The sequence below is a fragment of the Bradyrhizobium sp. CCBAU 53415 genome, from assembly GCF_028128735.1.
In the GTDB taxonomy this organism is placed as follows: Bacteria; Pseudomonadota; Alphaproteobacteria; order Rhizobiales; family Xanthobacteraceae; genus Bradyrhizobium.
Map to the genome: position 1 here is coordinate 335,078 of NZ_LBJF01000026.1, position 55,871 is coordinate 390,948.

54 protein-coding genes, 1 tRNA gene and 1 pseudogene (2 of these 56 running past the window's edge) are annotated in these 55,871 nt (G+C 63.8%); 23 read left to right on the plus strand and 33 right to left on the minus strand.

Features of this window, described 5'->3' with window-relative positions:
- On the minus strand, window positions 1–220 hold the start of the coding sequence (locus tag XH87_RS25620; RefSeq protein WP_035706872.1) for a YoaK family protein. It extends 464 nt beyond the left edge of the window; the window shows 220 of its 684 coding nt (coding positions 1–220); its start codon is at window positions 218–220; the stop codon falls past the left edge of the window.
- A 141-nt stretch (window positions 221–361) separates the two neighbouring features.
- Here XH87_RS25620 and XH87_RS25625 point away from each other — a divergent pair, with 141 nt between their 5' ends.
- From XH87_RS25625 to XH87_RS25635, 3 genes are read left to right on the plus strand one after another with little or no spacing between them, the layout of a single operon-like run.
- Window positions 362–2,050: an aspartate:alanine exchanger family transporter gene (locus XH87_RS25625; protein ID WP_271589384.1), complete on the plus strand. Its 1,689-nt coding sequence runs from the start codon at window positions 362–364 to the stop codon at window positions 2,048–2,050.
- A 10-nt stretch (window positions 2,051–2,060) separates the two neighbouring features.
- Window positions 2,061–2,954, plus strand: a complete 894-nt coding sequence (locus XH87_RS25630) for an alpha/beta hydrolase family protein (RefSeq protein WP_271589385.1) — start codon at window positions 2,061–2,063, stop codon at window positions 2,952–2,954.
- Window positions 2,955–2,983: 29 nt separating this feature from the next.
- Window positions 2,984–3,556, plus strand: a complete 573-nt coding sequence (locus tag XH87_RS25635) for an invasion associated locus B family protein (protein WP_271589386.1) — start codon at window positions 2,984–2,986, stop codon at window positions 3,554–3,556.
- A 26-nt stretch (window positions 3,557–3,582) separates the two neighbouring features.
- On the opposite strand, the gene XH87_RS25640 is transcribed toward XH87_RS25635, so the two are convergent.
- Entirely contained in the window at window positions 3,583–4,248 is a 666-nt protein-coding gene (locus tag XH87_RS25640; protein ID WP_271589750.1) for a helix-turn-helix domain-containing protein, read from the minus strand.
- A gap of 299 nt (window positions 4,249–4,547) precedes the next feature.
- Here XH87_RS25640 and XH87_RS25645 point away from each other — a divergent pair, with 299 nt between their 5' ends.
- Complete coding sequence (locus XH87_RS25645; protein WP_271589387.1) at window positions 4,548–4,982, plus strand: L,D-transpeptidase; 435 nt, start codon at window positions 4,548–4,550, stop codon at window positions 4,980–4,982.
- Window positions 4,983–5,011: 29 nt separating this feature from the next.
- On the opposite strand, the gene XH87_RS25650 is transcribed toward XH87_RS25645, so the two are convergent.
- The 3 genes from XH87_RS25650 to XH87_RS25665 all read right to left on the minus strand — a co-directional run bounded on the left by XH87_RS25650 (window position 5,012) and on the right by XH87_RS25665 (window position 7,002).
- Window positions 5,012–5,338, minus strand: a complete 327-nt coding sequence (locus XH87_RS25650; protein WP_271589388.1) for a hypothetical protein — start codon at window positions 5,336–5,338, stop codon at window positions 5,012–5,014.
- Between the two features lie 193 nt (window positions 5,339–5,531).
- The gene (locus XH87_RS25655) at window positions 5,532–5,783 is read right to left on the minus strand and encodes a hypothetical protein (RefSeq protein WP_271589389.1); all 252 of its coding nucleotides are present in this window, start codon (window positions 5,781–5,783) and stop codon (window positions 5,532–5,534) included.
- Between the two features lie 589 nt (window positions 5,784–6,372).
- Complete coding sequence (locus XH87_RS25665) at window positions 6,373–7,002, minus strand: response regulator transcription factor (protein WP_158670814.1); 630 nt, start codon at window positions 7,000–7,002, stop codon at window positions 6,373–6,375.
- A 350-nt stretch (window positions 7,003–7,352) separates the two neighbouring features.
- Between XH87_RS25665 and XH87_RS25670 the strand changes: the two genes are divergently transcribed.
- Window positions 7,353–8,036, plus strand: a complete 684-nt coding sequence (locus tag XH87_RS25670; RefSeq protein ID WP_271589391.1) for a helix-turn-helix domain-containing protein — start codon at window positions 7,353–7,355, stop codon at window positions 8,034–8,036.
- Here the strand turns inward: XH87_RS25670 and XH87_RS25675 are convergent.
- Genes XH87_RS25675 through XH87_RS25690 form a run of 4 tightly spaced genes read right to left on the minus strand, consistent with a single transcriptional unit; the run spans window position 8,017 to window position 12,086 of the window.
- On the minus strand, window positions 8,017–8,472 hold the full coding sequence (locus XH87_RS25675) for a potassium channel family protein (RefSeq protein ID WP_271589392.1): 456 nt from the start codon (window positions 8,470–8,472) through the stop codon (window positions 8,017–8,019). The genes XH87_RS25670 and XH87_RS25675 overlap by 20 nt on opposite strands.
- Before the next feature lie 16 nt (window positions 8,473–8,488).
- The gene (locus XH87_RS25680) at window positions 8,489–8,665 is read right to left on the minus strand and encodes a hypothetical protein (RefSeq protein WP_271589393.1); all 177 of its coding nucleotides are present in this window, start codon (window positions 8,663–8,665) and stop codon (window positions 8,489–8,491) included.
- Between the two features lie 41 nt (window positions 8,666–8,706).
- A complete protein-coding gene (locus tag XH87_RS25685; protein WP_158670816.1) occupies window positions 8,707–9,570 on the minus strand; it encodes an alpha/beta fold hydrolase in 864 nt (287 codons plus the stop codon).
- Window positions 9,571–9,578: 8 nt separating this feature from the next.
- Entirely contained in the window at window positions 9,579–12,086 is a 2,508-nt protein-coding gene (locus XH87_RS25690) for an alpha/beta hydrolase (RefSeq protein WP_271589394.1), read from the minus strand.
- A 133-nt stretch (window positions 12,087–12,219) separates the two neighbouring features.
- Between XH87_RS25690 and XH87_RS25695 the strand changes: the two genes are divergently transcribed.
- The 5 genes from XH87_RS25695 (at window position 12,220) to XH87_RS25715 (ending at window position 15,603) form a co-directional block, all read left to right on the plus strand.
- On the plus strand, window positions 12,220–13,146 hold the full coding sequence (locus XH87_RS25695) for an alpha/beta fold hydrolase (RefSeq protein ID WP_271589395.1): 927 nt from the start codon (window positions 12,220–12,222) through the stop codon (window positions 13,144–13,146).
- Window positions 13,143–13,754 carry a hypothetical protein gene (locus XH87_RS25700; protein ID WP_271589396.1) on the plus strand — a complete coding sequence of 204 codons (612 nt, stop codon included), beginning with the start codon at window positions 13,143–13,145 and terminating at the stop codon, window positions 13,752–13,754. The genes XH87_RS25695 and XH87_RS25700 overlap by 4 nt, the downstream gene beginning before the upstream one ends.
- Before the next feature lie 67 nt (window positions 13,755–13,821).
- Window positions 13,822–14,475: a CoA transferase subunit A gene (locus XH87_RS25705; RefSeq protein WP_271589397.1), complete on the plus strand. Its 654-nt coding sequence runs from the start codon at window positions 13,822–13,824 to the stop codon at window positions 14,473–14,475.
- 4 nt (window positions 14,476–14,479) lie between these two features.
- Entirely contained in the window at window positions 14,480–15,130 is a 651-nt protein-coding gene (locus XH87_RS25710) for a 3-oxoacid CoA-transferase subunit B (RefSeq protein ID WP_271589398.1), read from the plus strand.
- 14 nt (window positions 15,131–15,144) lie between these two features.
- On the plus strand, window positions 15,145–15,603 hold the full coding sequence (locus tag XH87_RS25715) for a MaoC family dehydratase (RefSeq protein ID WP_158670821.1): 459 nt from the start codon (window positions 15,145–15,147) through the stop codon (window positions 15,601–15,603).
- A gap of 23 nt (window positions 15,604–15,626) precedes the next feature.
- Here XH87_RS25715 and XH87_RS25720 read toward each other — a convergent pair whose 3' ends face one another.
- The 8 genes from XH87_RS25720 to XH87_RS25755 form a co-directional block, all read right to left on the minus strand.
- On the minus strand, window positions 15,627–15,896 hold the full coding sequence (locus tag XH87_RS25720; RefSeq protein ID WP_271589399.1) for a DUF3551 domain-containing protein: 270 nt from the start codon (window positions 15,894–15,896) through the stop codon (window positions 15,627–15,629).
- Window positions 15,897–15,925: 29 nt separating this feature from the next.
- Entirely contained in the window at window positions 15,926–16,714 is a 789-nt protein-coding gene (fabI, locus tag XH87_RS25725) for an enoyl-ACP reductase FabI (RefSeq protein WP_158670823.1), read from the minus strand.
- Window positions 16,711–17,925, minus strand: a complete 1,215-nt coding sequence (locus XH87_RS25730; protein WP_271589400.1) for an acetate/propionate family kinase — start codon at window positions 17,923–17,925, stop codon at window positions 16,711–16,713. The genes fabI and XH87_RS25730 overlap by 4 nt, the downstream gene beginning before the upstream one ends.
- Window positions 17,926–17,930: 5 nt before the next feature.
- The gene (locus XH87_RS25735; protein WP_271589401.1) at window positions 17,931–18,893 is read right to left on the minus strand and encodes a phosphate acetyltransferase; all 963 of its coding nucleotides are present in this window, start codon (window positions 18,891–18,893) and stop codon (window positions 17,931–17,933) included.
- A 29-nt stretch (window positions 18,894–18,922) separates the two neighbouring features.
- Entirely contained in the window at window positions 18,923–21,139 is a 2,217-nt protein-coding gene (locus XH87_RS25740) for a DUF3141 domain-containing protein (protein WP_271589402.1), read from the minus strand.
- Window positions 21,140–21,205: 66 nt separating this feature from the next.
- On the minus strand, window positions 21,206–22,288 hold the full coding sequence (locus tag XH87_RS25745) for an AI-2E family transporter (RefSeq protein WP_271589403.1): 1,083 nt from the start codon (window positions 22,286–22,288) through the stop codon (window positions 21,206–21,208).
- Complete coding sequence (locus tag XH87_RS25750) at window positions 22,285–22,899, minus strand: hypothetical protein (protein ID WP_244429602.1); 615 nt, start codon at window positions 22,897–22,899, stop codon at window positions 22,285–22,287. The genes XH87_RS25745 and XH87_RS25750 overlap by 4 nt, the downstream gene beginning before the upstream one ends.
- Before the next feature lie 47 nt (window positions 22,900–22,946).
- Window positions 22,947–24,335: a DUF2254 domain-containing protein gene (locus tag XH87_RS25755; RefSeq protein ID WP_271589404.1), complete on the minus strand. Its 1,389-nt coding sequence runs from the start codon at window positions 24,333–24,335 to the stop codon at window positions 22,947–22,949.
- Between the two features lie 98 nt (window positions 24,336–24,433).
- Here XH87_RS25755 and XH87_RS25760 point away from each other — a divergent pair, with 98 nt between their 5' ends.
- Window positions 24,434–24,844 (plus strand): DUF1622 domain-containing protein, encoded by a 411-nt coding sequence (locus XH87_RS25760; protein WP_158670826.1) that lies wholly within the window; start codon window positions 24,434–24,436, stop codon window positions 24,842–24,844.
- Between the two features lie 324 nt (window positions 24,845–25,168).
- Here XH87_RS25760 and XH87_RS25765 read toward each other — a convergent pair.
- Window positions 25,169–25,243, minus strand: a tRNA-Val gene (locus XH87_RS25765).
- 72 nt (window positions 25,244–25,315) lie between these two features.
- Window positions 25,316–25,675: a cell cycle two-component system response regulator CpdR gene (gene cpdR, locus XH87_RS25770; RefSeq protein WP_007597092.1), complete on the minus strand. Its 360-nt coding sequence runs from the start codon at window positions 25,673–25,675 to the stop codon at window positions 25,316–25,318.
- A 332-nt stretch (window positions 25,676–26,007) separates the two neighbouring features.
- On the opposite strand from cpdR, the gene XH87_RS25775 reads away from it, so the two are divergent.
- A complete protein-coding gene (locus XH87_RS25775) occupies window positions 26,008–26,898 on the plus strand; it encodes an N-formylglutamate amidohydrolase (RefSeq protein WP_271589405.1) in 891 nt (296 codons plus the stop codon).
- Between the two features lie 357 nt (window positions 26,899–27,255).
- On the opposite strand, the gene XH87_RS25780 is transcribed toward XH87_RS25775, so the two are convergent.
- Window positions 27,256–27,453, minus strand: a complete 198-nt coding sequence (locus XH87_RS25780) for a hypothetical protein (RefSeq protein WP_271589766.1) — start codon at window positions 27,451–27,453, stop codon at window positions 27,256–27,258.
- Here XH87_RS25780 and hisN point away from each other — a divergent pair.
- Entirely contained in the window at window positions 27,425–28,207 is a 783-nt protein-coding gene (hisN, locus tag XH87_RS25785) for a histidinol-phosphatase (RefSeq protein ID WP_035706938.1), read from the plus strand. The two genes, XH87_RS25780 and hisN, sit on opposite strands and share 29 nt — an antisense overlap.
- A 46-nt stretch (window positions 28,208–28,253) precedes the next feature.
- Here hisN and XH87_RS25790 read toward each other — a convergent pair whose 3' ends face one another.
- Window positions 28,254–29,144 (minus strand): LysR substrate-binding domain-containing protein, encoded by an 891-nt coding sequence (locus XH87_RS25790; protein WP_271589406.1) that lies wholly within the window; start codon window positions 29,142–29,144, stop codon window positions 28,254–28,256.
- 90 nt (window positions 29,145–29,234) lie between these two features.
- Between XH87_RS25790 and XH87_RS25795 the strand changes: the two genes are divergently transcribed.
- Complete coding sequence (locus XH87_RS25795; protein WP_271589407.1) at window positions 29,235–29,987, plus strand: sulfite exporter TauE/SafE family protein; 753 nt, start codon at window positions 29,235–29,237, stop codon at window positions 29,985–29,987.
- 4 nt (window positions 29,988–29,991) lie between these two features.
- Here the strand turns inward: XH87_RS25795 and XH87_RS25800 are convergent, their stop codons facing one another.
- Both XH87_RS25800 and XH87_RS25805 read right to left on the minus strand, forming a co-directional pair.
- A complete protein-coding gene (locus XH87_RS25800; protein ID WP_271589408.1) occupies window positions 29,992–30,402 on the minus strand; it encodes a GFA family protein in 411 nt (136 codons plus the stop codon).
- A gap of 55 nt (window positions 30,403–30,457) precedes the next feature.
- Window positions 30,458–31,090 (minus strand): LysE family translocator, encoded by a 633-nt coding sequence (locus XH87_RS25805; protein WP_271589409.1) that lies wholly within the window; start codon window positions 31,088–31,090, stop codon window positions 30,458–30,460.
- 234 nt (window positions 31,091–31,324) lie between these two features.
- Between XH87_RS25805 and XH87_RS25810 the strand changes: the two genes are divergently transcribed.
- Both XH87_RS25810 and XH87_RS25815 read left to right on the plus strand, forming a co-directional pair.
- A complete protein-coding gene (locus XH87_RS25810) occupies window positions 31,325–33,121 on the plus strand; it encodes an adenylate/guanylate cyclase domain-containing protein (RefSeq protein ID WP_271589410.1) in 1,797 nt (598 codons plus the stop codon).
- A gap of 197 nt (window positions 33,122–33,318) precedes the next feature.
- Window positions 33,319–36,093, plus strand: a complete 2,775-nt coding sequence (locus XH87_RS25815; RefSeq protein ID WP_271589411.1) for a di-heme-cytochrome C peroxidase — start codon at window positions 33,319–33,321, stop codon at window positions 36,091–36,093.
- Window positions 36,094–36,268: 175 nt separating this feature from the next.
- Here XH87_RS25815 and XH87_RS25820 read toward each other — a convergent pair whose 3' ends face one another.
- Complete coding sequence (locus tag XH87_RS25820) at window positions 36,269–37,216, minus strand: alpha/beta fold hydrolase (protein WP_035706957.1); 948 nt, start codon at window positions 37,214–37,216, stop codon at window positions 36,269–36,271.
- 204 nt (window positions 37,217–37,420) lie between these two features.
- Between XH87_RS25820 and XH87_RS25825 the strand changes: the two genes are divergently transcribed.
- On the plus strand, window positions 37,421–37,888 hold the full coding sequence (locus XH87_RS25825) for an Hsp20 family protein (RefSeq protein WP_035707005.1): 468 nt from the start codon (window positions 37,421–37,423) through the stop codon (window positions 37,886–37,888).
- 69 nt (window positions 37,889–37,957) lie between these two features.
- Window positions 37,958–38,080 (plus strand): annotated as a pseudogene (locus XH87_RS25830) (alpha/beta hydrolase); the annotation flags it as partial.
- 110 nt (window positions 38,081–38,190) lie between these two features.
- Here the strand turns inward: XH87_RS25830 and XH87_RS25835 are convergent.
- Window positions 38,191–38,913: a hypothetical protein gene (locus XH87_RS25835; RefSeq protein WP_271589751.1), complete on the minus strand. Its 723-nt coding sequence runs from the start codon at window positions 38,911–38,913 to the stop codon at window positions 38,191–38,193.
- 522 nt (window positions 38,914–39,435) lie between these two features.
- Between XH87_RS25835 and gltB the strand changes: the two genes are divergently transcribed.
- Together gltB and XH87_RS25845 are read left to right on the plus strand one after the other, a co-directional pair.
- Window positions 39,436–44,169, plus strand: coding sequence for a glutamate synthase large subunit (gene gltB / locus XH87_RS25840; RefSeq protein WP_271589412.1), 4,734 nt, complete (start codon window positions 39,436–39,438; stop codon window positions 44,167–44,169).
- A gap of 142 nt (window positions 44,170–44,311) precedes the next feature.
- Window positions 44,312–45,763 (plus strand): glutamate synthase subunit beta, encoded by a 1,452-nt coding sequence (locus tag XH87_RS25845; RefSeq protein WP_271589413.1) that lies wholly within the window; start codon window positions 44,312–44,314, stop codon window positions 45,761–45,763.
- A 186-nt stretch (window positions 45,764–45,949) separates the two neighbouring features.
- Here the strand turns inward: XH87_RS25845 and XH87_RS25850 are convergent, their stop codons facing one another.
- Window positions 45,950–47,692 (minus strand): outer membrane beta-barrel protein, encoded by a 1,743-nt coding sequence (locus XH87_RS25850; protein ID WP_271589414.1) that lies wholly within the window; start codon window positions 47,690–47,692, stop codon window positions 45,950–45,952.
- 192 nt (window positions 47,693–47,884) lie between these two features.
- Here XH87_RS25850 and XH87_RS25855 point away from each other — a divergent pair, with 192 nt between their 5' ends.
- On the plus strand, window positions 47,885–48,892 hold the full coding sequence (locus tag XH87_RS25855) for a KpsF/GutQ family sugar-phosphate isomerase (protein WP_199763203.1): 1,008 nt from the start codon (window positions 47,885–47,887) through the stop codon (window positions 48,890–48,892).
- Window positions 48,893–49,018: 126 nt separating this feature from the next.
- On the opposite strand, the gene XH87_RS25860 is transcribed toward XH87_RS25855, so the two are convergent.
- The gene (locus tag XH87_RS25860; protein WP_271589415.1) at window positions 49,019–49,576 is read right to left on the minus strand and encodes a carboxymuconolactone decarboxylase family protein; all 558 of its coding nucleotides are present in this window, start codon (window positions 49,574–49,576) and stop codon (window positions 49,019–49,021) included.
- 73 nt (window positions 49,577–49,649) lie between these two features.
- Here XH87_RS25860 and XH87_RS25865 point away from each other — a divergent pair, with 73 nt between their 5' ends.
- Window positions 49,650–49,988, plus strand: coding sequence for a winged helix-turn-helix transcriptional regulator (locus XH87_RS25865; protein ID WP_271589416.1), 339 nt, complete (start codon window positions 49,650–49,652; stop codon window positions 49,986–49,988).
- Window positions 49,989–50,039: 51 nt separating this feature from the next.
- On the opposite strand, the gene XH87_RS25870 is transcribed toward XH87_RS25865, so the two are convergent.
- The 4 genes from XH87_RS25870 to hemH form a co-directional block, all read right to left on the minus strand.
- On the minus strand, window positions 50,040–50,483 hold the full coding sequence (locus XH87_RS25870) for an NfeD family protein (RefSeq protein ID WP_271589417.1): 444 nt from the start codon (window positions 50,481–50,483) through the stop codon (window positions 50,040–50,042).
- A 78-nt stretch (window positions 50,484–50,561) separates the two neighbouring features.
- Window positions 50,562–51,560 carry an SPFH domain-containing protein gene (locus XH87_RS25875; RefSeq protein ID WP_271523109.1) on the minus strand — a complete coding sequence of 333 codons (999 nt, stop codon included), beginning with the start codon at window positions 51,558–51,560 and terminating at the stop codon, window positions 50,562–50,564.
- A gap of 242 nt (window positions 51,561–51,802) precedes the next feature.
- Window positions 51,803–52,777, minus strand: coding sequence for an ABC transporter substrate-binding protein (locus tag XH87_RS25880; RefSeq protein ID WP_333909195.1), 975 nt, complete (start codon window positions 52,775–52,777; stop codon window positions 51,803–51,805).
- Window positions 52,778–52,787: 10 nt separating this feature from the next.
- Entirely contained in the window at window positions 52,788–53,825 is a 1,038-nt protein-coding gene (hemH, locus tag XH87_RS25885) for a ferrochelatase (RefSeq protein WP_271589419.1), read from the minus strand.
- 81 nt (window positions 53,826–53,906) lie between these two features.
- Between hemH and XH87_RS25890 the strand changes: the two genes are divergently transcribed.
- A complete protein-coding gene (locus tag XH87_RS25890; protein WP_271589420.1) occupies window positions 53,907–54,305 on the plus strand; it encodes an MAPEG family protein in 399 nt (132 codons plus the stop codon).
- Between the two features lie 156 nt (window positions 54,306–54,461).
- On the opposite strand, the gene XH87_RS25895 is transcribed toward XH87_RS25890, so the two are convergent.
- On the minus strand, window positions 54,462–55,586 hold the full coding sequence (locus tag XH87_RS25895) for a nickel/cobalt transporter (protein ID WP_271589421.1): 1,125 nt from the start codon (window positions 55,584–55,586) through the stop codon (window positions 54,462–54,464).
- Window positions 55,583–55,871: the 3' end of a DUF1007 family protein gene (locus XH87_RS25900; RefSeq protein ID WP_035707032.1), read on the minus strand. It continues 350 nt past the right edge of the window; only the last 289 of its 639 coding nucleotides appear in the window; its start codon lies off the right edge, out of view; the stop codon is at window positions 55,583–55,585. The genes XH87_RS25895 and XH87_RS25900 overlap by 4 nt, the downstream gene beginning before the upstream one ends.

Genomic DNA, 55,871 nt, shown 5'->3' on the forward strand with positions numbered 1-55,871 from the left:
CCATGATCGGAGGGACAAATTGCATCGCTCTCGCCCGCTCGCCGGCCATTCCGTAGACCCAGAGAAGGACGAGATTCGCCGTCTGAGCGTTGGCCATCACGCCGTGAACGATCCAGGTATAGGCATCGAGACAGCCACCCGCGAACGCCAGCAACAGCGCGACGGCGATCGTCTCGTCGCGACGCAGCAATGGAGCAGCGGCAATCCCCAGTGAGCTCATATCCGATACGTCGTGTGTCGCCGATCTGGCACTGGCCTATTGACGGCGCCCGAGCGGAGGAAAGGCTTGACTTGAATCAAACCTCCGAGCGGCTTTGAGGATTCAAATTCACTCGGAACCAAGCGCCGGGGAATAGCGACCATGGACACCGTCAGGTGGATCATCTCCACCGCTCCGGAAATCTTTCTTTTGCTTGCTGTCGCCGTTGGCACGATCCTGGGCCGCATCAGGATCCGCGGCTTCTCGATCGGCACCACTGCCTGCACGCTCATCGCTGCCGTGCTCATCGGTCAACTCGGCAGCTTCGCGTTTCCGTCGGTGCTGCGGGTCATCCTGTTCAGCCTGTTCGTATTCACGATCGGCTACAAATCCGGACCGGAATTCTTCGCATCCTTGAGCATCCGCACTCTGGCCCAGGTCGCCATGGCGCTCGTGCTCGGCGGCACGGGCTTGATCATCGTTCTGGCATTTGCCTTTACGGTGGGGCTCGACCCAGGCACCGCGTCTGGCCTCGCCGCGGGCGCACTGACGCAATCCTCCGTCATCGGCACTGCCTCGGGTGCCCTGGCGCAACTTGGGCTGTCCAAGGCTTTGCTCGAGCAGCAAGAGGCGAATATCGCTGCCGGCTACGCCGTCACCTACGTTCTCGGATACATCCTGACGCTCCTCTACGTCCCGTTCGTCGCGCCCAAGCTGATGGGGGTCAACCTCAAGGACGAAGCCAAGAAGCTCGAGATCGAGCTTGCCGGGGGCGAGCCTCCCAAGACCGAGAACCTGCACTATCGCAAATTCCAGGCGCGCGCCTATCGCGTCTCGGCGGCCGCGGGCCGAACCGTGAAGGCGATCGAGGGGGAGATCGGCAGCCGGACGGTGATCGAGCGCATCGTGCGTCACGGAGCCGACATTGAGCCGCATCTGGACACCGTGCTCGAGGCCGACGACGACATCGTGATCGCCGGGCGGACAGCGGTGATCGTGGCCGCACGGCCCGTGATCGGCACCGAGATCGACGCCGACGAGATCCTGAAGGCGATGCCGGGCAATGTGGTCGACGTGCTGGTGGACAACCGCAAGCTCCACGGCCGTTCGGTCCAGGACGTCGCCGATCGCGTCGGCAGCAATGCGCGCGGCGTGTTCCTGCGGACACTGACTCGGATGGGGCGCGAGGTGCCTCTTAGTGCGGACACGCGCATCTATGTGGGCGACGTAATGACGCTCGTCGGCACCAGCCGCAACATCGAACGCGCAGCTGCGCAAGTCGGACAGATCTTGCGCGCCGGCGACCGCACCGACATCGCCTTTCTCGCGGCCGGCATTGCCGTCGGCCTGCTGGCCGGCCTGCTCAGCTTCAAGTTCGGGAGCGTCGCGCTGACGCTCGGCGGCGGAGGCGGCGCCTTGATCGCGGGCCTCGTCTGCGGCTGGTTGCGGTCACGCTGGCCGACGATGGGTGCGATGCCGCCCGCCGCGCAGCAGACACTGAGCGACCTGGGCCTCGGCGGCTTCATTGCCGCCATCGGCCTCGGCAACGGCCATGCCGCCTGGATCGCGATCCAGGCGCATGGCTTCTTGCTGGTCGGCATGGGTCTTGTCGTCACGCTCGTGCCGCTGATGGTGGCGACGCTGTTCGCCTATCACGTGCTGCGCATGAACCCAGTCGTCGCCTGCGGCGCACTGGCAGGAGCCATGACGGTCGACGCCGCCGTCACGGGCGCCTGCGAGGTCGCCGAAAGCCAGACGCCGGTGCTCGGCGTCGCCGTGCCCTATGCAGTGGGGAACGTCGTTCTGACGGTGCTCGGCCCGATCATCGTAGCCGCGACTTTTGCCGGATGAGGAGGATGGAATGCCGTCGTATTCCTCAGTCAAACGAACGCTGTGGGCGGCGCTGCTGTTGCTGGCTTTCTTGATTGTGCCGGCCGGTGCCGACGATCAAGCCGCCCCACGACGCATTCACGAAGAGATCTGGGCTCTGCCGTTGCCGCTCCCGATGTTCGCCTATCTGGTGCGCCCCGTGGGCGACGGCCCCTTCCCTCTGGTGATCATGAACCACGGCGTGTCGCTCAACCCGACCGAACGCAGCTTCTTTCCGCTGGTCGAGTTTCGCGACGCCGCCAAATGGTTCGCCAGGCAAGGCTATCTCGTGGTGGCGCCGGTCGGCACCGGATACGGCGCCTCCGCCATCGACATTCCCGAGCGTGGGATGTACGGCCCGTTCTTCTCCAAGGTCGGCAAGTGCACCAATCCGAACTTCCATGATGCGGGTCTCGCTGTCGCCCAGGTCGACCTCTGGATCATCGATTACATGGTTGCCGAGAAGCGCGTCCTGCCTGACGGCGTGATCGTGGTCGGACAATCCGCAGGAGGCTGGGCCTCCATTGCGCTGTCGAGCCTCAACCCGCCGCAGGTGAAGGCCATCATCACCTTCGCCGCGGGCCGCGGTGGCCGGGTCGGCGGCAAGCCGAACAACAATTGTGCGCCCGACAGGCTGGTCGAGACGACAGGCGAGTTCGGCCGCACCTCGCGGGTGCCGATGTTGTGGATCTACATCGAGAACGACACGTTCTTCGGACCGGCTCTGTCGAAGCGGATGCATCAGGCCTTTACTGCCGGCGGCGGCAAGGCCGAATATCACCTGATGCCGCCGTTCGGCAACGAGGGGCACTATTTCGTCGGTTCGCCCAATGCCATTCCGATCTGGTCACCGCTTGTCACCAAATTTCTCGACGCCCTGAAGTGACGGCCATTGCTGGCGTCAGGAGGATAGAGATGGATCTTCGCAATCGTGACTTCGCTCACAATTGGATTGGCAGGACTTGGGTTGCGGCTCTGCTGGCGGCCATCTTCGTGACCGCACCCGTGAGTGCGGAGATCACGCCGCGCGGGCAGCGGTCGGCGAGCGATATCAAGTACGGCGAGTGGAAGAAGCTCTGCTTCAAGGCAGCCGGGGCCCCTCTGCTATGCAGGACCTCGATCTCGGGGACTTACGAGACCGGGCAGATGGCGGTTCGGATTGATCTGATCGAACGAGAGAAAGGCGGCAATGCGCGCGTGCAGATCTTCGTCCCCGTCGGCATGTATCTGCGAATTCCCGCCAAGCTGAAGGTTGACGCAGGCGCGATCAATCCGATTCCCTACAGTTGGTGCCTCAGCAACGGCTGCATCGCAGGCGACGTGGCGAGCCCGAAGCTGATCAAAGAGATGGAAGCGGGAAAGACTCTGACGCTGGAGGTTGTCGACTCCAATCTGCTGTCGCTCACGACCTCCATGTCTCTCTCGCAATTCCGCGTCGCTCACAACGGACCGCCGGCGCAGACGCTCGAGCAAGACATCGAGGAGTGAACCGGCTCGCCGCCTCGCAGGTGCTCTCAGGCGTCGTACTCGGCAAGTCCATTGCGGTCGAGCAACACGATCTGCCGCTGAGTCGCCCCTTCGAACTTCAGCATCTTCCGGTCGCGCAGCGTGGAGCAGGTGCGCGAGACCGTCTCAAGCGTCAATCCGAGATAATCGGCGATGTCGCGACGGCTCATTGGCAGCACCAAGACCTTGGGATGGCCGAGCCGCTCGTCGATTTCGAGCAGGAACGCGGCCACGCGCTCCAGTGCCGTCTTTCGTCCCAGCAGAAGCATGTGATTTTCCGCATGCTGCAGGTTCCGCGTCACGAGACCAAGAAATATCGAGGCGCCCGACTCCCGGCTTCGCATCGTCTCGAGAAGGCTCCGTCGCTTGGTGATACGCACCCTGGTTTCAACGATCGCTTCAGCAGTGAACCGATGGGTTACGCCATTCTCGAGCCCTAACATGTCGCCTGGCAGGTGGAAAGAATTGATCTGGCGGCGGCCGTCGGAGAGCAGCTTGTAGGTCCGCACCGCTCCGGAAATGATCTGGTAGACGTACTCCGTCTCCTCTCCTTCGCCGAAGACTTCCGTTCCTCTGCGGTATCGAAATTCACTACAGAACACGCGCTCGCCTGCGAGTGCTGCGAGATGCCCGTCAACCGGACGGATGCTGGAGGCGTTGGTCCTGAGCAGCATCTGAAAAACTCCGACTGAATTAACAATGCATGTTAGGCAGGCGGCTGCCGAGCGAATTTGATCTGCAACAATTTGAGTCCCCACCTACGTATTCTTCCGGATCGGATTGCTAAGAACCGATAGGGCGCTGCAAAGGCGCGGACTTGCGTCTGATCAACAACGCACGCCGAAACTCACTTAGCTTGCAGCAACTCTCGGGGTTGCGTCCCGCCGCGAGATCATGCCGACAAGCGACCGTCCTGATCACATCTGGGCGCCACCTTCTGTCGTAATTTGCGAATGCTTGAAAAGAAAACGAAATGCCTGCACGCTTGCCTGCATCCCTGATCTTGGCCGTGCTTCTGCTCCTCGGCATTGCCGCTCAAAGCGCTCACGCAGCCGTCACGGTGCGAGTTCAGCTTTCCACCCAGACGATGCTGGTCGCCGTCGACGGGACCGAGTATGCGACCTGGCTAGTCTCGACGGCGCGGCGCGGATATCGCACGCCCACCGGCACGTATCAGCCTTATTCTCTCCAGCGCATGCATTACTCGAAGCTCTACGACTTCACACCGATGCCTTATTCGATCTTCTTCCACGGCGGATACGCGATTCATGGGACATTCGAGGTGCGCAATCTTGGGCGTCCCGTGTCCCACGGCTGCATCCGGTTGGCGCCGGACCAAGCGCAATCACTGTTCGAATTGATCCAGGCTCAGGGATCTCAGAATACAACGATTGAAATCTCGCCCTGAGGGCGCCATCTCGGCGGATGCTAACGATCCTAGCCGAGGCTCTGGACTGGCGTCGCCTCCGCAAAGCACCGACCCGGCACGTCGATGGGAGGCTTGCAGGCCGCTTTGCCGGATTTGAGCAGGTCTCGCGGTTGCAGACGCACCGGCACTTTGTCCAGCGCTCTCCGCTTCAATTGCACCGTCGGCAGCCTGTCGCTCTTCCCCGAGCGATTTGCGTTCTGTTCGAGGGCGGACTGAGATCCTGCCGAAAGGCCAGGCAGCGGAATGGCCTGGTGAACGGCCATCGCGGTCGTCATGCCCGCGATGTAGATGAGTGAATGCAACGTGAGTGTCTTGAAAAGCATGATGCTGCCCATTCCACTTGTGTCCGTTCTGGACATCGCCGCACGCGTTGGCGAAGGCTAGTTCGAGGTCGGAGGAGCAAGATTGATCTGACGCAAATTCTGGGCGGCCTCCGTAATTCTCCTCAGCGATTCTCCATCGGACCGGTCAAACAAAACCCCGGCTCAAGGCCGGGGTTCTGTCCTTGCGCAGGCCGGAGCGCCGGATTCAGCGGCGCCCGACCCGGTTCACTGGGCCGCCGCGGTTCATCGGTGTTCCCGGCCGCACCGCTTCGCGAGCGGCTGCACGGGCGACCGGTCGCGGCCTGAGCACGACGCCCGGTCTGGCGACGCAACTCGGCGGATAGTCGATGTACTGGCAGTACACCACTGCGGCTGCCGGGCCACTGCTGGCCGAGAGACCTAGAATGACGAGGCAGGCACTGAGGGCGACCGAGGTGAAAAATTGGGACGGCTTCAAGAGCACCTCCTATTTGGCAACTACGAACGGCACGACGTGGGGCACAGCGCACGTGTCCATCGCTGGCTATGCACGCGGCGCCCCGCGAACCTCAGTAACAAGGCGGATAAGGATAGTACCCGCAGGCTCTCCGATAGCGGTACGTCCCATAAGCCGCAGCTCCCGCGGCGGCAGCGCCATAATAGGCGCGGCGATGCACACGGCGATTGACGCCCGCCACGCTCATTGGCGTCAGCGGTCGCCCAACCCTGGCTTCGGCACTATCCTGGGATACGGTGAGCAGGCTTGTCGATGATGGTTGGAGCGACAGCGGAGCTGCCACAAAGATCGATGCAGCCGCGATCAGCCCAAGCCGCTTGGCAATTCCAGTCATGCTCGTCCCTCCCAATTGGTGGTGATGAGAGCTAACGTGAGGTCAGCCGTCGCCAGACCGTTGATAAAGATCAACAGAGCTCCAATTTAAGCAGCGGGAAAAGGGAGCCGACGTTTGTTCGGCGGCGCGCCAGGGCAACAGCAGGGCCCTGGTCCGCGCGCCCGCATACCGCCTCGACGGAGGCGATGAACGGGCTCATGGCTACAGGCCGAATGCCTATTCTTTGAGCCCGTCCGGATCAACCAAGCCAAGTCGCTCCGCGATCGACACAAGTTCTGCGAGCGAATGGACCCGCATCTTCTCCATCACCTGGTGTCGATGTGCTTTTATCGTTCGCTCCGTCGTTCCGAGTTCGTGCGCAATTTGCTTGTTGATCTTGCCACGCACGACCAGATCGAAAACCTGCCGTTCGCGGGGTGTCAGGGACGATACGAGCGCGCGAAATGCGTCGAGCCTGCTGCGCTGGCTCTGCGACACATTCTGGCGCGACATGGCGCGCTCTATCGCATCGATCAATTGCTCTGACGAGACCGGTTTCGTCAGAAAATCCTCGGCCCCGGCCTTGATCGTACGCACGGTCGTCGCGGTATCCGCGTAGCCGGTAACAAAGATGATCGGCAACGTCGAACCGATCTCGATCAACCGGCTTTGTAGATCGGGACCGCTCAAGCCCGGTATCTTCACGTCGAGCAGCACGCAAGCGGGCTGCTCGACGCTCGGCAGACGCCCGAGCAATTCCTCCGCCGATGAATACGTTGCGACGTCGTAACCCGCCAGCCTCAGCCGGCGCTCTATCGCCGTCCGAAACGACGCATCGTCATCTACCACATGAACCAGGCCAGGCAATTCCACCTCTTAGCCGCGAGACCCTTGCCGGGCGTCGCTTGTGCTAGACGCCAGCGAAGTCAGTCAAATCAGAGGCAATCCCGTCAATCTGAACGACATTGTGCACAGCAAAACGGTTCAAATCGAAACTTCGCTTCAAGTCGTGCATATCACTTGTCGGTCTTCTCATTCCGCGCACGCGACTTCGCCCCTGTCCCAAGGTACAATGTCCCCAGAGACAATGGACGAGAATATACTCTTTAGTCGTAAATCAACCCCGGCGGGAATGGGATAGCGCGGCGCATTCCCGCAATGGAATTCCAGTCAATTCTGATCTGAGACCAATTCAACGATTCGTTGAGGAGTTGGCCATGTTTGTGCGCATCACAACCGATTCCACGCACCGTCCAAATTCACTTCGCGACCTTGGAATGACCAGCGGCTCGAATGCGACAGTTAGTTTGAGCGAATTTGCTTACAGGAAAGGAACCGAGATTTACGGCGAGAAGGAGCCCGCCGATTACGTGTATCAGGTCAAGACGGGCGCGGTGCGAAGCTACAAGCTCCTCTCTGACGGGCGGCGCCAAATCGGCGCATTTCACCTCGCCGGCGATATCTTCGGACTGGAGAACGGCAATACGCACCGCTTCACGGCGGAGGCGATCGTGGACACCACCGTCCGGCTGATCCGCCGGCAAACCCTGGAGTTGGTGGCCGACAGCGATCCCGTCGTTGCCAACAACCTGCTCAACATGACGACGAACAACCTCCAGCACGCCGAAGACCACATGCTGCTGCTGGGGCGCAAGACATCGCTGGAGCGCGTCGCCGCTTTCGTGCTCGAGATGGACCAGCGCCTGACCGGAGCCGGCGTGATAGCTCTGCCGATGTCGCGCCGCGACATTGCCGACTATCTCGGCCTGACGCTGGAGACGGTCTCGCGCGCTCTATCGCGGTTGCATGAGCTCGGCATCATCGGTTTTCTGGGGAATACGCAACGCCAGATCGTGCTGTCGGACCGTCAAAAGCTCGCCACTATCGATTTGCAGGGCTGAGACCGCCGGCGCCGATCGTGGCGAGGTGCTCTAGCGTCTTGCGAAGGACTTCGAACAGCACGGCGGTCGACCAGCCGAACAGAAGAATGCCGTTCATGGCGGTCATCGGCCCGGTCAAACGCCATGCTTGAACGGGCGTGATATCGCCGTAGCCCAGCGTGGTGTAATTGACAAAGGCAAAATAGAGCAGATCGGATTCCGCGGGCGCAGCGCCGAGGATCAAATAGGCGAGCGCCCATACCAGGACCTCCAGCGTGTGCGCGAGCATGAGCACCGCTGCCGTCGCGACCATGACGACCATCAGCTGCAGCCTCGGCCGGTGGGTGTGCCTCAAGCCGGCGGTCCGAGCGATGCCGATAGCACCGACCGTCACAATCGCGTGGATCATGATGTTGATCGCGCTGACGAGAGCGCCAGCCAGGAATTGGAGTGCCATCCGGATCGAACGAAGCTCAACTGCGCTTGGGCGACGTCGTGTCGAGGCGCTGCCGTTGTGCTCTCATGCGTTTGATCTCTTTTTGCAGCGCTTCGGTCTTCTCATCGCGCTGTTCCGACCCGGTTTTCTGCAGTTCGTCGCGGCGCAGCTTTTCGAGCGCCTTCTCGACGGAGAGCTTGGTCGTTCCGGCCATGATGGTTTCTCCTCACGCGGTTGTTGGCGATGGCGATGCTACTATCTCGCCAGTCCTCCGAACCAGGCACCGAAATAGCCGGCATAAAGGGCGGGCATCTCGAGATTCATCGAATGGCCGACGCCGGGCACGATCACCAGCCGGCAATCCGGCATCGCCGCCGCCATTGCTCGCAGATCCGCCGGCGGGATCCACCCATCCCGCTCTCCCCACAGCACCAGGTGCGGATGCCTGATCTCGGCCATCCGGCGCTCCAGCTCCTTGCCTTCCCACTCGCGGTTGAGGTTGATGGGCGTGCCGATCCAGATCCCTTCGGATACACCAAAGGTCTGATCGAGGATGCGCTCGAACAACGGCTGGATGTCTCCAAGCCCCTCTCGAAACCGCGGCACCGTGTCTGGCGCAAGGCTCTCGGGGACGAAGAGCGAAGACGCCGCCGTCGCCATCACCGCCCGCGTCACCTCCTTGCTCGCCATCATCGCGCGAAAGACACCGATCTGGTCGGCGTTGAAGGCCATGCCGAGCGGCGTGACGGGATCGAGCGCGAATACCCGCCCGAACCGCTCCGGGTGCATCAGCAGCATCCGCGCAGCGATGATACCGCCGGTGGAGTGGGTGGCGAGGTGGCAGAACGCGATGCCGAGCGCATCGAGCGCGGCCAGCAGGTCCTGCGCATGTTGCTTCATCGAGTAGTTGGAATAGTCGGCAACCGGCTTCGGCCGGTCGCTGTCGCCGCAACCGCGCCAGTCGATCCCAATCACGCGCAGCCCCGAGGGAAACAGCGGTGCGGCGAGTTCGATCCAGTCCTTGCTGGCCAGATTGCCGTGGATGAAGACGACGGTGACGTCGCCTGCTCCCCACTGCCGCCAACCCAACTGGACCTCGCCCGCTTGCACCTTTGTCATGACCTACCCTACTTGTTCAGGCCGGCTGTGGGGGCGGCGCCGGGCGGCGTCGGCGCCACCGGCAAAGCCGAGACCACCGCGCCCTTGATCATGCGGTCCGTGCCGAGCGGAGAAGAGGTATCCACCGTCCCCCTGGTCACGAAGTCCACCACGTCGGCCGGGAATTCCACCGGATTGTCAGTATGGATGAAATGCCCGGTCTCCGGATAGATCTTCAGAATCGGCCGGTTGCCGGCATTGGTCATCCGCGTCATGAACGGCGTGATCACGTCCCGCCCGAGATCCGTCAGCCCGTTGAAGGCGGGCGTCGGGATGAACGGCTCCTTGTCGCCGAATGAGAGGAAGATCGGCGCCTTGATCTGGGTGAGCCGCTCGTAAAGGTTCTTCGGATCATCCTGCTGAAGCTCGGCCCCGATGGTGTAGATGTCGTAGATGAAGACGTTGCACCACTGTTCGAGCTCTTTCGGATTGCCTTTGATCAAGCCGACGCGCTGCTCGGTGTGGAAGCGGGCATACTCGCTGTCGCTGAAGAAGTAGCCGCTCTTGGCGGCCGAGACCACGTTGATCTCGGGATCGCGCTTCTTGAAGTAGAAGAAGTCGCGGACATTCTGCTCCGAACGTTTGATCTCGGCCTCGAGGATCCCGGTCGGGCCCCAGGTCGCCTTCCACTTGTCGAAGTCGTGGTCGAAGGCCGAATCGAACAGTCTGGCCTTCTTGTCCTTGGCGATGGTGATGTCGCGCGGATATTCCTCAAGGCCCGAGGGCGCCTCGAGTGCGAGACCTTGCACCGCGTCCGGCCAGGTCAGAGCGTAACCCATCACGAATTGGCCACCAAGCGAATGACCCAGATAGAAGGCCTTCTTCACGCCCAGCTGGTTGACCACGAGGTCATGGATGACCTCGCGCATGTCCTGCATGGTGCGGGCCGGGCTCTTGTCGAGATTGCCGGGTCCCGACATGCCGTAGTGCGGCAGATCGGGCGCGATCACACGCACACCGCTGCGCAGGGCATATTGCATCACGTTGCCGTAGTGCCCGGCAAACGCGCCCTTGCCGTGGATGATGACAAGAACCTTCGGATCCTTGTCGGTGCCGGCATATTCGTCCATGTAGCCGATCTGCCAGGAGTTGCCGCTCTTGTCCTTCGCGTTGGCGTATTTGACCGGATAGGGGTAGGTCACGAACTCCTTCCAGAAGGACTTCCTCGGATCGATGTTTTCCGCCACGCCGGGCACGCGATAGTTCTTGTCTTCGAAGGTCTGCGCGCGATCCAGCGCTGCCACGTCATCCATGAAGGCGACGAACTTCGGATCGTTCTTGCGCTGGTTGATGATCGGGAACACACCGTAATGCGCGACCGGGCTCTCCTGGGCGATGAGGTGTGCGCCTGGAACACGGTCGACGGCCTTCTCGGCCAGCTTGAAGTTCAGCCAGAGGTCGTTGGTGATGTGCATCACCAGCGTGCGCGCGCGAATGCGGCCGAGATAGGGATTGACGTTGTGGGTCTCGCCAACCCGGTTGCGCCAGACGAGATCGACAGCGTCGTAGAGCTTCGCGCGATTGATGACGTTCAGCGCCGCCTTCTCGTTCGGCGGATCCCAGTAGAAGATTTCGGGCTGCACCGCACTCCAGTTCTGAGTCGTACGGAAGGCAAAATCGTAGCCGGTCATGCCGAGAATCGACCAGCCGAACGCGAGACCCGGAACGGGATGCTTCTCCTTGGGCAGCTTGTAATAGTCGCCCCTGGTCTGCTGCCACACCGGATCCGACTGGATCGCCGCCGTCATCATCTGGAAAGTCCAGTTGCCGACGGGATCGTCGCCGTCCGACTGCGTCGTGCCGCCGATCGGCATCAGCCCGCCCATGAATTCCGGATGCATGACGCCCCAGACATACGTCTGGGTGCCGCCCATGGAGACGCCGGTGATCAGCGCCGCATGCGTGATCTTCAGGCCATCACGAAGCATGCGGTAATTGGCCTGCACCATGTCGTAGTAGCTGTATTGCGGGAATTTGATCCCGAGCCCGTCCGACGGCTTGCTCGCACCCCAGGTGCCGAGCGGGTCGACCATGACGACATAATAACGATCGGTATCGATCGGCCGGCCCGGGCCGATGATCGGCACGCCGCCGGACAAGGCAGCACCCTTGACCCATTGCTCGTACATGTCGGTGGAATCGCCGGAGTAGTAGGAGTTGATGATCACGGCGTTGGTGATCTCCCCCGCCGCGTTGCGGCGCGGCGTTCCGACCGCGATGTAGGCGGTGCGCAGCTTGCCGGCCCCGAGTGATTCCAGCGTGACGCCGCCCTCACCGCCATTCTCCCATTTCGAGGGATCGGCGAGGTCGTATTTCCCGCCGAGACGGAAGTTCGCAATTTCGTAGGTCTTCTTCAGCTCGTCATGCTGCATCTGCGACGAGCGGCGCGTGAATGGCTGCGCGAGCGCAAGCGAGGTGCCGATCAGCAGCAGCAGCAAACTCACGAGAAGACGACGTATGGCCTGTCTCCCACTCATGGTAGATTCCTCCGGCAAATGTTCTGATCGAAGGCTAGGAGCGGCCACGCGGCATCCTTTGACTTAACTCAACGGATTGCCGAACTTCTGACCGAGGATGCTTCGGCACCAAATTACCCGCCGGATCGCCGCAATGCCTTTCCTCAGCCACGGCTCGTACCGGATTCGCTACGAGCTTGACGGCCCTGCCGGCGCGCCGGCCTACGTGCTTGTGAACGGTCTCACGCAATATGCCGAGCTCTGGATCGCCTATCGCGACGCGCTCGTCGCACGGCGATTCCGCGTCGCAACCTTCGATCTGCTCGGTCAAGGCGAGTCCGACAAGCCCGCCCTCTTCATCAGCCAGGACGATCAGGTTGCAGCCCTGCACCTCCTGATCCAGGAGCTCGGCAGCGGGCCCGTGTTCCTGAGCGGCATCAGCTTCGGCGGTCTGATCGCGCTGCGCTATGCCATTGCACATGGCGAGCGATTGGCCGGGCTGGTGCCGATGAGCTGCTTTGCCGAGCTGCCACCGCAACTTTTCCTGCTCGGCAACGCGCTGCGCGCCGGCCTGATCCTCGGCGGGACGAGCTATCTGCAGGATCTGCTGCTGCCGATGAATGTCTCCGATCAATGGCTCGCGCCGGTGCTGGACAAGCTCGACAGCGTGAAACGGCAGGGCTGGCTCGTCAACGACGTTTACGCCCTGCAGAATCTGATGGAATCCTTTCTCGACTTCCAACCGCTCACGTCGCAACTGCCGTCGATCGGCGTGCCGACGATGATCCTGAACGGTGAGTTCGACTTCCTCACCCCGCGCGCGCTGCACGAGACATTGCGCGTTCAGATTCCCGACAGCTCCCTCGTCATCGTCCCGCGGGCCTATCATGCCTTCACGCTGGAGAAGCCGGCGCTGACGGCCGATCTGCTCGCCCGCTTCGCCGACGACGTGCTGGCCGGGCGCTGGCAGGGCAACAAGGCCGTCTGGATCGCCCCGGAAGAGGCCGGTGGCGAGCTCATGCCGTTTCCCGCGGGTTACGATCATCTCCGTGCGATTCCAGTCCAGGGGACAACCGCATGAGCGCGTTCTTCGGCCCGATGGATGCGGAGGGCCGCGTGCCCGCCCGGCAGCAGACCCGCGTCGCGAGCTTCCTGGTCTCGGCTCACGGTGCGCTTGGGCGTCGCTTCGCTCTCGCCCTGCCTCCAAGGCTGGAATCAGCCTGGCAAGCCGAATTGAACGCGCAGTTCTACAACGAGTCCGAGATCGTCTCTCTGCTCCTGCGCGCAACGAGTTGGACGCCGGACCTCGCCCTAGCCTATCTCGCCGCGGCTTGGGAGACCGCTTGGTTTCCTGCACCGGCCGAGGGGATTCCAGATCCGACCCTGGCTCTTGCCGTGGATCTTGCGACCCTCGCTCACGCTGTCCACGCCGGCATCAGGCCGGCGGCGCTGCTTCCATTGGAGGCGAACGCGAACGATCCCTTCGCGATGGCGCTGCGTCGCGTCGAGTTCGAGAGTGGCCGACTGTTGCAGGCGCAAATCATGTTCCTGAAGGGCGAAAGCCTCATTCCGTTTCGCGATGCGGTGAGCACCACGCTCGAACGGCGCCACGCCGAGGTGCGCAAGCTATGGCGCGAGATGCTGGAGAGCATCGGTATTTCGCGCAGCGAGAATGACGCGAAGCCTTGACCCAAATCAAAGGATCGAGCCCGCCGCCCGCCAACATTCGATTGACGAACTGACCGGAGCTCCGACCATGAAGGCCGTATCCGTCGAGGAAGCCGTCGCGATGATTCCAACCGGCGCGAGCATCATGATTGGCGGCTTCATGGGGGTCGGGACACCGGAACGTTTGCTCGACGAGGTGGTTCGTCAGAAAAAGAGCAACCTCACCATCATCAGCAACGATGCGGCCACGCCCGGTAAAGGCGTCGGCAAGCTGTTCGACGCAGCGCTGGTGTCGCGCCTGACCGCCACCCACATCGGCCTCAATCCCAGGGCGCAGCAGCAGATGCTGACCAACCAGGTCGCGATCGATCTGATTCCGCAAGGCACCTTCGCCGAGCGTATTCGCGCCGGCGGCTGCGGACTCGGCGGCGTGCTCACGCCGACCGGCGTCGGCACGCTGGTCGCGGAAGGCAAGCGCCAGATCGAGGTCGACGGCAAGCCGTATCTGCTCGAAACCGCGCTGCGCGCGCAGTTCGCGCTGGTGCATGCCTTCCTCGCCGACTACCTCGGCAATCTCGCCTACGCGCTGACTTCCCGCAATTTCAACCCGGTGATGGCGATGGCGGCCGATACCGTGATCGTGACTGCGGAGCACATCGTGCCCGTTGGCGTCATTGCGCCCGATCACGTGATGACGCCTGCACCGCTCGTCGACTATCTCATCACCAATTCGAACGGGTGAATTCATGGACGCACAGGAGATCATCGCCCGGCGCGTCGCGCAGGAACTCAGGCCCGGCGACCTCGTCAATCTCGGCATCGGCATTCCGACGCTCGTCTCCAATTATGTCTCACCCGACTTGAAGGTGTTTTTCCAATCCGAGAACGGATTGATCGGCACCGGCCCGATCCCCGAGCAGGGCCTGGAGCATCCCCTCCTCACCGACGCCGGCGGCCGGCCGATCAGTGCGCTGCCGGGCGCAAGCACGTTCGACAGTGCGATGTCGTTCGGCTTGATCCGCGGGGGGCACGTCGATGTCACCGTGCTCGGCGGCCTGCAGGTGGATGCGCACGGGCTTCTCGCCAATTGGATGATCCCCGGCAAGATGGTCCCGGGGATGGGCGGCGCGATGGACCTCGTCAGCGGTGCAAAGCGCGTCATCGTCGCCATGCAGCACGCGGCCAAGGGCAAATCGAAGATTGTAGAGAGGTGCAACCTGCCCCTTACCTCTTCGCGGCCGGTGAGCCTGGTCGTCACCGATCTCGCCGTGATCGGCTTTCCCGATGGGAAGGCGACGCTGCTCGAGACCGCTCCAGGCATCGGCGTCGGAGAGGTCCTGGCGGTCACGGACGCCGAACTCGTCGTTGGCGGTACCGTCCCCGAAATGAAGATTTGAGCGGGCGAGGCAACATGCGGATATTCAGCGACTTCAAGGAGATCAAGGCGGCGGTCGGCACCGAAATCGGTGTCAGCGACTGGATCGAGATCAGCCAGGAGCGCATCAATCAGTTTGCGGAAGCCACCTGCGACGAGCAGTGGATTCACGTCGATCAGGAGCGCGCCAAGGCGGAAATGCCCGGCGGCAAGACCATCGCGCACGGATTGTTGTCGCTGGCGCTCGCGCCACTGTTCATTCGATCCGTGATCGGACTGAAAGGCCTGCGCAATACGTTGAACTATGGCGCGGACCGGATCCGCTACCTGGCGCCAGTGCCAGCGGGATCCAAGCTACGAGGGCGCGTTACCATCGCGGAAGCGGAGGACGTGCCACCCGACGGCCTGCGCGTGAACTATCATCTCGTGATCGAAATCGAAGGCGGCAAAAGGCCGGCCTGTGTCGCCGAGCTGATCGCACTGCACTACCGGTAGGTGCTGGCAGGCGCACCAACCAGTCAATACGGCTGGCGGTAGTCGTGGTAGCTTCCGAAGGGGCGCCTTTGCGCCTGAGCGAAGTACGGATTTATCTCACACATGGCCGCCCGGGCCAATGCTGACGCCCGACATTGCGGGATCGACGCGTAGCTGCAATCAATCCACTCACCGCCGCCCAGAGACCCCTCATAGACTTTCATGCAGACCGGATACCGTGGGTCATAGGTCTGGGCCTGTCCTGATACAGAACCGATGACCAGCAACAACGTGCTCAGCACGGCGATGCGCATGTTACCTCCAGTATCCGACCGGGTCTGCCTCAATCGATGATATGATAGCCGCCATCGATGTAGAGCACACCGCCGGTCATCAGCTTGGCCCCGTCGAGCGCCAGGAATGCGGTGGCGTTGCCGACATCGTCGATGCTCACCAGGCTGCGCGCCGGCGCCTTCGATTGGGCCTTGTCCATCAGCTCGTCGAATTCGGGAATGCCCGAGGCCGCACGGGTGGCCAGCGGTCCCGGCGAGATCGCATGCACGCGGATGCCCTTCGGCCCCAACTCGGCTGCTGCGTAACGGACGGCCGATTCGAGTGCAGCCTTCGCCACACCCATGATGTTGTAGTTCTCGACCACCATCTGGCTGCCGTAGTAGGTCATGGTGAACATCGTGCCACCGCTCTTCATCAGCGGCTCGGCCAGATGGGCCATCCGCAGGAAGGACCAGCAGGAGACCTCCATGGTCTTGAGGAAGCCTTCGCGGCCAACGTCGACGACGCGACCGTGCAGCGCTTCCTTGGGCGAGAAGGCGATCGAGTGCAGCAGAAAATCGAGCTGCCCCCACTCCTTCGCGATCCTTTCAAAAACCTGCTCGGTCTGGCCTTCGACCATGACGTCGAGCGGCATGAAGATCGGAGCCTCCAGCGCCTGCGCGAGCGGCTCGACATGTTTCCTGGCGCGGTCGTTCAGATAGGTGACCGCCAGCTCGGCACCCAACGCGCGGAAGGCCCTTGCGCAGCCCCAGGCGATGGATTGGTCATTGGCGATGCCGACCACGAGTCCCTTCTTGCCCTTCAGGGCAACCTTGGTCTCCGGGTATACGGGAATCATGACACCCTCTCTTGTTTGGGGTTGCTCGATGGTGTGTTCATCAGCAGCGACAGCGTATGCTGCGCGATCATCAGCTCTTCGTCGGTCGGCACCACATAGAGCGGAATGAGACTCTCAGGGCGCGAGATCAGCCGCGAATGGCGCGAATTTTCCGTCTGATCGAGCGTCACGCCCAGCCAGCCGAGTTGCCCAGCCACGCGCGCGCGAACGGTTGCGGAATTCTCGCCGATGCCGGCCGTGAAGACGAAGGCGTCGAGGCCCTGCAGGGCGGCCGCGAGCATGCCCGCGCTGAGGCCGATCCGGTACACGAAATAGTCGATAGCGAGCTTCGCCTTGGGATCCTCGCTCTTCTCCAGCTCTCGCATGTCGTTGCTGATGCCGGAAAGGCCCTTCAGGCCGCAATCGCGATAGAGGAAGTCCTGCACCTTCGTGGCCGACATTCCCTTCTCGGACATGAGGTAGAGCACGACGCCGGGATCTAGCTGGCCCGGACGAGTTCCCATCGGCAGACCGTCGAGCGCGGTGAAGCCCATGGTGCTCTCGACGCTTCGTCCGTCCATCAGTGCGCACATCGAGGCGCCGCTGCCGAGATGAGCAACGATCACCCGGCGTTTCGCGACGTCAGGCGCGGCACTCGGCAGGGTCCTCGCAATGTATTCATAGGACAGGCCGTGAAAGCCGTAGCGTCGCACGCCCTCCGCGTGAAGCTGATGCGGGATCGCATAGTGGTCGGCAAGCGCGCCGTGGGTGCGGTGAAATGCGGTATCGAAGCAGGCGACCTGGGGCAGGCTCGGAAACTTCGTCAGGATCGAACGGATCGGCGACAGGTTGTGTGGCTGATGCAACGGCGCGAGATTGATGAAGCGCTCCAGCCGCGCTACCACGCCGTGGTCGATCAAGACAGGCTTGTCGTAATCGGGACCGCCATGCACCACGCGATGGCCGACCGCAATCGGGTGGATGCGTAGCTCCTCTCGCAGCCACTCGCCGGCCACGCCCATTGCCGTTGAAACGTCCGGCACCGCTTCGATCGGATAGGCTCGGTCGGCCAAGGGGTCGCCGCCCCCGCCGCTCGCCTTCAGCCGCGGACGACTGCCTATGCCGTCCATCTGGCCCTTGATCTGCCGCCGCAACCGGCCCTCGCTCTCGACCGAGAAGATCTGGAATTTGACGCTGGAGGAGCCGGCGTTGACGACGAGGATCGTATCCATGGCGATCACGCGGCGACTGTTGGGGCGTGCTGGCGACGCGCATTGGCGTAGAGCGAGGCCACGGCACAGGAGGCCATGCGCGCACGCGGCGTATCGGCACGCGATGTCAAGACGACCGGCACGCGGGCACCGAGCACGACGCCGGCACCATCAGCCTTCGCGAAATAAGCGAGATTCTTCGCCAGCATATTACCGGCCTCGAGGTCCGGAACGACCAGGATCTGCGCTCGGCCGGCGACGTCGGACTTGATGCCCTTGATCCGCGCGGCCTCGATATCGATCGCATTGTCAAAGGCGAGCGGTCCGTCGAGCACACCGCCGGTGATCTGGCCGCGATCGGCCATTTTGCACAACGCAGCGGCCTCGATCGTCGATGGAATCTTGGAAGTGACGGTCTCGACCGCGGACAGGATAGCGACCCGCGGCGCCTTGCCGAAACCTGCCTGTGTGTAGAGATCGATGGCGTTCTGGATGATGTCGCGCTTGGCGTCGAGGTCGGGAAAGATGTTGATGGCGGCGTCCGTCACGAACAAGGTCTCGGCATAAGCCGGCACGTCCATGACGAACACATGGCTGATCCGGCGGTCGGTACGCAGACCTCCCGCTTTCGCCGTGACGGCACGCATCAACTCGTCGGTGTGCAGGCTGCCCTTCATCAGCATCTCGCCTTTCGCGGCGTGGATCAGCTCGACCGCCTTGGCAGCGGCTTCCTCGCTATGCGCGGCATCGACGATTTCGAACCCCGAGATGTCGAGGCCGAATTTCCTTGCGGTGTCCCTGACCTTGGCTTCGGGTCCGACCAGGGTGGGCCGGATGATGCCGGCTTGTGCGCTGTCGACGGCCCCGCGCAGGGCAGTCTCGTCGCAGGGATGCACCACGACGGTCGGGACCGGAGGGACGGTCTTGGCCTTCGCGATCAACCGGTCATATTTGCCGGGAGATTGCGATTGCGCTTTATCGGCTGACATGATGTTGCTCCCGATGCTTTCAACGGCCGCTACGATGCTTTCGCCCTGGGATCGAAAGGGGCAACATTGGTCGCTTCTCCCGCATCGATGCCAAGGATAGTGGCGATCCGCTGGAGGCGGATCGCGGGCTCGCCGCTGATCTCGCCGCTGGCGGAGAGCACGTCACGCATCGACGCGAACAGGGCCCGGCGCTGATTGATGTCCTCGGGCAACAGTTTCGGGATCGCCGCGAGCGCTCCTTCCAGATCGAGCAGCAGCATGAAAAACTGCTCGCGGACCAGCATCTTGAATTCGGAGAGCGCCAGACGCGGACCGCCGTAATCCTGGCGCACTCGGCGCAGCGCCTCGATGCTGCGTTCGTCGACCATACCGCGCGCAGAGCCGATATAGAGCAGACTGCGAATAGCCGCCTCGCGGGCGCCGCCCTCGCCGATCCTAGACCTCAGTTCGGCGATCCGGTTCTCGAGCATCGCGCGGTGCTCGGCCGACATCTCGCGCCGGCGCGAGGGCTCCGACTTCGGATCGACCCCGAGCGCTGCCTGAACGGCAGGCGATCCATACACATTGAGAAAGATCGTTTCGCTCAGCGCCTCCGTCGCGTCCCGCCAGCTATCCAGCGCGTGGACGATCTGCTTGGACATCTGTTCCTGGAACGCCAGGAATGGATTGTCCTTCGACGCCGGCTTGCGATTGTCCTCGATCGCCTCCGCGGCGGACTTGACCGTCGCCATCAGCGGATTCTGGCTGCTGAATGCCTCATACTGCAGCCGCAGCGGATGCAGGTTGCGCATCGTTTCCGCCAACTGCCCGCTCACGACGTTCTTGACCCAGGGCTGGACGAACTTCCGGTAGGCGGCCAGATTGATCTCCGAAACGCGCTTGGCGGCGGCGAAGCGCCGCTCGTCCTCCGGTGAATTGCCACCCATGGCTCGGATGTCGTCGAGCGTCCGCGCCTCGCAGCGCATGACCCATTTGCCGACAACGAGATCCGAACTCGTCGTCTGCTCGTCCTTGGCCTCGAAAGTTGCCTCATAGAGCCCCGGCGGCAGCACATCGATCAAATCGATGTTCTCGGAGAATTCCGCGTGCTCCTTCTTGGCGACGCCGCCGGAGACGAAGATGCCGAGATGGCCGACGCTCTGGTGAACCGTATAGACGATGGTCTGCCCGTAGGCCCTGATCTCGTCGACGTCCGCGTAGCAGTCGAGAATCCAGTCCAGCGCCTGCTGCGGCGGGGTGACGTTGTCGCCCTCGGAACAGAACACCAGTATGGGCGATCGAATGTTCCGGAGATCGACCTTCTGGCCATCCGACATCTCGATGTTGCCAGCGGCGAGATTGTTGCCGATGAAGAGCTCATCGACGATGAACTGGATTTCCTCCGCATTCAGATTGACGTGCCCGCCCCACCAGCGTTCGAATTCGAGGTAGCGGCTCGCCTCGGTGTCGATCTTCGAATAGACGTTGTACTGCTTGGTCCACAGCGTGTTCGACGGATTCTGGTTCTCGAAATTCTGCACCAGCCAGGCGCCGTCGAACTTGCCCGCGCCAAGATCGCTGGCGAGCGCCGTCAGCCAGCTTCCGCCCAGCAGTCCGCCCGAGTAACGCATCGGATACTTGCCATGCACACCGGCCCAATAGGCGAGCGGCGCGCCGGCGATGATGATCGGCCCGAACAGTTCCGGCCGCAGGGACGCCAGGATCATCACGGCCCAGCCGGCCTGGCAATTGCCGATCACGCAGGGTTTGCCGTCGGCTTTTGGATGCAGGCTGACGACCCTCTCGATGAACAACGCCTCGGCCCGCGCGATGCGCTCTATGGTCTGTCCCGGCATCGGTTCCGGCAGAAAGCCGATGAAATAGCAGGGATGGCCCGCCTTCATCGCCACCCCGATCTCGCTGTCAGCTTTGAAACCGCCAATGCCCGGGCCGTGTCCGGCGCGCGGATCGACCACGATAAACGGCCGCTGTTCGAGATCGATCTCGACTCCCTTGGGAGGAATGATGCGGACCAGGGCATAGTTGACCGGTTCGTCGAGCTTACGGCCGTCGACGATCAACTCGGCGGCGTATTGCAGGACATGCGGCGCCGTCTGCGCGACATGTTCACGGTATTGGTCGCCGCGCCGGCGCATGATGTCCAGGAACAGCACACTGCGCTGGCCTGCATCGATCATATATTCGACCGCCGAAGCAACGAGCCCGGACATCGGACCGCCTGGCAGATCTAGAGTTTCCATCGACATGTTCCGACCTCTCTCGTCCGCACATTCATAGAAAGAGCCGGTTCGAACGGGGGACGTTGACTTAGGTCAACGGTCGACGATTGCTTCCGACGCTGGCCCGGTGCGTATCCAGGCCACCGTCAGCTCCCACGCGACGGACAGAATGATCGGCCCAATGAAGAGACCCACGATTCCGTGCGCCAGCGTGCCACCGATCACACCGATTAGAATCACCAACGTCGGCGTGGTGAGCCCTCGTCCCATCACGAGCGGCTTCAAGACGTTATCGAGAATGCCGACAAGCCCGAGAAACAGGGTCAGCAAAACTGCCGTGGTAATGTCCTTGTCGGTCCAGATCCAGACGATTACGGGCAGCATGACGATCGCGGCGCCGATCTGCACGATGGACAGCAGCAGCACAATGAATGCCAGAAGGCCAGCGATCGGGACGTCTGCCAGCTTGAAACCGATGCCGGCCAGCAAGGCCTGGATGACCGCGATACCGATTACACCTTGCGATACCGCGCGGATGGTCGCGCCCGCGAGATCGAGGAAGTGCTCGCTTTGCTCCGGCACGATGCGCGACAGGAAGCCCCTGCTTGCGGCCACGAGCAGGTGGCCATACGGCAGCATCAATCCTGCTACTGCGACCGACAGCAGAAACTTGATCGCGCCAACGCCGGCATCGCCCGCAAGTGCGAGAAGCGGTCCGGCGAACGGCTTCAGATAGGGGGTCACTTGGCGAAGAACCGAGCGGATGTTCGATGATGCCTGGTCCCAGAATTCGTAGAGCTGCGATCCAACCAGCGGCCAGCCCTTGATCGCCTCTGGCGGAGACGGGATTCTGAACTCACCGGCAGACAGCTGTCCGGCAAGATCCTTGATCCCCTCTACCGCGCCGACGCCGAGCCAGGCGGCCGGCCCGATGAGGACCGCAAGATTGACTGCAGTGAGAAGTCCGGCCGCAAGTTTTGGCCGGCCCCCCAGGGTCTTCGCCAGCCTGATGAAAACGGGGTTGAAGGCGACCGCAAGCACGATGGCCCAGGCGAGGATCGTCCAAAACGGGCGTATCAGAACAAGCGTCCACACGATCAGCAGAGCCAGCAATCCAAGGCGGATGACGAGCCGGATCAACTCCTCTCCAGTGAGAAGCTGGCGTAGTGTCTTCACGGGCACACCTCTCGCTCATCTCCTTTGAGCCAGATGTTGATGCTCACGAACAGCACCCAGAAGGGAAAGACGACGAGGCTCCAGTCGATGTAGTAGCTTCCGATGAGGAGAATTGCGGCAACCGCATATCCACCAAAGGCGAGCCAGCGCGGCGTAAGCCCCGTGTAGAGGGCGATGGTCGACGTCGTCATCATGAACACGGAGGCGGTCTTGACGAGGTAGATGTTGACCATTCCGTACGCGAGGCCGCGGCCAAAATGAAATGTCGCGGAATTGATCAGCACGTTCGGCGCAGCGTGGAAGGCAAGAATGACGGCACCGATGACGGCGGCGGCGGCAAACAACATGGCGAGCAACAGCACAGCGCTGCCGAAGAAGATCGTTGCGAAGAACTGGTCCTCGCGCGTGCCGAGCCGGTCGCGCAGAAAGCCGACGAACCACAGGAATGCCACGCCGGCAAAGGGCACGAGGTTCAATGCCAAGGCGACGTTGCTGGCCCCCCCGTGAAGCCATGCACCTGGTTCGAGCGGATCGGCCGGCACGGACCGGCGCATCAACCAGAATACCGCGAGAAGCAGGATCGAAAACAGGATCCCCGCCGCCGCCGCCACGCGCGGGGCTCGCAGTTTCGCGCGCGTCAATCCGATTGCTTGCGTGATCACGAGACCGCCCGCCCCTTCTCGTCTGAGCCTGCCGGACTTGCCGCTCCCGCCCCGTGATGGTGCGGCAGGCCCAGCCCCTGCCGGTCCTCGATACGGGCCGCCGCACGGTCCTGAGGATCGAAGCTCGACCGCTCGATCCCGGAATCGAGATGATTGAGGTAGGCGCGAACGAGTTTCGCACGCTCCCCGTGAACGCACTCGGCGAGTTCAACGAGAGCAGCGCGCAGGCGGCGCATCACCTGGATGGAGGTCGATCCGAACTGCCGGATTTCGTCGAAGGCGAGCGAGAGGTAATCCTCCCAGGTCGGCATCCGATAAATTACCCTCAGAATGCCGCCCTCGTCGAAGGCGCGACGGGCCTCCAGGTCACACTTCGCCAGCCGGCGCAACAGATCCTCAATCTGGTCGATGGCCTGCACCGCAGTCGTGGGGTCGTTAATGGCCGGAGACAATGCCTTGATTGCGACATCGACGAGAAGCCGCACTGCATATTTCGGGTCTTGCTCGAAAGTCCGCTGCTCGTCGAGATGAACGCATGCACTGAGCTCCTTCTCGGGAACGAGAGTGGTCGTACCTTGAGCGTGTAAGATCACACTATCTTCGAGCAGCGTGTCCCCGACACCGCACTCGATCACGATGAGACCGTTCAACCGGCGGGCGTGGTCGACCAGCTTGGCGATGTCTATCGATGTCACCGACTGCGGCTTCCCGACATGTTTGACGGTCAGCTCCGCCGAATAGCCGTGCTCTTGCGCTCGCGCTGCTTTGCCCGACGTCGGCCAGGGGGTGGACTGATAGGTGCTGACGATGACCTGCCGTCCCGTATCGCCGAGCGCCTGCAGCACCCGCATGATCTGAAGATTGTTGAGACGCTGGACGAGCTGCGCAAGCATCAACACGCTGGACACCAGCATGGCCGCCACGATCGCTGCCGACAGAAACGGCACGCCCTGAGCAACCTCACGATCGACCCAGGCCAGCGTGGAGAGACTGTACATGAAGGTCGCGACAAACATGCCGAGCGAGTGAAACAGCAGCCGATCGCGTGCAAACCACACGACGAGGCGGGGCGAATAAACCACGGCATTGAACTGCACGAGCACGAAGGCGATCGAGAACACGATGCCGGTCAGCGCCATCATGCCGGAAGCAACTGCCGAGAGGTAGGCCTGGGCGGAGGACGTCGACAGATTGAGACTGACGGCCAGGAACGTCGATTCAAGGCGCGGCACCAGAAAACCGGCAGCGACGCTCGCAATCGCGTAAAGCGTGGGTATCAGCCAGAGCTGCATGCCACTTCCTTTCACAATGCCCGGATTCCGATCAGTCCACTCGGCCGGCGACAGCATCTTCGCGATCGCGAGCGGTTTGTTGATCTTGATCAATGGTGCGTACAGCACCCGTGGATCAATGATAGATCACTGGGTGGACGCGCCACACCCATCGTGACGGTGCGCTGTGCGCGCAACGAAGATTCCGAATCATGAATTCCACCGCCGATCCTTCGCCCTCCTTCGAGAGCGCCACTAGCCAGTGGATTCACCTTGTCGGCGTCGGGATCGAGATCTTCGGCGTGTTCATCATCGTCGCGGGAATCATCTGGTCCGCCCGATACATTTTTGAACGAAACGTCGCGTCCCGCTACGACAGCTACAAGATCAGCATCGGTCGATCGCTGTTGCTTGGCCTTGAGGTGCTCGTGGCGGCGGACATCGTGAAAACGATCGCCATCGAACTCACCTTCGTGAGCCTCGGCCTTCTCGCCGGACTGGTTTTGGTCCGCACCTTCCTGAGCTGGACACTGACGCTCGAAATCGAGGGCCGCTGGCCGTGGCAACCGGGGCGCGCGTCCATGGACCGAGCGCAAGGTCGAGAAGAGCACTCCTCCAGCTAGGCGGTGCCTGCTTTGGACGATCGCTGATTTGGGGGACGCGACTTGCCTCGACTAGCGAACGCCAAGCAACGAACGTCGAAAACCCGCTCGCTTTTGGCTTCCTTCCGGCAAACGCAACTACCGTTGAGCCCCGACGCCGTACTGCTTCTGCCCCGCCCGGCTTTGCTTCGGTATCGCTTCCCGAGAACCAGGAAACCGAGCGCGGCATTTCGGCGGCCATCCCACTCTGGGGGCAGCCCACGCCAAAACGGGCCTGAGGTGGAAACCTCGTGGAAACCACCCCTTCAGGCCTCGGGCGCAGGGTGCCTAAGTCATTGAAGAGGATGGTGGGCACGACAGGGATCGAACCTGTGACCCCTACCATGTCAAGGTAGTGCTCTCCCGCTGAGCTACGTGCCCTAGAGGTCATTTCATCGGTGGGGTCCCTATAACGGCTCAGGGGACCCGGCGCAAGGACGGAAGGGGGCCGATTCAGGCCGCCAGCATCTTGTTCACTTCGCTGACCAACTCGCGCAGGTGCACGGGCTTGGACAACACCTTGGCGTTCTTGGGGGCGTCCGAATCCGAGTTCAGGGCGACCGCGGCAAAGCCGGTGATGAACATGATCTTGATGTCGGGATCGAGTTCCGAGGCTCGGCGGGCGAGCTCGATGCCGTCCATCTCCGGCATCACGATGTCGGTGAGCAGCATCTCGAACGGCTCTTCCCGCAGGCGCTGATAGGCGGCCATGCCGTTGTCATGGGACGAGACCTGGAAACCGGCGTTTTCCAGCGCCTTGACCAGGAAACGGCGCATGTCGTTGTCGTCTTCGGCGAGCAGGATCTTTGGCATGGCAGGAAACGTCGAATCCCCAGAGGATATCAGCAGACGTCACTAAGCCCGACAGAGGGTAAATTTGGGGTGAAAATCTTTACCTTGCGCCGGCCGCGCTGCCAGCTCCTTGTGGACTGGAATGAGCTCCGAATCAATCGAGCCGGGCTGACTGGTCCTCGCCGCGATGCCCGCACGGTTAAGACGTGTTCCAGCGTCCATCACATCTTTTCGCTTGGCAGAATGGTTGCGATTCCGGACAATGACGACACATAAGAGCCGTTCGACCGGCCGAATCATTGGATCCGGAGCTTGTCCGGATCGTGCGGCACGAAGGGACGAAGCCTGAGAAGATGACCCGGTTTGACGGCGACATGTCGCCAGCCTTCGAGATCTTCGAGCCCGCTGAATGGCGCGCGCCTGTCATCTTCAATTCGCCCCATTCCGGCTCGATCTATCCGGACGAATTCCTGGCCGCTTCACGGATCGACCTGCCGACGCTGCGGCGGTCGGAAGATTCGTTCATGGACGAACTGATCGGCCATTTGAGCGATCGTGGCTTTCCGACGGTGCGGGTCAATTTCCCCCGCTCCTATGTCGACGTCAATCGCGAGCCGTATGAGCTCGACCCCCGCATGTTCAGCGGACGGCTGCCGAGCTTTGCCAATACCCGCTCGATGCGGGTCGCCGGCGGCCTCGGCACCATTCCACGCGTGGTCGGTGACGGCCAGGAGATCTACCGCGACCGTATCCTGGTCGACGACGCGCTAGGGCGGATCGAGACGCTGTACAAGCCCTATCACCGCGCGCTGCGCCGGCTGATCAACAAGGTGCACCAGATGTTCGGCACCGTGGTGCTGGTCGACTGCCACTCGATGCCCTCGGTCGGCGTCAGCAGGGACGAGCCGCGCCGGCCCGACGTCGTGATCGGCGACCGCTACGGCACGAGTTGCACGCCGTTGCTTCCCGACAGGGTCGAGGAGACCATGACAGGCCTCGGCTATTCGATCGGCCGCAACAAGCCCTATGCTGGCGGCTTCATCACCGAACATTACGGCAATCCCGCAAGCGGGCTGCACGCGGTGCAGCTCGAGCTCAATCGCGCGATCTACATGGACGAGCGGCGACGCGAGCGAAGTGCACGCTTTGCGCAAGTGGCCTCGGACTTCGGCATTCTCGCCGACGTGCTGGCAACCACGATTCCGTTCGCCGATCTCGGCCCATTCCAGGCCGCGGCGGAATAGGCGCCGGCTTTTCTCGCACGATCACGTCCTCGGCGATTGGCGCGAACGCATCTTGTGTTCGCCTCACTGCGCACCTCGAAGCGGAAAAAAGAGGCGCAAAGAAAAAAGGGCCGCTTCTGATGAAGAAGCGGCCCAAGTCTAGGGAGGAAACGCCCAAGGAGGGCAGCGGTAACGCCAAGCGCTACCGCACCGCAACAATATGCGACCGCGCCGCACAAAGTGCAAGAGCTTTTGAGCCGTTTCCCATGCAATTCACACATGGCTCGTTTGCTTCCAGAGAAACCCAGATTCAGTTCCTTTGATAAGGAAATTCAATGGGTTGATAGTCATTTGCATACGAACAAGGCAACTTCGGAACTAAGTTTTCAACTCTGTGATCGATATTTGGCCATCAGATGACTGGGACGAGGCAAAGCGCTCGGCATCCAAAATACCAGGGTGCAAATCAAGACAGCGCTGCACGCGGGAGACGAATTGAGCTAGGCAGGAGGCGAGCTTCATCCAAACTTTCGCTTCGAGGATTCCCGTGACGGTGATCGACTTTTCCGCCTTCATTGGACGGCTCGCCACCGCCTCCGGCGAAACCATCCTGCCATTCTTCCGCACCTCGCTGTCGATCGACGACAAGAGCAAGACCAAGGATTTCGACCCCGTGACGGAGGCCGACCGCGCAGCGGAGGCGGTGATGCGGCGGCTGATCAAGGCCAATTTCCCCCAGCACGGCATCGTCGGCGAGGAATTCGGCAACGAACGGGACGATGCCGACTATGTCTGGGTGCTCGACCCCATCGACGGCACCAAATCCTTCATCGGCGGCTTTCCGATCTGGGGCACGCTGATCGCACTGCTGCACAAGGGCGCACCAGTCTACGGCATGATGCACCAGCCCTTCATCGGCGAGCGTTTTGCCGGCGACAACGGCTCGGCCAACTATAAAGGGCCCTCCGGCGAGCGCCGACTCCAGGTCCGCCGCTGCGCTTCGCTTTCGGAAGCCACGACTTACACCACCAGCCCCCTGCTGATGAACGAGAGCGACCGCGCCATCTTCGGCCGCATCGAGCAAGGCGCGCGGCTGTCGCGCTACGGCGGCGACTGTTACTCTTATTGCATGCTGGCGGCCGGCCACGTCGACCTCGTGGTCGAGACCGAACTGAAACCCTACGACATCGCGGCGCTGATCCCGATCGTGACCGGCGCCGGCGGCGTCGTCACCACGTGGGAAGGCAAGCCGGCTCAGGGCGGCGGCCGCATCATCGCGGCCGGCGACGCGCGGGTTCACGAAGAGGCCTTGAGGCTTTTGAACCAATAGCAGGCGGGAGAGGTGCGCACCACGGATGCGGTGGCGTTGAGTTATTTCACACCGCCTCTGCCCTTAGATGCTCCACCAGCAGCTTCGCCGGCCGCGGCAGCGTCTTGAAGCTGCGCGCGCAGATCACGAGCCTCCGGTTGGCCCAGGCATCGCGCAGGCGGACCATGGCGAGCGGCATCAGTTTGGCACAGCGGCGGGCGGCGGCTTCCGGCACCAGCGCAACGCCGACATCGGCGGCGACCATCTGGCAGATCGCGTCGAAATCGCGCAGACGCGCGCGGAAATGCGGACGCATGCCGAGCCGCGCGGTATGCTTCGAGATGTGAACCTGGAGCGCGGTGGCGCTGGTCAGCCCGACGAAGTCGCAAGACCCAGCCTCCTGGAAATCGATCTGACGCCGGCCGGCGAACGGGCCGCGGCGCGAGGTGACCAGCGTCAGGCGATCCTCGCTGAAGACGAAGCGCTCGATATGGTCTGGCAGCGCGTGCTCGGCGGCGAAGCCGAGATCGGCCGCACCGGCGGTTATCGCCGCCGCGATGTCGGTGCTCTCGCGCTCCTCAATGTCGACGGCAATGTCGCGATTGGCGCGCAGGAAGCCGGCGAGCGCCCTCGGCAGATGCTCCGACAGCCCCGAGGTGTTGGCGAGGAAATGCACGCTGGCGCGCACGCCGCTGGCAAAGCCGGCCAGATCGCCGCGCATGGCGTCGATCTGGTGGATGACGAGCCGCGCATGATCGAGCAGGCTCTCGCCGGCCGCGGTCAGCTCGACGCCGCGGCGCCCGCGCTTGAGCAGCGCGACGCCGAGCGCGTCCTCGAGCCCCTTGATGCGCGCGCTGGCCGAGGCCAGCGCCAGATGCGACCGCTCGGCACCGCGTGTGATGCTGCGCTGGTCGGCGACCGCGATGAAGAGCTGGAGGTCGACGAGGTCGAAGCGCATGCCTTGTCCCCTTAGCCTTCGTCCTTGACGAAGGCTCTCTCCGTAACCTCCAGATTGTGCCTGATCGCGGCATCGGTCAATGTGCGCGGCATGATCGACCCTTTTCTCATTCTCATCGCTGCCGTCTTTCTGATCGCCGGATTCGTCAAGGGCGTGGTCGGGCTTGGCCTGCCGACCGTCTCCATGGGCCTGCTCGCCGTCAGCATGACCCCAAGCCGCGCCATTGCCATCGTCATCGTGCCCGCCATCATCACCAACATCTGGCAGACCTTCGTCGGCCCCTATTTGCGCGACATCCTGAGGCGGCTGTGGCCGCTGATGATCGGCACCGTGATCGGATGCTGGCTCAATGCCGGCGCGCTGACCGGTCCCCATGCGCGCTACGGCACGATCGTGCTCGGCGCTCTGCTCGTCATCTACGCCGTGATCGGTCTGAACAGATTCCAGTTCCGCGTCGCGCCTGGGAACGAGAAGTGGGTCGGCGGCGTGGTCGGCGTCGTCACCGGCGTGATCTCGGCCTCGACCGGCGTGCAGGTGATCCCCTCGATGCCGTTCATGCAGGCGATCGGCATGGAAAAGGACGAGCTGGTGCAGGCGCTCGGCGTGTTCTTCACGACCGCAACGCTGGCGCTCGCCTTCAACTTGACCGGCGCCGGATTGCTGACACCGGCCAATGCCGTGCCGGGCACCGTGGGCCTTGCCATGGCCTTCGCCGGCATGTTCATCGGCCAATCGGTGCGGGCGCGGATGCCTGCGGAAGCGTTTCGCCGCTGGTTCCTGATCGCGATGATTTTGCTCGGCCTTTATCTGGCGGGCAGCGCGCTGGTGAAGGAATTCGCCTGAGGACCTACGATCTCGGCTCGTAACCCGGCACCCATCTTTCGTGCTGGGGCAGGTCGTCCCTGATCGTCCACCATGGCGCGCGTGATGAGGTGAACACGTGAAGGCGCGGCCTGACTTGCGGATCGTCATCGAGCAGGCCGGCGGGGATGCTGACGGTCGGCAGGTAGCTCGCCTTGCCCGGCGTCAGACAGCCGCAGGTCTTGCAGCGATGGCGGAAACTGCCCGGCGCGGATTCGTAAGACACCGTCATGTCCTCGCCCGCGACGAACCGAAACTTGTCGGCGTCGACATGGGCGTAGGTGGCAAAGGCCGCGCCGGTCAGCTTGCGGCAATTGGCGCAATGGCAGTGCGTCATCGCACGCACCTTGTCGATCTCGAAACGCACGGCGCCGCACAGACAGCTGCCACGAATCATCGAGCCCTCCCCGGCGCGGCCTCGATCGGGCCGCTCCTCATTCGTTCGAATGGGTTTACCGGCTTTCCAGCATGGCAACGCGGATGCCGAGATAGATGAAGAGACCGCCAAGCGCACGATTGACCCAGGCGATGGCGCCCTCCGACTGCCGCAGCCGGTGCGCGGCTTTGGCGGCGAACGCGGCGAGCACCAGGCACCACAGCGTCCCCGTCGAGATGAAGATCAGGCCGAGCGTCAGGAAGGCGAGCGGCTTGTGCGGCGCATCGGCTGCGACGAATTGCGGCAGGAAGGCCAGGAAGAACAGCGCGACCTTGGGATTGAGCGCGTTGGTGAAAACACCCTGGAGGAAGACCCGCCGCAGGGAACTCCGCACCGGCTCGTCGATCGCCGACGCCAGCACCGGGCGCGACCACAGCATCTGAAGGCCGGTCACGACCAGATAGGCCGCGCCGACCAGCTTCAGGATCGAGAACGCGGTCGACGAGGCCATCAGCAGGGCCGAAAGCCCGATCGCGGCGCCCGCGACATGGACAAAGCAGCCGCAGCTGATGCCAAAGGCGGCCGCGGCGCCGCCCCGCCACCCCATCTGCATGCTGCGGCCGATCACATAGACCGAATCCGGACCCGGCGTGATGTTGAGCAGCACGCCCGCCAGGATGAAAAGTTCGATCTCGTGAATGCCCAGCATGCAAAGTGCCCCCGCGGCCCGTCCGGGCGGTCTTGATTCCGCTTAGACGGTTCGCCCGTCCCCGTCCACCGCCGGGATTGCGTAGGATTTACCTCGAATTTGCAATGCGGATCATGCTTCCGCTTGGCCTTATCTGCTCTATAAAGGCAGGGTTCTTGAAATCCAGGATTCGAGGCGACTGCCACGCCGTGGCCGGTCGTAGGTCCCTTACAAGTCCCTTGGAGCTTCGCGGATATGGAAAGACGTCTGGCCGCCATCGTCTGCGCCGATGTCGCCGGCTATTCGCGCATGATGGGCAGCGACGAGGCCGGCACCCATGCCGCCTTCAAGGCCCATCGCAGCGCGATCCATCCCATCATCCTCAATCACGGCGGCCGCGTCGTGAAGAACACCGGCGATGGCTTCCTGCTCGAGTTCCCCTCGATCGTCGGCGCCACCGAGGCTGCGATGGCGATGCAGACGCTGATGGCTGAGCGCAACCGGCATCTGCCGAGCGATCGCGCCATGCAGTTCCGACTCGGCATCCACATGGGCGATGTCATCGCCGATGAGGACGAGGTCTTCGGTGACGATGTCAACATTGCCGTCCGCCTGGAATCGGTGGCGAGCCCCGGCGGCTTCGCCATCTCGGCCAAGGCCTACCGGGAGGCGAGCAAGCATCTCTCGGTGCCGCTGATCGATGCCGGCAACCATCGCTTCAAGAACATCAAGGATGCGATCGGGGTCTGGACCTGGATGCCCGACGGTGCGCCGGCGCTTGCCCCCGAGCTACGGGAGGCCTCGGCGCTGTCGCAGCAATACCGCACCGCGATCGTCGGCGTGCTGCCCTTCGCCAATCTCAGCGACGCCCAGGACGAATATTTCTCCGACGGCCTCACCGAGGACTTGATCCATGCGCTGTCGCTGCAATCCTTCTATCGGGTGCTGAGCCGCAACTCGACCTTCGCCTTCAAGGGCAAGAACGTAAGCACCCGGCTGATCGCGCGCGAGATCGACGCCACCTATCTGATCCAGGGCTCGGTGCGGCGCGCGGGCGCCAAGATTCGCGTCACCGCCGAGCTGATCGCGCCGGAGACCGGCGAGCAGCTCTGGACCGGCCGCTACGACCGCGACATCGGCGACCTGTTCGCGATGCAGGACGAGATCACCACCAACCTGTCCGCCGCCATCGCCACCGAGATCGTCCGTGCCGAGGCCTCGGCGCCGGCGCGGCTCTCGACCGACGTGAGCGCCTGGGACCGTTTCCTCAAGGGGCTGTCGCACTACTACCGGCAGACCAAGGAGGATCTGGCCGCCGCCGTCGACCTGTTCCGGGAGGCCATCGGGCTCGATCCCAAACTGTCGATCGCACACGCCTATCTGGCAACGATCCAGATCCAGAGCATCCAGTTCGGCTGGGTCAAGGGTACGCGCGAGATGTGGGCCGAGGCGATGAACCTCGCCGAAACCAGCGTCCGGCTCGACCCGCGCTCCTCCTTTGCGTTCTCGATCCTGTCCTGGGCGCATGCAATGGAGGGGCATTACGACGCGGCGATGGATGCGGCCAAGCGCGCGGTCGCGCTCAACCCTTACGACAATGGCGCACGCGGCGTGCTCGGCATCTGCCATTTCGTCATCGGCGAGCACCGCGAGGCGATCGAACTGTTCTCGATGGCCGCGCAACGCGACAACAGCGACCCGCGCTACCAATGGGCCGCGCTGAACGCGTTCAGCCATTACTTGTTGCGCCAATATGACGCGACCCTGTCGTGGGCCCGCGAGCAGCTCTACATCAATCCGAATCACATGCAGGCGCTGGCGATCCGCGCCGCGGCATTGGCCCAAATGGGACGAAGCGGCGAGGCGAGCGAGGCCGCCGGCGTGCTGATGGGTAATTATCCAACCCTGAATGTCGACAGGCACTTGCGCAACTTCCATTGGAAGCGGCCCGAGGACATCGCCCATTACCGCGACGGTCTGCTGAAGGCCGGCGTGCCGCTCGGCAAGCTGACCCTGGTGCAGAGCGACGTCAAACGCGCAGCCGAGTCCTGAACGGCAGATCGCGGTTCCTCAGCAGTCTCGAGCGTGGCCTCTTGGGGCCCCGCACCGCCTTCATTGACACGACAGTGAATTCCGCCACACTTCGCCACACGCTGAAGTAGTATAGTCTACTGTCGATTTGTTAGGACTTTTTGCGCTTGATCCGGCGCCTCTGCCTTGCACGATTCGCTGTCTTCAGGATTTGGGCCATGCATCACCCCGCTTCGAAGCCGCCCTTCGATCCCTCGATCCCGGTCTCGCCGAACAATCCCTGCCCGTTCCTGCGCGGCCTCGTCGGCGAAGGCTTCGTCGACGGCGGGACCGTCCCGCTCAACACGCTGTCGCAGACCATCGCGAATGCGACCGGCGAGACCGGGCTGAAGAAGGTCTCGGCCCGCATCCAGGTCCGCGGCGTTGCGCTCATCGCCAACGGCTTCCGTCACGTCCTGAAGAGCATCTGGTTGGGCGCGCAGCTCGACGCGCTTCGCGGCGGCCCGCTCGACAAGCGCGGCGCCGGCTCGCGCATCCTCGGCGTCGACGGCAAGGTCAACGAGGACGAGATCGCGCGGCTCGCGAGCTTCGGCCGGACCTACACCGACCCGAACACCGGCAGCAGCGAGCCCGGCCTCAACGCCGCGGAAATCAAGACTTTCATGCGCGACAACCTCAAGCGCGCCGGCAGCGCCGCACGCTGGTACTACCCGTTGCTGATGAAATTCGAATGGCCCATCCTCTTGAAGATCATCGGCAAGGGCAAGCGGGATGAGGAGCGCTATCTCAGCGTGGCCGACGTGCGCACGCTGTTCGAGCAGCGCAAATTCCCCGACCGCATCAACCAGCGGATCTTGTCGCAGCCGCTGCTGTCGGCCTGCCAGCTCCGCTTTCGCTGGGCGTTCGCGCTCACGGCGTTCGTCATCGGCCTTGGCCTGGTCGCCCTGGTGGCCGTCGCCGAATTCCCCAACCAGGTCCGCGCCATGCTGCCCCAGAAGGGCGTGCTCGTGAACCTGCTGCCGCCGCCCTTGCCTGCAGTCCCCGAAACGAAGGCAGCTTACTGGCTCGAGCAGAACTGGTCGCTGAAGGACCGGCATTGGTTCCACCATGCCAGCCAGGGCACCGCGACGTTCCCGGTGCCCTATGAGTGGTTCGTGGCGCTGGAGCAACCACAGCTTCACCTGTTCTCGAAGCCGGGCATGGTCAAGGACAGCGCCTATCTCGAGCGCTTCGGCTTCATCCCGAGCCCGCAGACGATCCAGACCGACGCGGCGACGCTGCGCCGCTTCGGCTACGCCAATGTCTACGAGACGACACAGGTGTCGGACTGGTCGACGAGATGGACGCCGGCGGAGAACGTCGACGGCCTGCCGGTCGGCTTCGCACGGATGACCGGTGTCGTCGATCCCGCGACGGGCCGCCGCGAAGAGGACAAGATCGGACTGACCTGCGCGGCATGTCATACCGGCCATATCCACTATCAGGGCGTCGATGTCCGCTTCGACGGCGGCGCGGCGATGACCGACCTGAAGAAGCTCGAGCTCGCGACCGGTCTGTCGATCGCCTACACCCTGTACGTCCCATTCCGCTTCCAGCGCTTTGCCGATCGCGTGCTCGGTCCTGAGGCCAGCAAGACGGACCGCGCCGCGCTCAAGCAGAAGCTCGGCGCGATCGGCAGCTTCCTGATCGACTGGACCAAGAACTACGAGAAGACGATCGAGGGCAAGAAGACCTGGGACGGCAAGCAGCAACAGGACACCGAGGAAGGGTTCGGCCGTCTCGACGCTCTCAACCGCATCGGCAACCAGGTCTTTTCGCAGGACCTTGCTTTGAGCGGCGTCAAGGGATTCGAGAAGAACCTGCATGCCCAAGACGCGCCGGTCAGCTACCCCGCGATCTGGACCGTGCCGTGGTTCAAGTTCGCCCAATACGATGCCTCGATCGAGCAGCCGTTGATCCGCAACGCCGGCGAAGCCCTCGGCGTGACGGCGCTCCTCAACCAGTCCGACGCCTATCCGGAGGACAGGCTGTGGCGCTCCTCGGTGAACATCAGGACGCTCGGCTGGATCGAGGACATGCTGAGAGGTCCCGATCCGTTCAAGGCGGCCGATCCTTCCAGCGGACCGAGGTTCGGCGGCCTGCTCGCGCCGAAATGGCCCTCGCAGATCCTCGGCGACGCATGGAAGCTGAAGCCCGATCGCGTCGAGCGCGGCAGCGCCATCTACGCCGAGATGTGCTCCGGCTGCCACCTGCCGGCCATCGACACCCCGGCCTTCTGGTCGTCGAAGCACTGGGAGCCGAGCGGCGACAGCAGGGTCCTGAACGCGGTGACGATCCCTCTCGACGAGATCAAGACGGATCCAGAACAATCGCTTGTTCTCGGCAAGAGGACCGTCGATGTGCCCGGCTTCCTGAAGGTGAACACGGCCGACCTGCAGAAATGGTGGCAATGCGATGTCCCGACCGCCAGCACCTCGCCCAACGAGATGGTCTATGCGCTCGGCCTGATGACGGTGGTCGATCTCGTCGCGCGCAAATGGATGGACGACGAGAAAATCCCGGAGGCCGAGCGGGGGAAGATATGGAATCTCGCACGCAAGAACTGCCTCAATCCCGCGCCTGATCCGCGCTATCGCGCGCGCCCGCTGAACGGCATCTGGGCGACGGCGCCTTACCTGCACAACGGTTCGGTGCCTTCGCTGTACTGGTTGCTGAAGCCGGCGAGCGAGCGCCCGCAAAAATTCTGTATGGGCCGCCGCGACTATGACCCTGACACCGTCGGCTTCGCAGTCATCGCCAACGACCGTTGCAAGACGGGTGAGACGGAGTTCTCCGCGACGGGATCTGACGGCAAGCCAATCCAGGGCAACAGCGTGCTCGGCCATTCCTTCGAGCTTAGGGAGGGCGAACCGAAACGGCCGGGCGTCATCGGCCGCATGTTCAGGGACGACGCCGAGCGCTACGATCTGATCGAGTATCTGAAGACGCTTTAACGCGACCAGAGTTCTTCGTCGTCATGGCCGGGCTTGTCCCGGCCATCCACGAACTTTTCCCCCGCACCAAGAACGTGGATGCCCGGGCCTTCGCCTCGCCGAAGCGGCTTCGGCCGCGCAGGCGGGACAAGCCCGGGCATGACGAGTTCGCGGCACGATCCCCCCGCTCAAGCGCTCACTTGAACAGCGGCGTGCCCGGGACGAAGGCGTCGAAGGCCGCCCAGAACTGGGAGCGGTAGCGGTCCTGCTCCTGCAGGATCTCGTGCTTGGCGCCCGCGATCACAAGATGGGAGCCGGCGCGCAGATGATAGGCGAACTCCTCGATCGCGGCGGTCGAGACCACGGTGTCGTTGGAGGCCGCCAGCATCAGGATCGGCTGGCGGATCTGGGAAGGGTAGTTCACGCGCTTGAAGGTGTGCATCGCGCGGAAGGCGGTATCGGCCCAGGCGACCGTCGGTGACGCCAGTCCGAGCGTCGGATCCTCCTCCAGGATCGCGGCATTGCGCGCATAGCGCACGGGATCGCTGGTCAGGGGATTGTTGATGAAAGGGTCGAGCCCGGTGAGACGGTCACTGCCGCCGGGGACGTAGCGGCCACCCTGCCCGAGCAGGCGCATCGTCTTCAGCATTGCACGGACGGGAAACGACGTGGTGTGGCCCGGCAGGTCGATCATCGGCGCCGACAGCACCATGCGGTCGAACCAGCGCTTGCCGGCATGGGCCACCCGCAGCATTACCGTGCCGCCCATCGAGTGGGCGAGCGCGAAGAAGGGCGGCGGGCAATCCGGCAGCACCACTTGCTGCACGAAGGTCTCGACGTCGATCTCGAAATCGGAGAAGTCGCGCACATAGCCCTTGCGCGGATCGCGCAGGCGGCGCGAGGAATGGCCCTGCCCGCGCCAGTCGATCATTGCCACCGCAAAGCCGCGGTCGCGTAGGTCACGCACGGTCTCGAAATATTTCTCGATCTGCTCGCTGCGTCCGGTGAAGACGCAGACGGTGCCCTTGCGGTTCGCCGGCGGCGCCCACCGCGCAAAGCGCAGCTCGGCGCCATCGGGGGTCTTGATGGTGCCGCTCACGACGTTTTCGGGAACGGGATTGGACGGGATCGAGACCAGCGTCATGTTTGGAAGTGCTAGAAATCAAGGGGCGGGAGCGCCGAAAAGGCGCTTATCCCGCCCTCTTGAACGCCGTCTCGTTCCACCCATATCATTTTCGTGCAGGCCGCTACCAGTGTTTCGGAACCGAAACGCCAGGCTGCACACAGACGAAAGCCCGGCCCGATGGCGGGCGGGTTAGCCAACAGTCGCTCAATGGAGGACTTGACCATGCGTACCTACGATCTCACGCCGTTTTATCGTTCCACGGTCGGATTCGACCGCCTCTTCAACCTGCTCGATCAAGCCAGTTCGGACGGCAGCCCCGGCTACCCCCCGTACAACATCGAGCGTACCGGCGAGAACGCCTACCGCATCACCGTTGCGGTCTCCGGCTTCTCCAAGGATGAGCTCTCCATCGTCGCGAAGGAAAACACGCTGACGATCAAGGGCGAGAAAGTCGCCAACGAAAACAGCAAGAACGAAGTGCTCTACCGCGGCATCGCCGCGCGTGCGTTCGAGCGCGCCTTCCAGCTTGCCGACTTCGTGCAGGTGAAGGACGCCTCGCTCGAGAACGGGCTGCTTCACGTCGACCTCGTACGCGAGATACCCGAAGCCAAGAAGCCTCGCCAGATCGCGATCAACGCCGGCGCGCCGAAGGCGCCAGTGATCGAGGGCTCGGCCGCGCAAGCCGCCTAAGCCAAGCGACTTCCAGGTTACGAAAACGCCCCGGTGCCCCGGGGCGTTTTTTTGCACGGCATCACCGGGCGCATGAACACCACCACGATCGCGCTCGATGCCGGTCACCTCTCGCTGGCGTCGCATCCGAAGGAAGTGGCGAATCTGATCCTGGAGGCGGCGAGGTATGGGCGGAGCCGAGCGCGATGCTGAAATGCAAAAGGCGCCTGAGGTCTCAGGTGCCTTTCGTTTTGGCCAACTCACTCCCCGATGTCGTCCCCACGATGGCGTGATGGGCACTGTCGCGTCAAACTCGCGTCGCCCTAATCCAGCCCCTGCGCGGCCGGCATCTCCTGCGTCGGCAGGATGGTAGGGGCAGGCTTGGCTTGGCCGACGGTTGGCGCAGCTGCATCGGCGGGCTTGGCCTGCGCGGCGGCCGCTTGCCGCGAAGGCTGCGCCCGCGGTGGCTGGGCCTGCTCCGCCACCGGTGCCACCGGCTTCGCGGCAGCGACCGGCGTCTCGGCGCGCCGCGGGGCGGCCTTGGGCAGCGGCACGGCGCGGCTTGCCACATGCGGGATCAGAGCCGGCGGGCGCGGCGGACCGCTGCGGATCACGGTCGGCGGCGGCAGCGCGCTTTGCGGCCCGTAAGGCGCGACCGCGGGTTCGCCATAGGCGGGCGCCATGCCGTAGGCATCAGCGGCGGGCATGAAGCGCAAGATTCTTCCGTCACGGGCGTCGATCGCCAGGCGGCCATCGTCGCCGCGGCGGTCGATCACCGCGATGGTGTAGACGCTGCCGCGCAGGCTTGGGATGCCGATCGGCAAGAAGCCGTTTTCGCGCAGCACCGCATAGACCTCGGTGGCCGGCAAAAGCGCCGTGGCCGAGCCACGCTCTTCGTAGCCATAGCCGTAGCCGTAACGCGGCGGGGGCGGCGCGACCTCCGGCGGCGCATAGGGGCCGTCGAAATCCGACACCGCGATCACAGCCCCGCTCCGGATACCGCTCGCGGGAACCTGGGCGTGGCCCGCACTTGCAGCCAGCGCCAGCGCGGCGGCGACACATCCTGTGAAAAACTCCTGGTCGAGACGCTCCTGTCAGGCCCCCGATGGCCGCCCTCTTTCGCTTCTCGTGGCGTGGCGCGCCTTCCGAAGGGTTGATCCGAAGCTTCATTGGGGATTCCGGCACGCGCGGGGCCGGATCGGGGCGCGTTTGCTTCAAAACCGGGGCCGCGCAACTTTTGGAAAGCGATTGATTGACATATCGGGAATCGGGACTTCCGCGCGCTTGTGTGCTAGACAAAAATTTGGCAAGGTGACGTTTAGGACAGGAAGACTGTCTCAATTTTGCTTGCGGCCCCGGCACAGGGATTGCAGCGAAAACCGGTGCTCTCGAGCGTCGGCAAGGTACCAGGCAAAGCCGCTCTCGGGGACGAAGAGCGCCTAGGCCTGAATTTAAGAAAATGCGGCTCGCAGCGGACGAGCGGTGGCCCAGGAGCGGGTGCCGCGGGACGCCCAAGGTGCGCCGAAGGTGGCGGTGAGGCAGCTTGCCGCATGGAGAGGACAGGAACAATGAACGGGTCGCAATTCGAGCGCGCAAACATCGTGGCAGAAGAGCTGTCGGCGACGGTCGCCTCGAAAACGACCGATCCGATTCAGGAACACAATTCGCGCCCAACGGCGGAGGGCCTCTACGACCCCTCCCTCGAGAAGGATTCCTGCGGCGTCGGCTTCATCGCCAACATCAAGGGCAAGAAGTCGCACGAGATCGTCTCGGACGCGCTGAGCATCCTCTGCAATCTCGAGCATCGCGGCGCTGTCGGCGCCGATCCGCGCGCCGGTGACGGCGCAGGCATCCTGGTGCAGATTCCGCACGCCTTCTTCAGCCGCAAGGCCAAGGAGCTCGGCTTTGCGCTGCCGGGTCCAGGCGAATACGCCATCGGCGCGCTGTTCATGCCGCGCGATACCGCCTGGCGCAACGTCATCAAGAGCATCATCGCCGACCAGATCAAGGAAGAGGGGCTGACCCTGCTCGGCTGGCGCGACGTGCCGACCGACAATTCCTCGCTCGGCGTCACCGTGAAGCCGACCGAGCCCGCCTGCATGCAGGTATTCATTGGCCGCAACGGCACCGCCAAGACCGAGGACGAGTTCGAGCGCCGGCTCTACATCCTGCGCAAGTCGATCTCGCAGGCGATCTACCAGCGCCGCGACCGTGGCCTTGCGGGATATTATCCCTGCTCGATGTCCTGCCGCACCGTGATCTACAAGGGCATGTTCCTCGCCGACCAGCTCGGCAAGTACTATCCCGATTTGCATGAGAAGGACTTCGAGAGCGCGCTTGCGCTTGTGCACCAGCGCTTCTCGACCAACACCTTCCCGGCCTGGTCGCTGGCGCATCCCTATCGCATGATCGCGCATAACGGCGAGATCAACACGCTGCGCGGCAACACCAACTGGATGGCGGCGCGCCAGGCCTCGGTGAGTTCCGAGCTCTACGGCAAGGACATCAACCGGCTCTGGCCGATCTCCTATGAAGGCCAGTCGGACACCGCCTGCTTCGACAACGCGCTCGAATTCCTGGTGCAGGGCGGCTACTCGCTGCCGCACGCCGTCATGATGATGATTCCGGAGGCGTGGGCCGGCAATCCCTTGATGGATGAGAAGCGCCGCGCCTTCTACGAATATCATGCCGCGCTGATGGAGCCGTGGGACGGCCCCGCCGCAATCGCCTTCACCGATGGCCGCCAGATCGGCGCCACGCTCGACCGCAACGGCCTCAGGCCCGCGCGCTATCTCGTCACCAAGGATGACCGCATCGTGATGGCGTCCGAGATGGGCGTGCTGACGATCCCAGAGGACCAGATCATCACCAAGTGGCGCTTGCAGCCGGGCAAGATGCTGCTGGTCGACCTCGAGCAGGGCCGTCTCATCCCCGACGACGAGATCAAGGCCGAGCTCGCCAAGAGTCATCCCTACAAGGAATGGCTGGAGCGGACCCAGATCGTGCTGGAAGAGCTGCCGAAGGTCCCGACAACAGGCGTGCGCTCCAACCTGTCACTGCTCGATCGCCAGCAGGCGTTCGGCTACAGCCAGGAAGACATCGCCATCCTGATGACGCCGATGGCGGCCACCGGCGAGGAAGCCGCGGGCTCGATGGGCAACGACACGCCGATCTCGGCGCTGTCGGACAAGGCCAAGCCGCTGTTCACCTACTTCAAGCAGAACTTCGCGCAGGTCACCAACCCGCCGATCGACCCGATCCGCGAGGAGCTGGTGATGAGCCTCGTCTCCATCATCGGACCGCGGCCGAACCTGTTCGACCTGCAGGGCATGGCCACGACCAAGCGTCTCGAAGTGCGCCAGCCGATCCTGACCGACGCGGACCTGGAGAAGATCCGCTCGATCTCCGAGGTGGCCGACACCCACTTCAAGTCACGCACGCTGGACACCACCTTCCACGCCGGTCTCGGCGCGGCCGGCATGGACCAGGTTCTCGACGAGCTTTGCGCGCGCGCGGAAAGCGCGGTGCGCGAGGGCGTCAACATCATCATCCTGTCCGACCGCATGGTCGGCACCGACCGGGTGCCGATCCCGGCACTGCTGGCCTGCGCCGCCGTGCACCATCATCTGATCCGCGTCGGACTGCGCACTTCGGTCGGCCTCGTCGTCGAGTCCGGCGAGCCGCGCGAAGTGCATCATTTCGCCTGCCTTGCCGGCTACGGCGCCGAAGCGATCAATCCGTATCTCGCGTTCGAGACCATCATCGCGATGAAGGACCGCCTGCCCGGCTCGCTCGACGACTACGAGATCGTCAAGCGCTACATCAAGTCGATCGGAAAGGGCCTGCTCAAGGTGATGTCCAAGATGGGCATCTCGACCTACCAGTCCTATTGCGGCGCGCAGATCTTCGACGCGGTCGGCCTGAAGGCTGATTTCGTCGCAAAGTTCTTCGCCGGCACGCATACCCGCGTCGAGGGCGTCGGCCTGGCCGAGATCGCCGAAGAGGCCGTGCGCCGTCATGCCGACGCGTTCGGCGAAGCGCTGGTCTACAAGAGCGCGCTCGACGTCGGCGGCGAATATGCCTATCGCAGCCGCGGCGAGGACCATGCCTGGACTGCCGAGTCGGTGTCGCTGCTCCAGCACGCCGCGCGCGGCAATTCCCAGGAGCGCTATCGCGCCTTCGCCAAGATCCTCAACGAGCAGTCGGAGCGCCTGTTGACGCTGCGCGGCCTGTTCCGGATCAAGGGCGCCGAGGAAGAGAAACGCAAGCCGGTGCCGCTCGACCAGGTCGAGCCGGCCAAGGACATCGTCAGGCGCTTCGCCACGGGTGCGATGAGCTTCGGCTCGATCTCGCGCGAAGCGCACACCACGCTCGCGATCGCCATGAACCGGATCGGCGGCAAGTCGAACACCGGCGAAGGCGGCGAGGAGGCCGACCGCTTCAAGCCGATGCCGAACGGCGATTCCATGCGCTCGGCGATCAAGCAGGTCGCCTCGGGCCGCTTCGGCGTCACCACGGAGTATCTCGTCAACTCCGACATGATGCAGATCAAGATGGCGCAGGGCGCCAAGCCCGGCGAAGGCGGCCAGCTGCCCGGCCACAAGGTCGACGCCACCATCGCAAAAGTCCGGCATTCGACGCCGGGCGTCGGCCTGATCTCGCCGCCGCCGCACCACGACATCTACTCGATCGAGGATCTGGCGCAGCTGATCTACGACCTCAAGAACGTCAACCCGACGGGCGACGTATCGGTCAAGCTGGTCTCCGAGATCGGCGTCGGCACGGTGGCCGCGGGCGTCGCCAAGGCGCGCGCCGACCACGTCACCATCGCGGGCTTCGAGGGCGGCACCGGCGCTTCGCCGCTGACCTCGATCAAGCACGCCGGCTCGCCGTGGGAGATCGGCCTCGCCGAAACCCATCAAACGCTGGTGCGCGAACGGCTGCGCAGCCGCATCGTGGTCCAGGTCGACGGCGGCTTCCGCACCGGCCGTGACGTCGTCATCGGCGCGCTGCTCGGCGCAGACGAGTTCGGCTTTGCCACCGCGCCGCTGATCGCGGCCGGCTGCATCATGATGCGCAAGTGTCATCTCAACACCTGCCCGGTCGGCGTCGCCACCCAGGACCCTGTCCTGCGCAAGCGCTTCACCGGCCAGCCTGAGCACGTCATCAACTACTTCTTCTTCGTCGCGGAGGAAGTCCGCGAGATCATGGCAAGCCTCGGCTTCCGTACCTTCAACGAGATGGTCGGCCAGGTGCAGCTGCTCGACCAGACCAGGCTCGTCGCCCACTGGAAGGCCAAGGGGCTCGATTTCTCAAAGCTCTTCGTCAAGCAGAAGGAAGAGAAGGGCCAGAAAATCTATCATTCCGAGCGCCAGAACCATCATCTGGAGGCGGTGCTCGACCGCACGCTGATCGAGAAGGCGACGCCTGCGCTCGACCGCGGCGCGCCGGTGAAGATCGAGGCCGTGATCAACAGCACCAACCGCTCTGCGGGCGCGATGCTGTCGGGCGCGGTCGCCAAGATCTACGGCCATGCCGGCCTGCCGCACGACACAATCCATGTCAGCCTCAAGGGCACCGCGGGCCAGGCCTTCGGCGCGTGGCTTGCCCACGGCGTCACCTTCGAGCTCGAGGGTGAAGGCAACGACTATGTCGGCAAGGGCCTCTCGGGCGGCAAGATCATCGTCAAGCCGCCGAAGAACTCCGCCATCGTGCCGGAAGAGAGCATCATCGTCGGCAACACCGTGATGTACGGCGCGATCGAGGGCGAGTGCTACTTCCGCGGCATCGCCGGCGAACGCTTTGCCGTGCGCAATTCGGGTGCCGTGGCCGTCGTCGAGGGCGCGGGCGATCATTGCTGCGAATACATGACCGGCGGCATCGTGGTCGTGCTCGGCAAGACCGGGCGCAACTTCGCGGCCGGCATGTCCGGCGGCATCGCCTATGTGCTGGACGAGACCGGCGACTTCGACCGGCTGTGCAACCTCAGCATGGTCGAGCTCGAGCCGGTGCTGTCGGAGGAGCTGATCAACGCCGGCACCTATCACCATGCCGGTGACCTCGAGGCGCACGGCCGGGTCGACGTGTTCAAGAACCTGCTCGCCTCCGACGTCGAGCGGCTGCACGTCCTGATCTCGCGCCATGCGAAGGCGACCGGCTCCAAGCGCGCCGCCGACATCCTCGCCAATTGGAAGGAATGGCTGCCCAAATTCCGCAAGGTGATGCCGGTCGAGTACCGGCGCGCGTTGCGCGAAATGGCCGCCAACGCGGACGCCGAGCCGAAAATCGCGATCGGGGCTTAAGACATCACACCCCGTCATTGCGAGCGAAGCGAAGCAATCCAGACTTTCTTCGAGGATACACTGGATTGCTTCGTCGCTTCGCTCCTCGCAATGACGGTTGAGGAAACAACAGACGAATTAGCCGGCAGGGACTTCGGGTTTAATGGGCAAGATCACGGGTTTTCTGGAAATCGAACGGCACGACCGCAAGTACACCCCGGTCGCCGAGCGCGTGAAGCATTACAAGGAATTCGTCGTTCCGCTCTCCGAAAAGGAGGTGCGCGACCAGGCCGCGCGCTGCATGAACTGCGGCATTCCCTATTGCCACGGCACCGGCTCGGTCGCGCCCGGCACGCCCGGCTGCCCGGTCAACAACCAGATCCCCGATTGGAACGACCTCGTCTACCAGGGCAATTGGGAAGAGGCCTCGCGCAATCTGCACTCGACCAACAATTTCCCGGAGTTCACGGGGCGAATTTGTCCGGCGCCGTGCGAAGCGTCCTGCACGCTCAACATCGACGACAACCCCGTCACCATCAAGACCATCGAATGCGCGATCGTCGACCGCGCCTGGGACAATGGCTGGCTCAAGCCTGAGGTCGCAGCCGTCAAGACCGGCAAGAAGGTCGCAGTGATCGGCTCGGGCCCGGCCGGCATGGCCTGCGCGCAGCAGCTCGCCCGCGCCGGCCACGACGTGCATCTGTTCGAGAAGTACGCCAAGGCCGGCGGCCTGCTGCGCTACGGCATCCCCGACTTCAAGATGGAGAAGGGCGTCATCGACCGCCGCGTCAGGCAGATGGAAGCCGAAGGCGTCACCTTCCACTACAACAGCCATGTCGGCGCCGAGGGCAATGTCGATCCGCGCGAGTTGCTGAACGAGTACGACACGGTGGCGCTGACCGGCGGCGCGGAAGCCCCGCGCGACCTGCCGATTCCCGGCCGCGACCTCGCCGGCATTCACTACGCCATGGACTTCCTGCCGCAGCAGAACCGCCGCGTCTCCGAGGAGCCGCTCGGCGGCGTCCAGGAGATTTTGGCCGGCGGCAAGCATGTCGTGGTCATCGGCGGCGGCGACACCGGCTCCGACTGCATCGGCACCTCGCTGCGCCAGGGCGCGCTGTCGGTGACCCAGCTCGAGATCATGCCCGCCCCGCCCGAGCGCGAGAACAAGGGCCTGACCTGGCCGAACTGGCCGCTGAAGATGCGCACCTCCTCCAGCCAGGCCGAAGGCGCGATCCGCGAATACGCCGTGCTGACGCAGAAGTTCTCGGGCGAGAACGGCGAGGTCAAGAAGCTGCACTGCGTGCGCGTCGACGACAAGTTCAAGCCGATTGCCGGCACCGAGTTCGAGCTTGACGCCGAGCTCGTCCTGCTCGCGATGGGCTTCGTCCACCCCGTGCACGAAGGCCTGCTCAAGCTGCTCGCGGTCGACCTCGATCCGCGCGGCAACGTCAAGGCCAACACGCTCGACTACCAGACCTCGCGCCCGAACGTGTTCACCGCCGGCGACATGCGCCGCGGCCAGTCGCTGGTGGTGTGGGCGATCCGCGAGGGCCGGCTGTGCGCAAGATCGATCGATACGTTTTTGATGGGGAAGACGGATCTGCCGCGATAATCGCGGCTCGCTTCGCTGTCAGCTTCAAATGACGCTGTCATCGTCCGCGAAGGCGGGCGATCCAGCATTCAGAGGCTCCTGTTGGAGCGCACGCACCATATCCGCCGCGGCGTACCGGATGCCCCGGTCAAGCCGGCAGCGGAGTTACATGGCGATAACGACGCTCCGAATCGCGCACTCGCCGCCTCAATTCTGCAGCCTTACCCCAACCAGCATCACCGTCCCCTGCGAACTCGAGCCGGCCTGGTTCGAATCCAGGATGTCATGCCGCAGGGTGCCCTTGATCCAGATGTTGCGGTTGAGCTTGTAGATCAGATTGGTTTCGAGCGAGTAGGTCTTGTCGTTGCGGTTCTGGCCCTGGTAGTCGTAGGTGCCGTAGGTGAACTTGCCGACCGCCGTGAGCCAGCGGCGGAAGTCGTGGTCGACTTCAGCGCCGTAGGTGCGCACCAGGACGCCGGAGGAGCCGGGGACCGTGGTCTCGTTGATCTGCGTGTCGGTGAAGAATTTCACCGTGGTGAGGCCGCTGGCGTTCCAGATTAGGGAGCCCGTGGTGAGGAAGCCGGAAAGCTGGCTGAGGCGCGGGTCGGTGTAGTTGCGCGCGGAATAGCCGACCGAGATCTCGCCGATGAGGATGCGCGAGAACTCGAAGGACGAGCCGACCTTGGCGTAGCCGCCGTTTGAATCGCGGAAGTAGCCGTTGCGGTCGGCAGCCTGGTCGTGGACGCGGGTGTCGCCCTCGATCTCGACGAACGGCTTCAGGCCGGGCTTCAGCTCGTAGGAGAAACGCCCGACGCCGCCATACTGGTTGAAGTCGCGGTCGGTGTTGGGGAAGATCGAACCGTCGGTGAGTTTCGAATCCGTGTACGCCGTGCGATCGACGGTGGCGCCGGCAGCGACCTGGAAGCGATTGAAGGTCTGGTCGAAGCCGACGGTCGTGCCATAGGCGGCGTAGACAGGATATTTCTGCAGGCCGGCCTGCACGTTCGGGCTGCCGGGATTGTCGGTGGCGAGCCGCAGGCGCAGCTGCGAGGTCAGCTTGAAATCGCGGGTGACGTCGAGCCGGCCATCGACATGGCCGGTGAAATCGGGACGGTTGGCCTCGACCGGCGAGGGCGAAGCGAAGCCGTCGATCGTCGCCGGCATGTTGTTGGTGTAGCCCGAGAACGAGCCGCGCAGATCGGCGACCAGCGCATGGCGTTCCCAATCGGATACCACGAGGAGATCGGGCGCGACCACATAGGCCGGCGAACCGACAGGCTTGTTGAGGCGTGTCGGATTGGTGTCATAGCCCGCGGAGAGCTCGAGCCCGCCCTTGATGAGGAAACTGCCGGCATAATCGCCGACCGCGCCGAACGGATCGTCATCCAGCTTGAGACGGCGGCGCAACGGCTGGCCGGGGACGTTGCCCGCCATCGCCGGGGCTACCGGCGTCTTGTGCGCGGTCTCGGAAGGCGGCGGCGCGATGCGCGGCGGGCCGAGCGTGCGCTCTGGCGTTGCGGACGGCACCGGTGAGCCGGGACCGGCGGGGCGCTTCGGCTTCGGCTGGCCAGGATAGAGCTTTGGCTGCTGCCGCTTGCGGTTGAGCGAGTCGTAGCCGGAGCTGCTCGCGCCGGCGGCGGCGGGCAGGCCGTAGGTCGGGACCTGCCCGACGCGCGAGGTCGCCGGCCGCTCGCGGGCCTTGCGCGGATCGGCATTGGGATCGGGTAGTGCGGGCAGCGCATCCGACGGCGCCTGCGGCACGCCGGCCGTGCGGCGCGTCGGCAAGTTGTCGGGCGAGGCAAAGCCGCCTCGGTTGGGATTGAACAGGTCGGGCGTGAGGCTCTGGGCAGCCGCTTGGCCGCTTCCGAGGGCCGCTAGCGCAAGGCATGGCAAAGCCGCGCGCAGGAACTGCGCGCGTTTGCTCCGGCCCGTGCCTGGAGACGACCCCACGATGAAATAACCCCAACGAATTCAAATACTTCAGCGATAGCCTCCACCGGCTGGCGGGGAACCATCGTTAATGGAGTTAAAACAACTATGGTTAATGAGCCGTTGAGAGCTTTGGCGGCCGCGTCGCCTCGCTCGATCCGGCGTGCTAAGCAGGCGTCAGCAGGCGAACGCCCCTCCTCCCTGGACCAGACCATGCCGAGTTCGAAACCGCTGATGACCACATCATCCGGCCCCATTCCAACAAGCGTCGAATCCGCGCTCCGCACGCTGGAGACGGAGAGCGGCGGCATCAACGCGCTGGCAGCCGCCCTGCGCGGCCCGCTGGGCGCAACCTTCGCCAAGGCAGTCGAGTTGATCCGGCAGGCCAAGGGCCGCGTCATTGTCACCGGCCTCGGCAAATCAGGCCATATGGGGCGCAAGATCGCGGCGACGCTGGCCTCGACCGGCACGCCCGCCTTCTTCGTTCACGCGGCGGAAGCCGGCCACGGCGATCTCGGCATGATCACCGCCGATGACGTCATCATGGCGCTGTCCTGGTCCGGCGAGCAGCCGGAGATGAAGAACCTCGTGAACTATTCGGCTCGCTTTGCGATTCCCATGATCGCGGTGACATCGAACGCCGCATCCTCGCTCGGCCAGGCCGCCGACCTCGTGATCGAGCTCCCGAAGGCGCGCGAGGCCTGCCCGCACAATCTTGCGCCGACCACCTCGACCCTGATGCAGGCCGCGATCGGCGACGCCATCGCGATCGCGCTGCTCGAAGGCCGCGGCTTCACCGCACTGGAATTCGCGCATTTCCACCCCGGCGGCAAGCTGGGCGCGATGCTGAAATTCGTCCGCGACTACATGCGCACAGGCGCGGAGATTCCGGTCAAGCCCGAAGGCACCGAGATGTCCGAGGCTGTGGTCGAGATGTCGGCCAAGGGGCTCGGCTGCGTCTGCATCGTCAACGCTGCGGGCGAGGCCGTCGGCATCATCACCGACGGCGATCTGCGCCGCCACATGCGGCCCGACCTTTTGACGGTGACGGTCGACGAGATCATGACGAAGCAGCCCAAGACCGTGCCTCCCTCGATGCTCGCGACCGAAATGATCGAGGTGCTGAACACCCGCAAGATCACGACGCTGGTCGTGACCGAAGCAGGCAAGGTGGTCGGCATCGTGCATCTGCACGATCTGTTGCGGGCGGGCGTGGCGTAGGGCGCGCACTCTCCAAGGAGTCGTTCCGGGGCGATGCAAAGCATCGAACCCGGAATCTCGAGATTCCGGGTTCACGCTTCGCGTGCCCCGGAATGACAGCGAGAGTGTGGCTCGCAATGACGGCGACTAGAGCGACTCCAGAAACCGCGCCGCATTCTCCTCCAGGGGCAGTCGCAGCCCGTTGGCCAGATAGGACACCGTGCGATAGAAGCCGCACAAGAGCATGATCTCCAGGATTTGCGCCTCGTCGTAATGCACCGAAAGCGCCGTGAACTCGGCGTCGCTCAACGTCGCGCGATGATGCAGCGCGTCCACCGCCCCGATCAGCGCCTGCTCCGCGGGCGACCAGCATGGCGACATGGCATCGCCCTGCACCGTGGCACGGATCTCCTCTTCGGTGAGCTTTGCCGGCCCGGCAAAGATCGCGACATGCACACCCCATTCGTATTCGCATCTGTTGAGCGCACAGGTGCGGTCGATGACGATCTCGCGCGTACGCAAGGACAGCGGGCCGGGATCGAGCAGGCCGCCGGCGCGAAACTTGTCCCAGGCGCGGGCGTGGCCCGCCATCACCCGGAACAGCACCAGCGGCGGCGCGCCGCGCATGATGCGGTCGAACTGCGCCTGGATCTCCGGGGGATAAGGCGGCGAGAGCGCGGCGATGCGCGGTGCAGCCTGAGACATAGGCCGCCTCCTTTGCTACAATTATCGTAGCAGCATGCTACACTATTTGTAGCACGACGCAAGGGGGTCGACGATGCCGAAGCAGGCCATTTCCGGATCGCACGGCGTGCGCGGCTCGCGCACGGGACGGCCGATCATGGCGCTGCTCGATCTCCTGGGGCGTCGCTGGAGCCTGCGGATTCTGTGGGAATTGCGTGGGGAGCCCCTCACCTCGCGCGCACTGCGCACGGCCTGTGATGAAGCCTCGCCGACAGTGCTCCAGGCGCGGCTAACGGAGCTGCGAGCGGCGGGCTTCGTCGAGCTTGGCGAAGGCGGAGGTTACGGGCTGACATCGCTCGGGCGCGAGCTGTGCGAGACGTTCATGCCGCTGCACAGGTTTGCGGAGAGGTGGAAGGGCAAGGGCGGCGCTTAAGTCTCGCGACGTAGTCCAGCAAACATGTCATTTGCGAGTGATGACGGTGAACTACGCCGCCGCGACAGTCAGATTCGCGCCGTCCACTTGGACCACCTTCACCCGTGTCCCCGCCGGCGTATCGGGACCTGAAACGCGCCAGACCGTATCGTCGATGCGGACCGTGCCCGAGCCGTCGATGATCGGCTTCTCCAGCGTGAACTCGCGGCCGAGCAACGCCTCTGTGCGCTTGTTGAGGAACGGGCTGGCGCCCGCGTCCGGCTTCGGCCGGGCAAGGCGGCGCCACACCGGCACGGCGGCGACGGCGAAGATCGCGAACATCACGAGCTGAATCTGCCAGGACACGGCAACAGCGAACGAGACCAGGCCGACGAGCAGCGCAGCCAGCCCGAGCCAGAACAGGAAGATGCCCGGCGCCAGCACCTCCAGCGCCATCAGGACGAAGCCGAAGATCAGCCAGTTCCAGGTGCCGAGCGATACGAACATGTCGGTCATGACACGACCTCTCTAAAGGGGCGCAGGCCCTTCATCCGAAAACCGGTACCCACTTTCGGGGGCATGCGCGTAGTCCCGTTACTGCTGCGGCACGGACGGCGGTGTCGGGCCGGACGACGGCACCGAGCCGCCGCGGCGGGCCGCGGCCGCTGCAGAGGCCGCGCTTTCGCCGAACGTGGCCTTGGCGATCTCGCCGATGCCGGCAAGCGAGCCCAGCATGCTCACGGCTTCCACCGGCAACATGATGATCTTCTGGTTCGGCGCATCCGCGAACTGGCCGAACGCCTTGATATATTTGTCGGCAATAAAATAGTTCAACGCGGCGACGTCGCCCTTGGAGATGGCCTCCGACACTGCCTGCGTCGCCTTGGCTTCGGCTTCGGCCAGACGTTCGCGCGCCTCGGCGTCGCGGAAGGCGGCTTCGCGGCGACCTTCCGCCTGAAGGATCTGGCCCTGCTTGGCGCCCTCGGCGCGCAGGATCTCCGACTGGCGCTGGCCTTCGGCGGCCAAAATGTCGGCGCGCTTGACGCGCTCGGCCTTCATCTGCCGGCCCATGGCTTCGACGAGGTCGGCTGGCGGCACGATGTCCTTGATCTCGATGCGGTTGACCTTGACGCCCCAGGGCGAAACCGCGGCGTCGACGACGCGCAAGAGACGTTCATTGATCTCGTCGCGATGCGACAGCACCTGGTCGAGGTCCATCGAGCCCATCACCGAGCGGATATTGGTCATGGTGAGGACCGTAATCGCCTGGGTCAGGTTGGCGACCTCGTAGCTCGCCTTCGCCGCATCGAACACCTGGTAGAAGGCGACGCCGTCCACCGTCACGGTGGCGTTGTCCTTGGTGATCACCTCCTGCTCGGGAATGTCGATCACCTGCTCCATCATGTTGATCTTGCGTCCGACGCGATCGAAATAGGGCACGATCAGATTGAGCCCGGGGCTGAGCGTCTGGGTGTATTTGCCGAACCGCTCGATGGTCCAGTCATGGCCCTGCGGCACCGTCTTTACGCCGGCCACCAGCGTGACGATGACGAGCAATACCAGAACGATCGCGAAAATGTCGAAGCCGCTCATTTTTCCTCCAGGGCGGGAAAAGAAGCCGGAAAAAGGACCTTTCCGGCGCTGTCATTGGTCGGGATCACGATCCTACCGGTTCAGCGGTCGCAATTCACGTCGGTATGGGTGCAATTCTGCACAAGACGCGCGAAGAGGAAATGCTAAGGATATGTATCTGCTCAAGGCTCTTGAAACCAAGCGGCAAAGGCCTACCGACAAATGTTAACTGGATCCGGTCATGCCATCATTTGTAGGCGGTTTCATTCGATGACGTCGTTCGCGATTGCGAGCAAACCCGCGGAAAGCGTGATGCCAAGCTCTTTGGCCGCCTTCAGGTTGATCGTCAGCTCGAACTTGGTGGGGTTCTGGACCGGGAGGTCGGCTGCGTGCGCGCCCTTCAGAATGCGGTCGATGTAGTCCGCCGCACGCCGGAGTTGCTCGGCGCTGTCGGTGCTGTAGGACATCAGCCCGCCCTCATCGACGAAGGTCCGGCTCCAGAACACCGCGGGCACGCGCGCCTCGGCGATCGCCGCCAGCAGATGCGCGCGGTTGGCCATGGTGAAGAAGTCCGGCAGGACCAGGATGGCGCCGTCTTTCCGCGAAGCCAGCGCCCCGATCGAGGCAGCGTCATGGACCGGCGCCGGCTCGACCATCACATGAAGGGTGCGCGCGGCATCCTCGATCGTGCGCAGCATCAGGGGCGCGAACGGCGCGGTGGCGGGATTGTAGACGACGAGCACGCGGCGGACGGGCGGCGTGACCTGGGTCAGCATCTCCAGCCATTTGCCGGCGAGCGGACCGTCATAGTCGGTGAAGCCGGTGATGTTGCCGCCGGGATGCGCGAGATTTTCGACAAATCCCTGGCTGACGGGATCGGTGACGACGGCGAACACGATCGGGATCGTCGTGGTGCGCCGGCGCAACTCCTCCACCGAGGGCGTACCGACCGCGAGCAGGATGTCAGGCCTGAGTGCGATCAACTCATCCGCAAGCTGCGCGATACGCGCGCGGTCGCCGCCGCCGCTGCGCCAGTCGATCGTGAGATTGGCTCGCTCCTTCCAGCCCTGGCCGGCGAGCGCCTCGACCAGGATCGTGCTGCGGGCCTGTCCGATCGCGTCATCGGCGGCAGTGACCGAGAGCACGCCGAGCCGCGCCGCGTTCGGCTGCTGCCCCAGCACCGCGGCGGGCATCGCCGCGGTCATCCCAAGAAGCGCCAGGCACCCGCGGCGATTCATCGGGCGCCCATCAGATCCAGCCCTGAAGCTCGCGCAGCACCAGGGTCCGGATCACGTCCATGCCAGGTCCGCTGTCGTTGAGGCAGGGGATCGCGGAAAACTGCTCGCCGCCACTATGCTTGAAGATCTCGGCGTTCTCCTGCGCGATCTCCTCCAGCGTCTCCAGGCAATCGGCGGCAAAGCCCGGCGTCACCACCGCGATGCGGCGCACGCCTTCCTTGGCGAGCCGCTCCATGGTCTTGTCGGTGTAGGGCTGGAGCCACTCGTCATTGCCGAAGCGCGACTGGAAGGTGAGCAGCAGCTTGGTCTCGTCCATGCCGAGCCGGCGACGCAGCGCCTCCGTCGTGGCAATACAGTGCTGCTGATAGGGATCGCCCTTCTCGACATAGGATTTCGGCATGCCATGGAAGGATGCGACGATCAACTCCGGTTTGAAGGACAGCGTCGCCAGATGCGCCTCAATCGAGGTCGCGAGCGCCTCGATATAGGCCGCGTCCTCGTAATAAGGCGGCGTCACCCGCAGCGTCGGCTGGTTGCGCAGGCGGGCCAGCACGCGGAACACTTCATCGCAGACGGTCGCCGAGGTCGAGGCGGAATATTGCGGATAGAGCGGCACGGCCAGGATGCGCTCGCACCCCTTCGCGATCAGCGCGTCGATGCCCGACTTGATCGAGGGATTGCCGTAGCGCATCGCCCAATCGACCACGACGTGGTCGCGGTCCGACAAGGCGGCGGCAAGCTTGTCGCTTTGCGAGCGCGTGATGGTTTTCAGTGGCGACTCGTTCCGTTCGGTGTTCCAGATCTTCTGGTAGTCCAACGCCTTGGTGCGGGGACGGCGGCGCAGGATGATCCCGTTGAGCACCAGCTTCCAGATCAGGCCCTGGTCCTCGATGACGCGCGCGTCACTGAGGAATTCCTTGAGGTAGACTCGCACGCCCGGCGCATCGGCGGTGTCAGGCGTTCCGAGATTGATCAGGAGCACCCCAACGCGCGGCAAGGCGGACTGGGTGGCCGGTCTCGCGGCCTCGACGGGGACGACACTGGTCATGGCTCTCTGGGTCGCGCGTTGGTCCGAACTTGTCAAGATGAGCCGGGGTTCGCTAGGGTCGCACCAGGCGGTGGAGGCAAGATGACACTCGCGGAATGGTGTGTATTCGGAGCGCTGCTGCTGTATCTGGCAACGATCGCCTCGGTCAAATGGATCAGGTTTCGCCGCTTCGACAATTCCCGGCCGCGCGACCCCGCCTTCTATGCGGACGACCTCTCGCAACGCGCTCTCGGCGCGCACCAGAACGGCATCGAGACCTTTCCGTTCTTCGCCTTCGCGGTGCTGCTCGCGGAATTCCGGGACTCGCCACAGCGCCTGATCGACGAGCTCGCGGCGCTGTTCCTGATCGTGCGCCTCGCCTATGTGCTGACCTATCTCGGCAACCGCCCGACCCTGCGCTCGATCCTCTGGAGCATCGGCTTTGCGATCAATCTCGGGATCTTCTTCATGCCGGCCTTGAAGAGGTTTCTGCCGGTGTGAGGCTCTGGCTGCGTGTCCCGAACGCTGTGCAGCACTTATGCGCTGCTCCACAGAGCCGGGATCCGGAAGGCGACGTCCTGCTGCATGGAGAGATGGGCCCCGGCTCAGCAGCGCACCGCTACGCGCTGCGCTGCGTCCGGGGCACGAGAGGCTTGCTCAAAAGCACGTCGTCCGTTCGGCGGCGATGTAGCCGAACAAGAGGCCAACGCCGAACAGCAGCACGAGGCCGGCAGCGCCGAATTCGATGCCGCGCATGAAGAGAGCACCGCCACCGTCGCGCCCGGCGCTGAGGCGGGCAGCGATGTCCTTGGCGGAGACGGCGACGATCGCGATGGCCGCGACCGTGATGGCGGTGCCGAGACCCATCAGGAAGGTAGCGGCGACGCCGGCCCAGAACAGGCCCTGGGCCAGTGCGAACACCAGGACCAGGATCGCACCCGAGCACGGGCGGATGCCGACGGTCAGGATCGCAGCGAACCCGCGCCGCCAGCCGCCGGGGCCGGCGAGCTCGCCGGGGGTGGGGCCGTGGGAATGACCACAATGCTCGTCATGGACGTGACCATGCCCATGGTCATGATGAGCGTGGCTGTGGCCATGCTGGTGATCGTGCCCGTGATCATGGTCATGATGAGCATGGGCATCGCGATGATGGGGATGATCGTGGTCGTGATGGTGCGGCACGCCCGCCATCGCCGGCACCGGCTGGGCGGCCTGAAGCGCGCGGATGAAGGAGCCGCCCTTGACCCACACCAGCCGCAGGCCGAACAGCGCGATCAGGGCGTAGCTCGCGATCTCAATCACCCCTTCCGCCCTGCACATGGTTTTCGCCGTCGCATTCAGCACCCAGGCCGAGATGCCGACGATCAGGACCGCCACCAGCGACTGCATCAGCGCGGAGGCGAACGACAGCGCAATGCCGCGGCGCGCCGTCTCGCGGTTGGCGACCAGGTAGGAGGCGATCACCGCCTTGCCGTGGCCGGGACCGGCGGCGTGAAAGATGCCATAGGCAAACGAGATGAACAGCAGCGTCCACACCGCCGATCCGTCCGACTTCGCGGCCCGGATGGTCGCCGACATCTGCCGATAGAATTCCGACTGTTTTGCCAGCAGCCAGCCGATGACGCCGCCGGCCTCGGGCTGGGCCGCCTGCTGGGGGCGCGGCGCGCCGAACGGATTTTGCGCGAGCAGATCATGGAGCGCGGCATCGGCCATGGCCACGACCAGCAGAACGGCGGTGCAGGCCAGCAGCCCGCGCGCGAGCGGAGAGAGTTGCGGCTTCAAGGGCAATCCACCGTGATCTTGTTGGCGAACATCATGCCGAAATTCGAGTTCTCGCCGTTCAGGAAGGTCTGCTCGTTGAGCTTCTGCGCGCTCGCGGTGCCGTCGCTCGGCCGCTCCAGCTTCATCTGGCAGCCCGCGGGCGCGCCGACCAGCTTGACCGGGTTGTCCTTGGCCATCTGGAAGTCGATGAAGAAGGAGCGGTCGAACACTTCGAGCACCAGTTGCCTGGGCTTGACCGGGGTCTTCAGCGGCAGCGTGAAATGCAGGGTCAGCACCGTGTCCTTG

Coding starts and splice junctions, on each gene's coding strand:
- fabI (WP_158670823.1), bottom strand. CDS start 16,714: ATGATTCCCGTATACCCGGAGACCAAGGTTGCCCTGAAGGGCAAGAAG.
- XH87_RS25810 (WP_271589410.1), top strand. CDS start 31,325: ATGGAAAGACGTCTGGCCGCCATCGTCTGCGCCGATGTCGCCGGCTAT.
- XH87_RS25640 (WP_271589750.1), bottom strand. CDS start 4,248: ATGCTGCTCAGGACCAACGCCTCCAGCATCCGTCCGGTTGACGGGCAT.
- XH87_RS25845 (WP_271589413.1), top strand. CDS start 44,312: ATGGGCAAGATCACGGGTTTTCTGGAAATCGAACGGCACGACCGCAAG.
- XH87_RS25880 (WP_333909195.1), bottom strand. CDS start 52,777: ATGAATCGCCGCGGGTGCCTGGCGCTTCTTGGGATGACCGCGGCGATG.
- XH87_RS25860 (WP_271589415.1), bottom strand. CDS start 49,576: ATGTCTCAGGCTGCACCGCGCATCGCCGCGCTCTCGCCGCCTTATCCC.
- XH87_RS25720 (WP_271589399.1), bottom strand. CDS start 15,896: ATGCGCATCGCCGTGCTGAGCACGTTGTTGCTGGTCATCGGTTCTGTA.
- XH87_RS25760 (WP_158670826.1), top strand. CDS start 24,434: ATGAATTCCACCGCCGATCCTTCGCCCTCCTTCGAGAGCGCCACTAGC.
- XH87_RS25705 (WP_271589397.1), top strand. CDS start 13,822: ATGAAGGCCGTATCCGTCGAGGAAGCCGTCGCGATGATTCCAACCGGC.
- XH87_RS25635 (WP_271589386.1), top strand. CDS start 2,984: ATGGATCTTCGCAATCGTGACTTCGCTCACAATTGGATTGGCAGGACT.
- XH87_RS25825 (WP_035707005.1), top strand. CDS start 37,421: ATGCGTACCTACGATCTCACGCCGTTTTATCGTTCCACGGTCGGATTC.
- XH87_RS25625 (WP_271589384.1), top strand. CDS start 362: ATGGACACCGTCAGGTGGATCATCTCCACCGCTCCGGAAATCTTTCTT.
- XH87_RS25710 (WP_271589398.1), top strand. CDS start 14,480: ATGGACGCACAGGAGATCATCGCCCGGCGCGTCGCGCAGGAACTCAGG.
- XH87_RS25780 (WP_271589766.1), bottom strand. CDS start 27,453: ATGAAGGCGGAAAAGTCGATCACCGTCACGGGAATCCTCGAAGCGAAA.
- XH87_RS25680 (WP_271589393.1), bottom strand. CDS start 8,665: ATGGCCGGAACGACCAAGCTCTCCGTCGAGAAGGCGCTCGAAAAGCTG.
- XH87_RS25790 (WP_271589406.1), bottom strand. CDS start 29,144: ATGCGCTTCGACCTCGTCGACCTCCAGCTCTTCATCGCGGTCGCCGAC.
- XH87_RS25735 (WP_271589401.1), bottom strand. CDS start 18,893: ATGTCAGCCGATAAAGCGCAATCGCAATCTCCCGGCAAATATGACCGG.
- XH87_RS25695 (WP_271589395.1), top strand. CDS start 12,220: ATGCCTTTCCTCAGCCACGGCTCGTACCGGATTCGCTACGAGCTTGAC.
- XH87_RS25805 (WP_271589409.1), bottom strand. CDS start 31,090: ATGCTGGGCATTCACGAGATCGAACTTTTCATCCTGGCGGGCGTGCTG.
- XH87_RS25740 (WP_271589402.1), bottom strand. CDS start 21,139: ATGTCGATGGAAACTCTAGATCTGCCAGGCGGTCCGATGTCCGGGCTC.
- XH87_RS25820 (WP_035706957.1), bottom strand. CDS start 37,216: ATGACGCTGGTCTCGATCCCGTCCAATCCCGTTCCCGAAAACGTCGTG.
- XH87_RS25690 (WP_271589394.1), bottom strand. CDS start 12,086: ATGAGTGGGAGACAGGCCATACGTCGTCTTCTCGTGAGTTTGCTGCTG.
- XH87_RS25645 (WP_271589387.1), top strand. CDS start 4,548: ATGCCTGCACGCTTGCCTGCATCCCTGATCTTGGCCGTGCTTCTGCTC.
- XH87_RS25875 (WP_271523109.1), bottom strand. CDS start 51,560: ATGAGCGGCTTCGACATTTTCGCGATCGTTCTGGTATTGCTCGTCATC.
- gltB (WP_271589412.1), top strand. CDS start 39,436: ATGAACGGGTCGCAATTCGAGCGCGCAAACATCGTGGCAGAAGAGCTG.
- XH87_RS25800 (WP_271589408.1), bottom strand. CDS start 30,402: ATGATTCGTGGCAGCTGTCTGTGCGGCGCCGTGCGTTTCGAGATCGAC.
- XH87_RS25670 (WP_271589391.1), top strand. CDS start 7,353: ATGTTTGTGCGCATCACAACCGATTCCACGCACCGTCCAAATTCACTT.
- XH87_RS25775 (WP_271589405.1), top strand. CDS start 26,008: ATGACCCGGTTTGACGGCGACATGTCGCCAGCCTTCGAGATCTTCGAG.
- hemH (WP_271589419.1), bottom strand. CDS start 53,825: ATGACCAGTGTCGTCCCCGTCGAGGCCGCGAGACCGGCCACCCAGTCC.
- XH87_RS25795 (WP_271589407.1), top strand. CDS start 29,235: ATGATCGACCCTTTTCTCATTCTCATCGCTGCCGTCTTTCTGATCGCC.
- XH87_RS25870 (WP_271589417.1), bottom strand. CDS start 50,483: ATGACCGACATGTTCGTATCGCTCGGCACCTGGAACTGGCTGATCTTC.
- XH87_RS25630 (WP_271589385.1), top strand. CDS start 2,061: ATGCCGTCGTATTCCTCAGTCAAACGAACGCTGTGGGCGGCGCTGCTG.
- XH87_RS25650 (WP_271589388.1), bottom strand. CDS start 5,338: ATGGGCAGCATCATGCTTTTCAAGACACTCACGTTGCATTCACTCATC.
- cpdR (WP_007597092.1), bottom strand. CDS start 25,675: ATGCCAAAGATCCTGCTCGCCGAAGACGACAACGACATGCGCCGTTTC.
- XH87_RS25685 (WP_158670816.1), bottom strand. CDS start 9,570: ATGACAAAGGTGCAAGCGGGCGAGGTCCAGTTGGGTTGGCGGCAGTGG.
- XH87_RS25730 (WP_271589400.1), bottom strand. CDS start 17,925: ATGGATACGATCCTCGTCGTCAACGCCGGCTCCTCCAGCGTCAAATTC.
- XH87_RS25815 (WP_271589411.1), top strand. CDS start 33,319: ATGCATCACCCCGCTTCGAAGCCGCCCTTCGATCCCTCGATCCCGGTC.
- XH87_RS25675 (WP_271589392.1), bottom strand. CDS start 8,472: ATGGCACTCCAATTCCTGGCTGGCGCTCTCGTCAGCGCGATCAACATC.
- XH87_RS25865 (WP_271589416.1), top strand. CDS start 49,650: ATGCCGAAGCAGGCCATTTCCGGATCGCACGGCGTGCGCGGCTCGCGC.
- XH87_RS25855 (WP_199763203.1), top strand. CDS start 47,885: ATGCCGAGTTCGAAACCGCTGATGACCACATCATCCGGCCCCATTCCA.
- XH87_RS25890 (WP_271589420.1), top strand. CDS start 53,907: ATGACACTCGCGGAATGGTGTGTATTCGGAGCGCTGCTGCTGTATCTG.
- XH87_RS25700 (WP_271589396.1), top strand. CDS start 13,143: ATGAGCGCGTTCTTCGGCCCGATGGATGCGGAGGGCCGCGTGCCCGCC.
- XH87_RS25715 (WP_158670821.1), top strand. CDS start 15,145: ATGCGGATATTCAGCGACTTCAAGGAGATCAAGGCGGCGGTCGGCACC.